The sequence below is a fragment of the Glaciecola sp. 1036 genome, assembly GCF_050306235.1.
Lineage (GTDB): Bacteria > Pseudomonadota > Gammaproteobacteria > Enterobacterales > Alteromonadaceae > Glaciecola.
In genome coordinates this window covers 1-57,671 of record NZ_JBLWFH010000011.1, presented here as the reverse complement: position 1 = coordinate 57,671, position 57,671 = coordinate 1, and the positions used below count along the sequence as shown (strand labels likewise).

Sequence of the window (57,671 nt, the reverse complement as noted above, 5' to 3'; positions counted from 1 at the left end):
TTTTCTTTTTTGGTAGCAAGATCTACCACATATAGGTTTTGATCCCGAATAAAACTAACATAGTTACCTTTGGGAGAGAATTTTACGTCAGTTTCAAAGGCCTCGGTTTCTACAAGCTTAACAGCACTTTCACTGCCTAATTTAAAATAATAAATATCGCCACCAAGAGGAAAAACTAAGGCTTTACCATCAGCAGACCATTGATAGTCAAGGATACCACTGCCGTAAACACGCATTCGTTCTCGACGCGCTTTTTCTTCATCAGATAATGCCTCATCCCCAGTATGCAAATCATCGGCATCAAATAGCACTCGCGTTTTGCCTGTAGCAATGTGATATTCCCACAAATCATAACGTTCAAAGTCATTCTCTTTACCTTTTATAAAAGTAACTCGAGAACCATCGGGAGACACTTTCAGTTTTTGTGGTGGAGCGCCTGACAAAGAGGGAGATTCGTGAATTCTTTCGATATTCATATTCATTTTAGTGGATGCATAAAGGGTTGAAGTTAGAAAAACGGATGTCGTTATAGTAAAAAATAAAAAAGCGATTTTGTTCATAATGTCGTAGTTATTATTATAAAAATTCCTATCCAAGGGTAACACAAAGTTTAGCAATATGAATAACAAATACAGTGCCACCGTACTTGGTGCAACCGGCGTCGTCGGCAGAGCCCTAGTTAATGCTCTTTGTCGGGATGAGCGTTATTATCAGGTCACCTGTTTAGTCCGCTCCCCGCTTTCAAACAAAGACTATCATGACCCGAATAAAAAGATTCAGGCCGTTGTTATCGATTTTGACAATTTACAAGATTATCAAGGGTATTTTACGGTTGATCACGTGTATTGTTGTTTAGGTACAACATTAAAACAAGCGGGAAGTAAAAAAGCCTTTCGTCGGGTAGATTTTGAATTTGTACACATTGCCGCGCAACTTTCTCGCGCCCAAAGAGTCAAAGGTTTTGTATGGATATCTTCCGTTGGTGCTGACGCCAAAAGTCGGTTCTTTTATTTACGTGTAAAAGGAGAATTAGAAAACGCCATAATGAAAATGCCTCAGTTACAACATGCGGCTGCAGTACGACCATCGTTAATAGTCGCAGAGCGTAAAGATAATAGATTGCTAGAAAAGCTAGCATTTATGCTTTTAACTCTGGTAGATTGGTTATTAGTGGGATTATTGAAAAAATATAGGTCGGTGCAACCCCAACAGGTTGCCGCTCAAATGATTCGACTACAAAAGTTTTAAATAATATTAAAGTTATCCCACTTTACGGTGGATATAAATTACATAAGGAAAGCGATAACAAACGGTTTTATTAACACCAACCACTAGCCAAGAGGGTTTTTTTATGACAACAAAGCTACCTCAAAGTATTAAAGTGCTATTCGATCAAGTAAGGGTGACAAGATTTTGGTGGGACGGTGTGCAAATCAACATTCCAATGCATACGGTATATGCGGTTATTCCAAACCCTGTATCAGCCTATCGAACTAAAATTTCTGGTGTAGAAGTGCCTGTTATGTCATTGGGTGGGTACAATGTACCTGTGTGGGACCCAATGCACAAAGGTCTGACAAAAATGCCAAAATTTGCAGTTGTCATCATCCATCAAGAAAATGAAAAGTTTGGGTTATATGCTTATCCAGCAGACTGCATGGATGAGTCTTTTACAGTGTCATATGACGAGTGGTTTGAACGCCAAAAAACGTCTTAGTTAAACAATAGACATAAAAAAAACAGCCGTTAAGGCTGTTTTTTTGTTGATAGGTCGCGTCGAACTAATCTTTAACAAGTACCGAAACGTTTTGAATACCCGCAATTTTTACCTGGTCCATCACCTGAACCACAATACCATGCTCGGTATCTTCGTGGGCTTGGATTGCGGCAGAGTCAGTCGCATTTTCTGCAAGATAGGTTTGGGTGTTGGCAACAACACGGCGAACATCCACTATACGACCACCCATACTGATTTCACCCGTTGCACTTATGCTTATAGATAGTGCCTTGGATGGTGTATTGGTTTCTTGATCTGACTTAGGACGGTTAGCCATTAATCCTTTTTCAGATGAAAAGGTAGTGGTTACGATAAAGAAGATAAGCATGATGAACACTATGTCCAACATTGGCGTCATATCGATTTGGGCTTCGTCATCAGCAGCTGTGTGCTTTTTTCTCTTCATTTTATACAGCTCATTGTTACTAATTTGGATTACATAGTATATCGAATCCGATGTAAAAGCCAATCCGGTAAACGAAAATTTATTAACAAAAATTGATTAATTAATTATAAAATTGCCATTTCTTCGACTAACTGCTTGCACCATAGGTGAATTCTTTGTTCGCTGAGGTCAAATTGATTTTCATCATCTAAACTTAATCCAACAAAAAACTCACCATCTTCAGTGATGCCTTTTGAAGCCGTAAACTCATAACCTTCATTTGGCCAATAACCAATAAAGTTAACATCCAACTGCAATAATTCGTCATGTAGCATACCTAAGGCATCTTGAAACCAGTCGGCATATCCCATTTGATCACCCAGTCCAAAAAGAGCGACTGTTTTACCTGATAAGTTAAGTTGTTTTATGTCGTCCCAACTTGATTCCCAGTCCTCTTGTAACTCCCCAAAATCCCAAGTTGAAATGCCGAATAAAACAAAGTCGTAATCCTCAGCTTTGTTTAGGGCGACATCTTTAATATTGAAAATTGGTACTGGCTGATTCAGGTTTTTCTCTAATACCAGTTGAATTTTTTCCGCTGCCATTTCAGTGTAACAGGTGGTAGAACCGTAAAATATTGCGATCTTCAATTAAAACTACTCCGGACTATTCATGTTGTCTAAATTGGATTGTACTACCATCGGCAAGAATCAGTTTACATTCTTGGTGACCTGTTTGTCGGTCAATGGTCAGTAGACCCATGGCACATTTATTCACAATTTCGCCGCTAGTATTGTCAGGATCTCTTTGTTTTATTGACATGTTTCGACGCTTGGTCAAAAAGTTTAAAGGTGACCTGTGCCCGTATAATAACCGATTGAATCTGTCGAACCACTTGATCAAACCTTCAGGAAAAGCGTTGTGAATGCCTGAACAAGTAAACTGCAATATTTTAGGACTATTACGACGAAAACGTAAACTCACATCATACACAAAGGAATAATGCACATCGCCGGATAAAATTGTAAAGTGGGGTGGGGTAGATTTATGGGTAAAAATATTCAGCATAACGTTGGCCGTGCCTTTATGCGCCATCCAGTTTTCTGCATCCACCATTAGAGCACCGCCAAAGAAAGTAAAAATACGTTGAATGGTTTCAATGAACTTAATGCCATAAATAGGCGCGGCCGAAACCAGAATTACAGATTCTTTGCCAATTACATTTTGTTGCAGTTCACACAATGCTTCCCAATCCATTAAACCAGATGGCTTATTCGGGTTAGATTCGCTACGCCATCTTTGGGTTCGGGTATCTAGTACTTGCACTGGAGGATCGGTTTGCAGTTGGTAATGCCAATGATCAAAGGCGAGTAATTTATCGATAAACAGTTGATGTTGTTCTTTGGAAGGTGATACAAAGCGTTTATTCGCTATCTCAATCATAGGTGTTAAATGATCAATAGGATTACCGATCCCTTGGCAGAGAAAATATGCCGCTAAAGCATTGCCAATAATTTGTTTGGAGTATGGGTTATTATAAACTTGCTCTTCCCAAGCACGGGTTAAATTCCAATCATCGGTGACATCATGATCATCAAAAATCATATACACAGGCACATGAGCCAGAGCTTTTTCGACTTGAGATAAGCCCTTACAAAAGTTTTCTATGGCTACTTTTCAGAGGCATATCTCGGCTGAAACTCTGTCGCAATATCGGGAGCTGAAAGGTCAATTGATGACCATAACCGCGAAGACCAACTCAACAAGTAAAGCGCAATCATTTCATTTAGTGCAATCAGATGGTTTTGCGCATTCACCGAAGTAAACACAGGCTTTTTTTTGCCTTTAAAAAATACCTTTTCTAAATCCTCATTGATTTCGGTCTCGGGTAATAAATTTTGTCGCTGGTAAAAGCAATCAGGATGACCAATTAATTCTTTCGAATTTTGTATTTTACTCCCTTGAATCTCTTCTTCGAATAAACCCAGCGCTTGAATGACTTGTTGTATGGCATGTAGCATGGGCCCTGCAACATCGTCAACATACACTTGATCACCGGTGAAAAGGACAATATCAGGGCGTAAATCGTCATTGGCATCTGGAGCAACTAAATTGGCTAGTTGGGGTAGGCTATCTTGTTCTGGATAATGTGCTTTGCGACAAGAGCCGTGCAACACATTTTCAAGTTGTGATACGAATTTGAAACTGAATGCTGCATACCCTGAATAACACATTTCAGGGAGTTCTTGTGCAAAAGAACTCGCTTTACCTTCATAAGTAAAGGTTAAATCATAAGTATATCTTTGTTTTTCAGCCAGTTCAGAATCAAGATCTATTGACAGCAAGTTGATAAAACACTTTTCACCTAGTTGCCAATGAATGTGCTGAACGCCTTGAATAGAGACTTGTGATTTTGTTGGCGCATCTACTTCTTGAATAACGGGTTTGCAGTCAATCAACTCGCGACTGACATACCATATACTCAATTTATTTTTCGCCAAATGACGCAACTGCGGACCGGCGATAATCAGCGGGATATTTTGACTATTTACCACGTTTTAAAAGTAACTAAAGGTATCGATTATTCATTAGCATATCATGTGGTTATAAAAAAGTTTGATCAAAAACATAGGATTAGCGTTTCTTATGTAAACATTCATTACAATTTACACATTATTGAGTAATAATAGGCGTTTAATGTGTTAAACAGGGAACTATAACAGTGAACGGAAACCTTCTGCGATTATTGACAACTTTAAGCACTCTTCATTTTGTTTTTGCTTGCAGTGATAGCCAGACAGTTGAAACTCACGTTCTAGACCCTAAAGCACCCATTTCAGAAATACGACTAGAGGGTGTTTGGGTAGTAGAGCAAGATGGCACCACCATGTTAAACCCACAGAGTTCGGGTTTATCTGCTGATGAAAACTATATCTATTCATTATCTGATGCTAGCGCTGATGAATCACAAGTTCGCAGGTTACATCTGTTTAATCCTGAGTCTGCTGAGGTAATTAAAAAAATCCCTATCACTGACTACCAAGATATCGTGGTTAATTCCTGTTTTTACACCTATTTAAATGGTATGCCCGACTTTGAAGCTATGGTGCGACATCCTTTACTCCAAAATCATTGGATATGGGTAACAGAAGATGCCACAAGAGGAGAACCACTAACACCAGAATGTGCTCAGCAATATGCAAACTCAGGTTCTACAGATTACCCTAGTTTATTGGTATTACTGAAGCAACATGACGATCACTTATCGGTTGAATCAGTCAGACCTGTGCAGTTTGATGTAAATGATAATATGGGCAATTTTCCTAATGATGGCATCGAAGGCTTGGCGGTTACTAAGGATGCTAGATTGCTTTTAGGCGTTGAGAAAGATGCCAATACTCAACCTAGAGTTTTCGAAGTACAGTTGACAGCAGAAACCTTCTCGACCACTGACTTTTTGCCGGTTAAAGACGCTGAATTAGATATTCCGACTTTTGATGCTGGCAATCATCCTATTAACGGCATGGACACTTATTATGCGTCAGATGAACAAGGATATTTAATCGCAGCCGCGCGCAATGACAATGAATTGTGGATCATTGACTTAAATAAGAAAAAGCCAACAGTGATACTACCTTTGGTCTTTTATGCACCATCATTAGGAGAAGGATGTGAACCCATGCACCTAATGGACAATGCTTCTTTGGAAGGCGTTGCAGTGCATGGCGATACCCTTTATTTGATAAATGATCCTTGGAAGCGAAACTATCATAAAAATGCGACCTGTGAGGGCAACCTCGCACTTTATCAACGATTTTCGCCGTTGTTGTTTAAACTCAAAATCCAAAATGAATGGTTTTAAACACCCTAGGAAGATTTTAAACGTTTAGCAAAGGTCTTCTTAAATTTTGCCAATTTAGGCGCGACTACCATGTTGCAGTAAACGTTCTGAGGATTATTATTGAAGTAATCTTGATGATAATCCTCAGCTTGAAAATAAGAGCTTAGGGGCTCTATTTCGGTCACTATTGGATCTTCATATACTTGAGCTTGCTTAATTTCCTCAACAATTGCTTGGGCATCCTGTTTCTGAGATTCATCAGTATAATAAATACCACCTCTATATTGCGTACCCACATCATTTCCTTGACGATTTAATTGTGTTGGGTCGTGTAACGCAAAAAAGATTTCCAATATTTCACGTCTGGAAATTTGGTCTGTATCGAAGGTGACTTGCACCACTTCTGCATGCCCCGTATCACCAGAACAAACCTGCTCATAAGATGGGGAGTCTATTTGTCCATTCGCGTACCCAGAGTAAGCGCTTATAACCCCTTCAACTTGATTAAAAGCTGACTCTATACACCAAAAACATCCGCCAGCTAGGGTAATTTTTTCTTCTGCCATAAGTATCCTAAACTTGTATGTTCATTATTGTATACAAAGTGAGGCATCTTTGAGCTCAATTCAAGTCAACCAAAATAAAATATTTAACGTAAATACTGTATCTTTTTGAGGAGTTAATATGGCGTTTACCCTTTTTTATGATGGCAGTTGCCCCTTGTGTATGAAAGAAGTACGGGCATTGAAAAAACGTGACACTAAAGGCGATATTCAATTTGAAGATATCACCGAAGATGATTTTTCGGTGCGATATCCGCACTTGTCGGTTCAAGATCTAGATGCGCGTATTCATGGAATGGAAGAAGATGGTCGCTTACTCTTTGGTTTGGATGTCGCTCACAGAGCTTGGGGGATAGTCGGTTTTGGCTGGCTTTATGCTCCTTTGCGATGGCCGGTTATTCGCTGGTTTGCAGATAAAGGCTATTTATTATTTGCGCGTCATCGACATAAGATTTCCGCGTGGTTGATGGGCAAACCTGAATGTGAGGATAAGTGTAGGATTAACAGCAAATGAAAAAAAATGTATTGGTCATTGGGAGCAATGGCGGTATAGGCAGTGCTGTTATTAATGAATTAAGTAAAGATGATGAGATTGCTCATATCTTTTCAGTGTCACGAAACGAAAAAAAACATCAAGATCCCAGGTTTAGTCATTATATGGTGCAAGATGAAGAATCTGAGATTACCGAGTTCGCCCAAATAATGGCTGAGCAAAAAATCTGTTTTCATCAAGTATATTGCTGTTTAGGTGTGCTGCACAAAGATGATGGCATCAAATTAACTCCCGAAAAACGGCTGGAAGATATTTCGCAGGAACAATTTTTGGAATACTTTCGCATTAATACGGTTCTGCCTGCATTATGGTTAAAGCATTTGGTCAATCTTGTGTGTAAAGACAAGGCCGTCATCAGTATTATTTCAGCCAGAGTAGGCAGTATCTCAGACAATCGACTTGGCGGCTGGTATGGCTATAGAAGTGCGAAAGCAGCGTTAAATATGGTCATCAAAACGGCTTGGGTGGAATATCAAAGAAGACGTTCCAATACCATCTTAATTAGCTATCACCCAGGTACTGTAGACACAGAGTTATCGGCACCATTTCAAGGGAATGTTAAACCTGAAAAGCTCTTTACGCCTGAATTTACCGCGGAGCGTTTGGTGGATATTTGCAAACAAGCAAAGATTGAAAATTCGCCCTATTATATTGACTGGGATGCTAAGTCCATTAACTGGTAGAGACAGTAAAAAATATCCTCAAATCCAATACAGAAATAGCAGACATTAGTGTTAATGACTGTTAACATTTAAGTTCAAATAATAAAAACAACAAAAGGACTTCATAATGTCTGGTAATAGAGAGCAGTTTGGCTCTAAGCTAGGTTTTATACTTGCGGCAGCTGGCTCTGCTGTGGGTATAGGCAATCTTGTGGGTTTTCCCGTTGGTGCTGCAAAAAATGGTGGTGGCGCCTTTCTAGTAATGTACGCTATTTTTGTATTTTTCATTTGCTTGCCGGTAATGATTGCCGAGATGACGGTGGGTAGAGCTGGGCAAAAAGACCCGCTCGGGGCTTACAGCGACTTATCTAATAAAAGTGGCCTTTGGCGAATTGCAGGCTGGTTGTCAATTATCACCCCCTTTATGATTGCCGTATTTTACTTGGTGATCACCGTTTGGATATTCGGTTATTTAGTCGAGTCCGTGATGGGCAATTTAGATGTTCTTGCCGACCCAAGTACCTTTGGTACCTTCATCAACAGTAATTCGCTTTTCTTGTACATGGCACTAGTGCTTTTAATTGTTTATTTAATTTTGCAAGGTGGGGTTAAAGAAGGCATTGAAAAAGCCGCCAAAGTACTCATGCCCGCTTTGTTCGTGATGTTGGTAGCCTTGGTGATTTTTGTCCTGACCCGTGACAACGCAATTGAAGGGGTTAAATACTACCTGATTCCAGACTTTTCGAAGATTAATGCCAGCGTCATCAATGGCGCTTTGTCTCAGGCTTTCTTTTCGCTATCTTTAGGCATGGGAATAATGATCACTTATGGTAGCTACATTAATAAAAAAGCTAACTTACCTGAAGCCTCTAAATTGGTTGCATTAACAGATACGGCTGTAGCCTTTACTGCAGGATTGATGATTCTACCTGCAATATTTTCTTTTAATCCTGAGGTAGATCCAAACGAGCTAAGTGAAAGCTCTGTATCTATGATCTTCTCTTATTTGCCGCAAATATTCTTAGAGCTTCAGAGTTCTTTAGGATATGTAGGCGCAAGTTTTATCGCATCCGTATTTTTCCTCTTAGTGTTTTTCGCAGCCATCACCTCGCTAGTGTCAATTTTCGAGGTACCAGTAGCATCCCTTATGTGCGAAAAAGAAGTTTCTAGAAAGAAAGCCTTGGTTGTATGCGGAATCTTGTTAGTGGTGTTTTCGGTTATGTGTGCATTATCGTTTGGATTTGTTGATTTCTTTACGTCATTTGTCAGTTATGCAGACCAGAACAAATCCTTTTTTGATCTGGTTTACGACGTATTCTACGATACTATCTTGCCATTGAATGGTTTATTGATATGTTTGTTTGTCGTCTACCGTTGGAAGAAACTTGCGTTCAACGAGGAGCTAGAACAAGGAGCCGAAGACTATAAAGGCAGTTGGTTAGAAAAATATGTGACCTTTTCTTTAGGCACCTTTATTCCTAGCATTTTGTTCATCATATTCATCAATACAGTATTACAAAAATATTTTGGTTTCGCCCTTATCGGCTAGGCTGGAAGCATGTCAAACGGAGAGGGATAGACGAGCTCTATCCCCAGTTCCTCGATAGCGTTTTTACCATCCACGATTCGAAAAGTATCCTGCTCTTGCTGAGCTAAGAAATTAGGTGATGATATTCCTAGTTGTTGAGCACACCAAGTGTAGTAAGGCTGCTTTTGTGGATGTTCTAAACTGCATAGGTTATAGGCTTTTCCGCAAATTTTCTGTTCTAGCAATACAGCGATAGCTTGAATTACATCTTGTTTATGCACAAGGTTCACAGGGCATTCAGGGCCACTTATTTGCTGCTTTTTTACCAAGGTATTCACTGGATGACGAAAACTACCATCATAGTTTGGACCTACTAGACCGGAAAGTCTTAATACTAAACTCATATGCCCATACTGATCTAATAAATAATCTTCTATTCGGCTATGGGCAATTCCCGACTCAGTGGTGGGACATTTGGGTGTACTGTGGCCGACAATGCCAGTGTAACCCGAATAAACAGAGGTCGTACTGATAAAGATTATTTGCTTAACTTGATGTTTAACCGCGATATCGATTAAGGCGCTTATGGCTTTAAAATAGGTAGAGGATGATAATTTTGTTCGACCAGCAGCGATATTGATTACTAGTCGTTTATTTTCGAACAATTTTATTGCTAATTCATCTTCTATGAGATCGTAACAGTTAAAGGTGAAAACGTTAAAATTGGTCGAATCTTGAAGATGCTTGGCCTTTTCTGTGGAAGTGACAGTACCAGTAATGTTTACCTTGTTTTGAGACAGCTGGTGGGCAAGTGACAAACCCAACCAGCCAAGTCCAATAATAGTGACGTCCATTTAATCCTATGTACGTTGATTAAGCTTAACTAAATCTAATTTACTAAAATCTGAATATTTTTGTAAAGCATTCTCAGTATTATCGATAACCTCAAGAGAGTCACATAGTCTTTTCGCTGAGCTTTCAATTTTCGCACTTTCTACTTCGATTTCTTGTTCTAATTCTTCACCCAGATTTTCCATACGAGTTTCAAAATCGGCAAGATCTGTATCGCCTGACATCATGGCTTTGCCAATGACCACAAACATTTGTCCCATAGCTTCTGCCATTAACTCTTCAACCGCTGAATCAATCTTAGTATTTAAACTTTTAGAAAAGCTGCCTTCTTCAGCAAATATGGCTTTGCCAAATTGCATACTGCCGTCTGGCTGATAAATTGCGTCTCGCAATTCGGTTTCAATTTCAGATAAGGTTTCACTTAATGATTGCACCATAGAATTATTTTCACCGAATAAACCGTTAAGTACTTTGGTCAATGCAGTGTTGGTAACCGCAATTGCATCGCTAGCAAGCTCGATAGCATCAGGCACCAGCGCTTTGATATCAGAATAGTATTGTTGCGTTAGCGAGCGTTGAGCGCTATTTAATGATAATTGTGACCCGTTCTTCCATGTATCGCCTTGTGCATTAATTTTTAAGATGTCGCCATTGTCCAAAGTAATAGTCATTAAATCTTCGGCAACGTTTAGTTCAGCATTAATGTTTACATCGCACTGTTCTGACACTCCATATTCATGAGCTTCAGCTTTAGTAAATGGGGATAAAATTAGTGCTAAAACGGCAAGAATTGTGGTTAACATAGCTTTCATTTGATTAATTCCTATTATTTTCGTCTTTACAATTTGGGCACAAAAAGTAAATTATCTTTTTGTTTTAATATGAATTTCACCATAGCAATTCATGCGCCAATAAAAAATACAGTTTAAAAAACAAAGAGATACGGATTTTTGAGTAACTTAGATCAAATCATTTCGACATTATTCTGGTATAAATTACTAACTCTTAGTGAATTTGACCAAGATCATAAATATTAAAAAAAAGACCGAAGTAGCATAGCACTAGACCAAAGATTCAGTATAATACGAGCAGTTATTATGCAAAGGTATTATCTGAGATGGGCGAAATTGTTTTCACTTTAAAGTTTGCTGTTTTTATCCTAGCCTTAGTTTTAGGATTAAGCTGCATCGTCATGGGGTTTCTGTCTACTAAGTCGGGTGCAGAAGCTATGAAAGAAAGAATCGAATACGGTTTTCTTGGTGTGTCTGGTCTCGCTGTTACAGGCTTAATGCTTTACGCTCTATAAGCGAAAAATTTCATAAGTTGCATTAAGCATCTTGTTTTAAGCTTAGAAAATGCTGTTCACTTTGTGAACAGCATTTTTTTTTACTCATTGGTGTTTTTTATCTCTATTGCCGATGGTACTGAAGAGCGATCGCTAACTCTTTGATACACATTCAAGCCAAATACTGGTAACACGGCTAACAAGTGGTCAAAAATATCTGCCTGCAAGTGTTCATACATAACCCACTGCGTTTGTTTAGAGAAACAGTAAATCTCTATGGGCAATCCAACCTCGGTTGGTTTTAATTGACGTACCATGCAGGTAAGCTCTTTGTGTACATCTACATGGTGCAGTAAATACTGCTCTGCATAGGCTCTAAATGTTCCTATGTTAGTTAACCTACGAGAGTTTATGATGTCAGACTTATCGGTTTCGATTCGTATTCTATCTTCGGCCAGCACTTTTTCTTTATTGGTTAAATATTCATTCAATACCGTGAATTTCTTCCATGCCTTGACATCATCTTCGGTGGCAAATCGAATCGAACGCATATCAACATTGATCGAACGTTTGATTCGACGGCCGCCAGCTTCACTCATACCACGCCAGTTTTTTACTGCTTCTGTGGTCAGAGAATAAGTAGGGATAGTTGAAATTGTTTTGTCCCAGTTACTGACTTTCACCACTGTAAGTCCAATTTCTATAATATCGCCATCCACGCCATATTTCGGCATTTCAATCCAATCACCAGTGTTAAACATACGGTTTGCTGCGATTTGAATACCTGAAACAAAGCCTAGAATGGTATCCCGGAAAATCAACAATAGAACTGCAGCAATAGCGGTTAACCCTGATAGAAGGTAAATAGGGCTTTGTCCGATCAACAGTGAAATAATTAAAAACACCAACATCAAGGTAAAGAGTAATCTTCCTACCTGAATGAACCCTGTGATAGGGGCTCTCTCCGCCAGCGAAGATTCGGCATAAATTTTTTCAACGGCGGTCAGTAGTGACTGTAATAATAGATAAGAAACAACAATGTTGTATAAGGATGAAAAATAGTAGGTCAGGTCATAAGCTAGGTGTTCTTGTAAATGCAAGGTTGAGTTGCAGTAGAATAAAAACAACCCAGGAACCAGATGTGCAAGACGGCGAAAGAAGCCTGACTCATGGAGGTGATTATCCCATGTAGTTTTGGTTCTTTTGACAATAATGGGTAATTCAATTAAGACTAAAAGTCGGAATAATAGCCATAGGACAAAAGCTGTTCCAAATAACAGGCCTAAACTGATAGCTTGATAAAGCATACCCTCTGTAGAGATGGCGGCAAAGCCAAAATATTCTAATACTTCATTTACCAAATGAGAGAGTGTTGCAGCTTGATTAGTCATTTAACTCATCCACATCTTCATACGTTCGTTTTTCTTGGTCCAAAGGCGATTAAGCCAGTCTTGAAATTTATTTTGAAAGTGTTCATTTTCAAAGTAATCACCAATGATGTCATTCGTCACCGGAAGCGTACGTACATCTATTACAATCTTTGTCATTCTGCCGGCTAGCATATCCATCATAGGGTGTGTCGATTTAGGATAGGCGAGGGTTATGTCCAGAATATTACTGAATAATTCTCCCATCACCGCCAAGGTAAAAGCGATACCGCCAGCTTTGGGACGCAATAAGTGTGAAAATGGACTTTTACGTAATTTTTGTTTTTTAGCAGTAAATCTTGTGCCCTCTACAAAATTGATGACGGTTGTAGGTTCATCCACATAGCGTTCACATGATTTTTTAGTGGTTTCGATATCCTTGCCTTTGAGATGCGGGTATTTTTCAACATAGGCTTTGCTATAGCGCCGCATAAAAGGCATATCCATGGCCCAAGCCGCTAAACCGACAAAAGGTAACCAAATCAGCTCTTTTTTTAGAAAGAACTTAGGGGGCGGAATACGTGGCGCGCAGAAGTCAATTAACAAAATAATATCAAGGTAACTAGAATGATTGGCGGTGATTAGATACCACTTTTGTTTCGATAGGGGTTCATCAATTTCTATTACAATTTCTATGCGATTAAATAGCTTAATTAATGCGACGCTGAATACGCCGAAACTAAAGTACATTCGATTCATAGCGCGAGCAAAAAACTTTTTGCCAAATCTAAATGGTAATACCAATCTAAGCATGCCAAAAATAATGACTAAACTTCCCCACCAACATAAATTAATCAGTTGAAAAGTTAAATGGATCGGAAAAACGATAATACTTCTTAGTGACCACATGAACTTTCGTGTTCCTTTTCTAGTGCCAGCAATTTATCTTCTTTTTGTAACCACAATTGATTTAACCACTGCTGAAATTTCTGCTTTTGGTTTTCATCTGTAAAATAACCTTCGTTAAAAATACCGGATGTTTTCAACTGATTAATTTCAATGGTGTCAACATCAACAATGACATTTTTGACTTTTCCACAAACAAAATCCCAAAAACTAGGTATGCCGCCGGGATAATAAATGGTCACATTGATTAATTTATTGAGTCTTTCACCCATGGCACTCATCACAAATGCAATTCCGCCGGATTTAGGGGGCAGCAGTCGTTTAAATGCACTGTTTTGCGGGAGTTTTTTGGGCGAGAATCGAGTCCCTTCGACAAAATTCATAATACTCACTGGGCTATTCCTAAATTTTTCACATGCCTTTTTGGTTGTTTCTAGATCTTTGCCTTTTAAATGGGGATTTTTGGCTAAAAATGATTTGCTGTATCTTTTCATAAAAGGAAAATCTAATCCCCACCAAGCAAGACCAAGAAAGGGGACAAAAATTAAATTCTGCTTTAAAAAAAACTTTAAAAACGGAACTTTTCGATTAAACACCCGCTGTAGAGTAAGGATATCGACCCATGATTGATGGTTGGCAATTACTAAGTACCAGTCACGCTTTCTCAATTCTCCACTTGCGTTCAAAGTAAAACGAGTTCTCGAAAAGATCTTTTGATTAAGATTATTAATCCCTATCCACAATGTCGCAATTGCATCCACTGTTTTAGACATCAATGTTTGCCACGGTCTTATCGGGATTAATTTACACACTGAAAAAAAGAGTAACGGAGTTACACAAATGACAGTGTTAATGAAGTAAATACAAACCGATACACTACCATTTAATACATAGAATAGTTGCTGCATAAAGTCGTTGAATCAATTCAATTAATTGCGAGCATTGTAACAAATAAAGCAGGTCAGAGCAGTAAAATTACTTAGGGTTTTCCGGACTATATCCATAGGTCCGAATAGCAATGCGGTTTCTACCACCTCTTTTACACTTATAGAGCTCTTCGTCGGCAAGTTTCACTATGTCATACAGACTTAAATTCACGTTTCCTAAAACGCTACAAATCCCTATGCTTACTGTGAAACTAACATTGGTATTACTGTTAGGTACCTTTTGTTGCAGCCCCATAGTTTGTTGATGAATATTCTGAATGATTTGGTGATGAACATCTATATTTTTGCCACTCATCAGTATAATAAACTCTTCACCACCATAACGACCAATGATGTCGGTGTCACGTTTACAGTTTCGTTGTAATAAAGCAGAAAAAGCGCGAAGACACTTATCCCCAAATGGATGCCCGTAGTTATCATTGATTTGTTTGAAGTGGTCTATGTCTAGCAAAGCTAAACTAAAAGGTTGCTCAAGGCGATAGTTAGTTTTGATAGCGTTAACTGCAAGCTCATCAAAGCCTGTGCGATTGAGTAAATGAGTTAGTCCATCCTCTCGTGCTTGGGCTGCTAGTTGCAAGTTCAATTGTTCTAATTGCGTGGTTTTTTCCGTAACCTGCTGCTTCAACCGATTTTCAAAGTTTTGTACCAAAAACTTAGAATGTTTAAGTTTTAATTCAACATCATCGAACTCTTTGCTGATGCTGATAAGTGGTTTGTTTGTTTGCTTTGATTCACCATCTGAATTAAGCAAAGCGACAAGAGGCTCAGTAATTTTCGAAGATAAATTGTAGGCGAATATTAAAAATATACTCAACACTAAGATTAAACTTATACCTACCAAATAATAAACATGCTCTAAATGACTCATCATGGTGTTGGCATCAGATAGAACGTACACACGCCAACCATAACTATTATTTTCCCGCTCATACACATAGCTCATATTATTTACCATGGTACTTTGCAAATTTTTACTGGCTAAATTATAGGTGGTAACCGGAATAAAGTTACTGATAGGTGGTAGTTGAATATCCACCGTTGTAAACACCACAAAGCCATTTTTATCCGTTACTATTGCAGAAGAATCATCTAATAAGTTTTCAATTTTTGTTCTAAAGTCACTTATCGCGTTTAAGTTGATTGCGCCAAATACGATGCCCTTAAATGCTGAGTTATCAAAATAGGGAGCGGCAATTGACAACATTGGCCCTTGAATCAGCCCTCGGCTCATAATGGTATTGGAGATGAATATCCTTTCTGTTCTTTTGGCTTCTAAAAAATATTGTCTGTCGGCTACGGTTTTTTGCTCTTCTGATAAATTATCTAAGTCTTGTTTGAATTTTTCGGGGGCAAATAACAAAAACTGCCCATTTTCATCTGTGCTGGTAATGTTGTAAAAGGCTGGGTTACGCTTTTGTGCCACTATCATGGATTGATAGACTAAATAATCCGGTGTATTTAAACTGATTAAATCTGCCTGTTGTCGAATTATTAATTCATGTTCTTTCAAAAAACTTTGGGTTAATTGACTAATAAAGGAGGCTTTAGAAGACAGATCTTCACTGGTTAGTTTTTCGAATTCCTTAGCACTGTCCCCTGTGTATACAAAAGAAACCAGAAGTAGAGGGACCATAAGTGTAGATGCACAAAGGGCGAATATGTTAGAGGCAAGCCGGTTCTGTTTTCCAACAATATTTTGATTTTGCAGAGAATTGGGAATAATCACTAACAAGCTTGCTGCTATAGCGGCATTTAACACCGAATTTAAGGTGGTATGAATGGTCAAAAGAATGCTGATGTCTTTTAAACCCGTCTCTCCAAACTGTAACAAAATCCACAAAAACGGAGCGCCGAAAAATAACCAAAATATCGCAGAAGCTACGATAAGTAATAAACGCCGATGAATTAGATAAGCAATAGCAAAAAATTCAAGCGTTACCATTACCAGCTCTTGCCAAAGCTGGTTGGTTTGATGCATGGAAAGTAAGCAAGCTATAAAGACGAGACTAGCATATCGAAAAGGGATTAGTTGCAGAGACAAGATGACAAAAGTGCTACCAAAAAGAAGTTCAGTATCACCAAATAATTCAATTTCCAGAAATAAGTTGCTCGCTATAACAAGAAGCGATAGCAAAAGTGCTTTCTGGATATTCTCAAGGAATTGTTGTTTTTTTTGTCCCATCTTTACTTATATATCAGAATTCCATTTCTGACACTAGCGTTCATTTATCGAACAAGTACACTGGTTTTATCTCTACCTGTACGTTTACTCAAATAAAGTTGTTCATCGGCAAGCTTTATTAAAGTATCAAAATCCAGTGAAAAATCGTCAATTATGCTGCAAATGCCAGATGATACAGTGATCCTTACGCTGTCTGAATCATGGGTGAAATTTAGTTGCCGTATAGATTCAGAAATCAGCTTAACCCTAGTATGGTGTTCTTTAGGATCACTCCCTACGATCATTATAATAAACTCTTCTCCACCAAATCGTCCAATAATATCGGTATCGCGTTTGCAGTGTTTTTGTAATATTTTGGCAACCATAGTAATACACTTATCGCCAAATGGATGACCATAGGTGTCATTAATACGCTTAAAATGGTCAATATCAATTAATATCATCGACATAGGTATATGGTTTCGAATGCAGTTTCTAAACGAGGTGAGTGCAAAACGATTAAATCCAGCTCTATTTAATAACTGGGTTAAACCATCTTTTTGTGCCAACGAATAAAGTTCTCGGTTGAGCTGTTTAAGTTGTTTTGTTTTGCTTTCGACTTGCTCGGTCAACTGTTGTTGAAAGTCGCTCATTACTGCATGAGAAGAGATGAGTCGGTCAGTTAGTTTTACAATCTCGTCGCTGACTTTGGATTCTTCCACTATTTTAGGATGCAGGGCTTTATCAGGGAAGTGGGCTGCAATGTCTTCTAATGGCTTAGTAATTTTCCGGGCTAATTGGCTGGCCACTAAAGCAAAAGCTAGAATTACAAAGGTTGCAGAAAGAATAAGCATATAGAAGCTATTGACTATCGGGCCTGTCACTAATCCAGTATTCGCTAAAATATGCAATTGCCATCCTTGACTCGTCGTGTTTTTCAACAAAAGATACTCGGTATTGTCGAGTTTCACTACTGGCACACGGTCAACGAGTGGATGTTGCATAGATTCCATTTGCAGGGTTGAAAGTGTGATGTAGGGCGCAAGGAGTGAGGTCGCCAGAATTCTAGATTTTTCATCGGTGAGAACGTAATTCACATTGGTAGTTATTAGTTCGTCATTTAATCGGTCGATGGTCGACAAAGGAATAATACCTTGCACAGCACCTTCAAAACTTTCTGAATTGTTAAGCGTCTTTAAAATTGGATAAGAAAGGCTTATGACCTTAGGAGACTCAGCATAAGAGCCTAAAGCGTAGGCTTGAGAAACATAAAAATCTAAGCTTCTTTGGGTGGCTTTAAAAAATATCTCGCTGGCGACGTTGGACGACGCTTGCCAATACGCGGGATCTGCGGAATTAACGCTAGTGGTATTTACAATATTGCCTTGTTTATCAATGATATTAATTCTCGAGAAAGCAAGGTTATTATTAAAGGTGGATTCGAGCAGAACCTGTTCGTTAGTCGGTAGACTATCGGATTTTGCAAGCACTTCAGCGACAGTTTTTAAGCCCTGTTTATGTTGCATTAATACTGAGTCTACCTGAGAAATAATGCGGTCAGAGAATTTATCCATAGACTCGAACACGGCTTTCTGATTTTGCATCGCAGATTGATTCACAAAAAACAATGCGATGGCTAACGCAGGAAGAGTTACGGTCAGCATGCATAAAGAAAAAATCAATGAAGCAAGACGTGGTGGTTTTTTATTATAAGTCGCTTGGACAAAGCTTTGCGGTAAAAACCATAAGCATATTGCAGCTAAAGAAACACATATAAGTGCGTTAACCCCTCTCACTACCGCACTAATTATGAGTACATCAGAACTTGCTTGAGTGGTTAAAAAATTGAGCAATAAAAGTAAAGGTGTACCAATCAATAACCAAAACAACATGACTGATTGAAATAAGAATACGCCCCTTTTCAGAGCAGCGTGTACAAAAAGTATTTCAATGGCTAAGACAACAACTAGATAAGGATCGTTTGCCGTTACAGCAGTGACAACTGAAGCAATAGTAGTCGCGACAATGGCAGCATTAATTCCACGCGTAACTAAACAAAGCAGTACAAATATCTGCCCCAGATAGATTGTGAATTCACCGAATAATGGCACACCAAAGAAGGTATTAGCCATTCCAGCAAGGACACCAAAGTTCAATCCGAAGAGTACATTGGGTATTGCAAAGAATGACAGAGTGTCAGTGCGGTGTCTTCTACTTATCAGTAGCTCCCTGTCGTTCATCATCCCGGTTTATTTTCTTACTCTTTTTATTTTTATTTTCAAGTTGCGCTTTTTATAGTTAGTTTTATGCCAATCTTACAAGCTTAAGAGTTCGACCTTAGCTTTCCTATTCTGCTAAAGTATAAAAAAGTGTCTGCATTTGGCTACGTTTATCGCATAAACCCTCACAATATTACATTTATGGTTTATGTACCAACATTATTTGGTATCATATCAGGCGCAATCACCATTCAAGTTGTTTTATGACCGCGTTAATTTCACAATCCATTGATCATCGTTTTTCAGTCGCTCCAATGCTGGAAAGGATGCACTCTAAGCAAAAATGACGGTTAACACATTGATTTATTGAAGTTTAATTCTTAATTGCAAATTTCGCTGTCTACTTATTGTCACTCCACTTTAATGAAATAAACAGAAATAGCCAGAAATCCACACTAAATTAAGTCGCTCATTTCCGTAATTTGATCCACTTCTGCACTTAGTTCTTCCACTGATTCATCAATGATTTGAATACAGGTATCAACATGCTGTATTTCAGAATCAGTTAACTGCTGTTTAAGTGCATCAGCTTTTGCTAAATCAACAGATGCTTGCACTTGTTTGATCATTTGCTTCATCAACAATTGCAGACGAGGGAGTGATATACCAAATTCATGGGCGAAGTCTGCCAACATGTAAGCAGTAAACGGGTGATTAAAATTACCAGCACTGCCTGCACCATATTCACCTATCGACATTGCGAAATGGTTTGCCATTGGCGAATTAGAGTTTTCATCAGCTTGTCTTGCTTGGATCTCACGAATGATGGCTTCAATATTTACTAAATCGTAAAATGGCGTAAGACTTAAGCCCTGTTTACCCACAAAGAAGCTGATGTTCTTACCGTGAGCATCATAGTTACGCACTAAAATATTAAAGGTCATCCAGCGTATAAGTTGCGTTTGATACGCTTCGGCATTGGTTGTTTGTACATTAAATAGCTTCGGAAAAGATACACCATCACGAATATAAATACCGTCGCCTTCATCACCGTGTTGACGCTCGTATTTGTATGATGGGGGTAGGTTGGTTGCTTGGCAGCCATCGATAACATGGCGGCGCATAACACGCTGTTGCCCAGCTATTAACTTACGGTCAAAACGGTTAATGACAAACGCGCTGACTTCTCCATATTTCCGTACCGCCACCTCTGGTACATCGATACCCGAATGTTTTGCCAGTAACATGGTAAATAATTCATTCACGGCAATAAAAGGCGCTTTACCCGTTTCAAACTTAAAGATCTTATTGGAGCAAAGCTTACCTTCACCAAAGCCTAATTTGCCATCTATCTCTAATAAGTTAAGTTTATCTTGTACACCCGCTACTGATAGCCTTGTACGACCATCCCAATAGGTAATTGATTCTCCAGCATTCTTAAAACGAGCTAACTTTTCGATTAGTTCTTCATTAGTGACTTCTCGAAATGAAGTTTCGGTTTCTTCATTGCTCTGACTTGTAAATGATAACGCGCCTGACGTGTCAGCGCCGATGATCTTGATAAGCCCAAAGGTATTATTTTTGGAGATAGTGGTATTACTCGTGATCTCTTCTAACCCTTTACCTTCAGGTAATAAGTTTTGTAGGAAGTTCCGAACCGCCCTGTGATCAAACTCACCGTTCAAAGGCAGGTGGGGCGAGATAGCAAAACCCTCTTTGATCCAATCAGGCTCGTAAGCTAAGGTTAATTCGGTTTCAGAGCCTACAGGAATGGTTATTTCCGCAATTCTACGACCATGACCGATATAAACGTTCAGGGTATTTAGATCAGTACCAGTCATCACTTACCCCTGTTTCTTCTTTGGAAGTAGCATCATCGGACAGAAGGCTAAATGAAAGACCAAGGTATTCCATTACCTTGAGAAGGTTCGCTAACTTTACATTGGTATCGCCTTTTTCTATTTTCACCAGCGTAGGCTTTGAAATTGACAATGCTTCAGATACATCTGCGAGAGATAGCTTCATACCCGTTCGCTTTGCAGTGATCGCCTCAGCGAGCTGAATAGGGGTAAAGCGTTCTGATAAATTAGGCATCACTGTTGCCTTAACCGCTTTACCAGTTCTGTTTGTCTTGGCAAGATTACTCATATAAGTTAACTATTATTTACTTTTAAATATAAAGTAATGCCGATATGATTATAAGTCAAATATAATTAACTTATAGTTTCTAAAAGCCTTTTTCTCATTAAAAGTCAGTTATAGTTTACTTTTAATTATCGATAAAAGCATCTAGAGAAGATAGTTCATATTCAATAGCCCGTCTTACTTCGGCACTCTGATGACCAGTGTAGCCTGATGGATATTTTTGCATCCAATGTTGAGCTTCTTTTATAGTAAGAACCTGCATTGAATGCATGTCATCAGTCAAAATTGCATAGGCGATTTCTAACTCGGAAGGGGCATCATTTAACCGGAAATACTCTACATTATTTCCATATGGGTCAAATGATGCTTCGATAACTTGTCCATCAGTTTCGAGTATTTTCCAAACTTCATCACTGAAGTATTCCTTCTCTGGATCTTGTTCTAATGCTTCACTGATATTTATGCAGCGGTAGAAAGTTCCCTCATACACTGTGTGAGCAACATAGATAAGCTCATTTTCATCAAAAATACTAAATACGTCGGGTGTGCCTCTGTGAGGGATTTTAACAACTATAAACATTAGCTATTCCCTTTGCTGGCAACTTTAAACTCATCGATATGTTTTTGAATTTCTTTTCGCGCTCGCTCTCGTTGCCGTTCAACTAACTCGGTTAGATCATCAACATGAACTAACAGTTTACCTTTTTGCGAATCCGCCAGCCTAAAAGTCACAAGTGGTAATTCACCAGATTTTATTTTTCTGGTGGCGACATCATGTGAGCAGCCAAGGTGTTCTTGCCGGATATCATCAAAGTCGATGATTGCAGTGCCGTAAAACTCATAAAGTCCAATTCTAGTATTCAGCATAGTGTTACCTTCAGTTTTATATTTATTTAAATTTCGTTTTCTATCGATCAAATGGGCCAGCCCATAAAGGCTGAAGTTTTTAGCAGAGTCGTCCAAAGCCGCTGATAATTCGTAGCTACTTTTGATCAACTCCCCGAACTTCTTTTTGTTGGTAACATTAAAGAAATCTAATTGAGCCTGCTTGTATGTCACAGCCTCGGCACCATATTGGTTAAATAAGAGGGTTAATGTTTTCACTGTCAGCCTTTTCGTTACTTCTGAATTGGTGATGATGGCGAAATATTTTTAAATTTTATAAAACTGCTTAGAAAAAAGGGGCAGTATCGCGGTGTATTCATGACTAAGTTGTATTCAATAAATGATTACAATGGAACAATGGAGATCTTTGAGGGTAAGACCGAATGTGATGTTCATAAGTCCAAAACAAAAATTGGCAAAAAAGGTTGTTTCCACTGCCATATGGCACGTCAGACTTCAAAAGAAAAAGTGGCTTTAAAAAAAGAAAACACCAAACGTCGTGCTCAAGCTAAGGGGTGTGGTGAAGTCTCATTCATATCGGCTTATGAGTGCCCGAAATGCAAGATATGTAGAGAGGATCTTAGGCTTCAAGAGTTTGAAGATGATGAAATTGAGTACAACGAAGAAAACCGCAAGTATTTTAAAACCTGGATTCGATATACCATAAATGGTGCATGTGCAGGTTGTGATTCGTTAAAAAAGCAAGGCAGAGTATTAGACTTGCCCATATTTAGCCGTGAAACCATACTAAATTCAGGAATGTTTCTCGATAACGATTTGTCAGGCGGTAAGCCTGAGAGCATGACCGATGAAGAAGCTCAGAGGCATATTGATAAGCTGGTCAAGAAAAAGCCCACCTGACTTTGGCGGGCTGGTCTATCTGGTAGCTGCTACATAGGTTCGGATATAAATATTCATCGTTCCCGCGATAGCTACTATTAGATAGATTCACAACATGGAAACTTCTTGGCATAAAGAAAGCCAGCAACTGAATGCTGGCTTAGTTTTATAATGAATCAAAGAAATCTGTCATTGAGCTATTAAACAGATAGTAAAAATGACTCAACTGGTTTGATTGCAAAATGTATTGACGGATATCGCCTTTGAACTGTCGCAAAGCATGAAAACTTGAAGGAACAAAAACGTTGGTGATTGGTTGTAGTTCCTTTGGCAGTCTTCTCATTATGCTGTTACTAACAACGATAAACTCAAAAGAGCTGACGTAGTTTCGCACGTAACAAATATAATCCTCATCATTGTCTAATAGAACGAGGAAGTCTTCGTCATTTGCAATCGCAGGCTGGCTGCCAAATAGTTCAGTAACATTCGACTCAATATTCATAGTGTTCTCCATATTAGTTTTTATGAACTCAAAACTAATTAGCTACACACCAGGAAAATTTTCCTAAAGCACGCCTTTTTAAGTTTGAAACTAACTAAACAAGGAATAAAAAGTATGAAGGATATGCAATTAAGTGCGGCAGTTGTCGCCGGACTGTTTGAGGATCTGAGTCACAAATTCATGGATTATCACGATGAAATTTGCGAATTGAAATTGATCGATAAAGACCAGTACATAGATGTTCTTTTAGTGAAATACATAGGTGCAGGTGTTGCTGCTGATGATTTGCCTTTGGTCAGGGCAATACTCAATAGCCTTTTTGAATATGAGGGATCACAATGGATTGAAGAGCATAAACAATTAGATCTTAACTTCCCTGAGTTTCAATAATTTCCCCAGTTGGAGCCTTTTTATCTCCGAGTTCAAAAATCGGAGATAAAAATGAAGACACAACAATTACAAATCATTAGAAAATATAAAAGGCAGTCGAAATCCAAATGGCAAGAGCAGGATGACTCTACAATCTTGCTATTGGCAACGGTTGATAACGTTAAATCGTTGTCGCTCAAATATGACCGTTATATTTATCTTCACAGAGATGAAGTCGGAAAGTGGCTCGGTATCAGCTTAAGTAATCAGATCCAAGATGAACTGGGTGACGATATAGGAAAATATCGTGAAGGATTAGATATGCTTGAAGTATTGCTAAAATTCCACTGTGAGATTTTTAACTTTCTAGAACATTTTTCTGATGAAATTGAAAGCATAATGGGTATTGATGTCTTTGGGTGGCTAGAAGCAGCCGAACTCAGATGGCACTCAAAGCTTAAAGATGCTGGACGGATTAGCGACTCGTAGTGAGTCGCTTTTTTTGTATGATTTTTAGATACTTTTTTATAACTATCAGTTATTATCTTTTTGATAAATGGACTAAATTTATAGGTCGATTCACTAAGGGCAAAATAACAATAAAAGGGATTAAACAATGGAGAGTACAAGCAATTTCGATTTCCTGAAAAAGCACCATGACTGGCTGTTCAAGCTGGCCGAGTCCGCTGAGCGGAATTTCTCTCCTGATCCTAATACTTCCCTTATCAAAATGCGCCAACTGGGTGAAGCCATCGCCCAAGCAATAGCTGCCCGCATAGGTGTTGAAGCTGGTAGTAATGTCAAGCAAGTCGATCTACTTCGTGACTTAGATTACAACCTCCGGCTCGACGACAATGTTCGTGATGCATTTCATACTATTCGCAAACTTGGTAATACTGCCACTCACGAATTCGATAGCACCAGTCACCGTGATGCACTAAAAGCCATCATGGTCGGCCATGCTTTGGCAATGTGGTTCCACATCACTTTTGGCGGTTCCGCTGCCAAAGGCTTTAAAATCAAAAAGTTTGTAAAACCACAAGACCCATCTGAATATGTACGCCAGCTCGAAGAACAAGTAGAGCAACTTAAAACAGAATCCCAACGTAGCTCTGAACGTATTAAAACGGCTGAAGAACTCAGCCGCATCGAAGCTGAAAAAGCAAAAGCTGAGCATGATCGTGCTGAGAAAATGGCAGCCGACAAATCGCTTTGGGAACAACTGGCAATTGAAAGCGAAAAAGAAGCTGAGAAATACAAATCAGCTGCTGAAGCTGCTAACCAAGAATTTATTAAATCATTCCAAGCTAAACCAAAAGAAGAGCAAGCGGCTGAACTTAAGCGCATTGAAAAATCCCCTTTTGAAATGGATGAAGCAGAAACCCGTGTTGTTATCGATCAACAGTTGGTCGATGCTGGTTGGGAAGCGGACACTGAAAATTTACGCTATGCAAAAGGCACTCGTCCAGAACCAAACAAGAACAAAGCTATTGCTGAGTGGCCTACCCAATCAGGCCCTGCCGACTATGCGCTTTTCATAGGCATGACTTTAGTTGGTGTGATTGAGGCGAAAAAGACCGCTAAGAATGTTTATGGAGCAATAGACCAAGCCAAGCGATACGCCAGCGGTATAGAGCAATTATCAGAAGATATTGAAACCACTCGCTATTCAAATGGTGAAGGGGGGGAATTCAACGCACCACTTACCTTTGCCACCAATGGCCGTGCTTACTTGAAACAGCTAGAACAAGAAAGTGGCATTTGGTTTTTAGATGTACGTGACAACACCAACCGCCGCAAAGCGTTAAAAGGCTGGTATTCACCACAAGAAATCAAAACCTATTTGCGCCAAACCCCTCAACAAGCCAATGCCGAGCTTGACGATATGAGCTTTGATTACGAACTTAAACTTCGTGACTATCAGAAGAAAGCGATATTAAGTGTCGAACAAGCTATTAAGGATGGTAAAGACAAAGCTATGGTGGCTATGGCAACAGGTACTGGGAAAACCAAAACCTGTATTGCCTTGGTTTATCGTCTGTTAAAAGCAGAGCGTTTTCGCCGAATTCTATTTTTAGTTGATAGAAGCGCATTAGGTGTTCAAGCGACAGTAGATTTTGGTGAGGTTCGTATGGAAAACCTCAACACCTTTGCCGACACGTTTGAAGTTTTAGGCATCGAGCCAGAAAAAGCGCGCAAGCCTAATCCAGAAGACGATACCAAAGTTCACGTTGCTACCGTACAAGGTTTAGTAAAGCGCATTATGTACCCGTCAGATGATGGAGCTAAACCAGGTGTTGGGCAGTATGACTGTATCGTTGTTGACGAATGTCATAGGGGTTATTTACTTGATCGCGAACTGAGTGAAACCGAAGTGAAGTTCCGTGATCAAAAAGATTACATGTCTAAGTACCGTGCGGTTATAGAGTATTTTGATGCCTTTAAAGTCGGATTAACTGCAACTCCTGCACTTCATACCAAAGATATCTTCGGTGATCCTGTGTTTACCTACTCCTACACTGAGGCGGTTATCGATGGTCACCTTGTTGATCACTTACCACCAACACGCATTCATACCAAGCTTAATACCGAAGGTATCAAGTACGCAATCAATGAACCCGTGCAGGTATATGATCCACAAACTCAAGAATTGGAATTAATTAACACACCTGATGAGCTAAACTTTGAAGTTGCCCAGTTCAATCGTAAGGTTATTGCGCCTGAATTTACTAAAGAAGTTTGCAAGTGGTTGATTGAAAGCGATTCGCTTAACCCGTACTCACCAGAAAAATCACTGATATTCTGTGTAACAGACAAACATGCAGACGAAGTGGTTGAAGCCTTAAAAGATGCATGTGAAAACTACCACGGCGAAGTGGAAGATGATGCCATTCAAAAGATCACTGGTGCATCAGACAAGCCGCTGGAAAAAATCCGTCGATATAAAAATGATCGACTACCCAATATTGCCGTTACCGTAGATTTATTAACAACAGGGGTAGACGTTCCATCTATATGTAATCTTGTATTTTTACGTCGAGTAAACAGCCGTATTTTGTTTGAACAAATGCTTGGCCGTGCAACTCGCCGTTGTGATGAGATTGCCAAAGAGCGTTTCCGTATTTTCGATGCCGTCGATATCTACAAACAGTTAGAAAAGGTCAACAGCATGAAACCTGTTGTCACCAAGGTAGATATCACTTTCACGGAGTTAGAAACTGAAATCACAGGCAGTTCAGATCCTAAACTTCAACAACTAGCGAAAGACCAGTTCCTTGCCAAGTTACAAAGCAAAAAGAATTATCTATCACCGTCCCAAAACTCAGACTTTGAGCGCATTGTTGGCAAACCACCAAAAGAGTTTGCTCAAGAGCTGAAAAGCATGAAACTGACGGACGTTGCCGACTGGTTTGTGAATCACCCAGGTTTAGGTGAATTACTCGATATGAAAGTCTCTGGTAAAGGAGGCGGTGGCAGTACCGTTGTGATCTCCACCCATGAAGATGAAGTAACAGGTACTTCAACGGGCTACGGTAGCGGTCAAAAGCCTGAGGATTATTTAACGGCCTTTTCCAGCTTTGTGAATGCTAATAGCAACCGAATGGTCGCAATACAAACCGTCATTCAGCGCCCATGGGAACTCACACGCGATAGCCTCAAAGAGCTTGCCTTAGAACTAGAGAAAAATGAATTCCGTGAGCAAGATTTAAAAGAAGCGTGGAAAGAAGTTAAAAACGAAGATATCGCCGCTAGAATTATTGGTCATATACGTCAAGCTGCTATTGGTGAAGCATTGGAGCCTTATGAGCAAAGAGTCGATAGAGCACTCGATAAAATACTCTCCAGCCAACCATGGAAAACACCACAGCGAGAATGGCTTGAAACCATCGCAGGGCAAATTAAAGCCAATATAGTTGTGGATGAAAGTAACCTTAACGAAGGTATTTTCAAAAACATGGGCGGTATTAAGCGTGCGACCAAGTTATTTGACCAACCCGTAACTGACATACTCAACCAGTTTAATCGGGCTATTTGGTCAGACAGTGAACAACAGCAATCGGCATAATCTTATATACTATGCCGATTAAAAATGCAGGAATTTTACCTGTGACAAAGAACTTATAAGTAGATATCAATGAGCACACAAGACTTAATCAACAAACTCTGGAACCTATGTAATCTGTTACGTGATGACGGTGTAACCTATCACGAATACCTCAACGAGCTGACTTACCTTATCTTTTTAAAAATGGTGGAAGAAACAGGCCAAGATGAACTGATCCCAGAAGGTTTCCGTTGGACAGATATTGAAAACTTTAACGCTGCAACCCGATTAGAAGAATACAAAAAGTTACTGATCCATTTAGGATCTCACGGCTCTTTGATCACCAAAGCCATTTTCGCCGATGCATCTACCTGTATTCGTAAACCTGCCACTCTGAACAAGTTGGTAACTGAAATCGACAATCTTGATTGGTATTCAGCCAAACATGAAGGTTTAGGTGACATGTACGAAGGCTTGCTGGAAATTAACGCCAGCGAGAAGAAGTCCGGTGCAGGCCAATATTTTACGCCGCGTGTACTGATTGAAGTCATGGTGGAGCTTATGAAGCCAAGCCTTGATGATGTCATAGTAGACCCAACGGCTGGGACAGGCGGGTTCTTGATTGCTGCTCATCATGAAATCGAAAAGAATAATGACATCAAAATGCTCGACGAGGCGGCTTACAACAAATACCAACATGGTACGTTCTTCGGCATGGAGCTAGTACCAGACACACGCCGCCTAGCCATGATGAATTTGATGTTGCACGACTTAGCCGTAGACGACACCAATGCAGGGGTGTTATTTGGTGATACCTTATCAAACGAAGGTAAAGCCCTACCCAAAGCCAGCTTGATACTAGCCAACCCGCCTTTTGGAACCAAGCAAGGTGGTGGCGTACCTACAAGGGATGACCTTGTTCATTACACCTCTAACAAGCAGTTAGCGTTTTTACATACTATGTACCACAGCATGTTAAAGCCAGGTGGTCGTGCCGCTGTTGTATTGCCAGACAACGTATTATTCGAAGGCTCCACAGGTCGTAAAATTCGCAATGACTTGATGGAAAAGTGCAACCTGCACACTATTTTAAGGTTACCAACAGGTATCTTCTACGCCGCAGGTGTGAAAACCAACGTATTGTTTTTTGAAAAACCTACCGACATTACCAAAGACAAAGGCAACACCAAGAAGGTGTGGGTATATGACCTTCGTGCCAATATGCCACAATTTGGTAAACGCACTGTGTTAACTAAGGCCCACTTTGATGAATTCTATCAAGCGGTTGGTAGCGACTTAACGCAAGTGGATGAAACCAAACGCCAAGCATTTATTGATAATCACAAAGACGGCAGTGAAATTGGTGATGTCGATACTTGTAGATTAAGAGCTTTCACCCGTGAAGAAATTACCGCAAAAGACGATTCACTCGATCTTGCTTGGATTCGTGATGACAGCATTGAAGATGCTGCCAACTTACCAGAGCCGGATGTATTGATTAATGAAGCGATAGAAGAGTTATCTGGTGCGATTACTGATTTACAGTCTATTTTAGTAGAGCTAGATGCTGCGGAAGAAACGGATGAGGTTATTGCATGAGCCAGTTGCCTCAAGGTTGGGAGTTAAAGACTTTTGGTGATGTTCTCTCGTTAGTGACCAATGGAGTGAACGGAAAGCAAAATAAAGAAGGTGTTGGCGTTCCCGTTTCGCGAATCGAAACTATTGCTGATCAGAAAATAGACTTAAATCGCATTGGTTATTTAGAAAGTTACGATGAGGAGAAAATAGAAAAATATCGACTACAAGAAAACGATATTTTATTTAGTCATATCAATAGTGCATTACATCTGGGCAAAACAGCGATAGTTCCTAGTAACGTTAATTTATATCATGGCGTAAATTTATTACGTTTAGCTGTAAATGAACTTGCTGAGCCTCGATATTTTAATTATTACTGCAAATACTTCCGATTATTAGGCGAGTTTTCCGCTCATGCACAACACGCAGTTAATCAGTCATCGTTAAATCAGAAGAAATTAAAAGCGTTCAACATTCCACTTGCACCAATTCAACAACAAAAGAGCATTACCGATAAACTGGATTCAGTCTTAGCCAAAGTCGAAGCGGCACAAGCACGCCTCGACAAAATCCCAACCACCCTAAAACGCTTCCGCCAATCCGTGCTCGCCGCCGCCACCTCCGGCGAACTAACCAAAGACTGGCGAGAAGAAAACAATGTAGTTTGGGAGCCTTCTCAATCACTGTTAGGTGATATTACTGAGGTTACAGGAGGTTTAACTAAAAATTCGAAGAGAGGAACATTTCCTTTACTAAAACCCTACTTAAGAGTCGCAAACGTTTACGAAAATCGAATAGTTTTAGATGAAGTGAAAGAGATAGGCGTAAAAGAAAAAGAGTTAAGCAGAGTAACCGTTAATCATAATGATCTTTTAGTTGTTGAAGGCAATGGCAGTATTGATCAAATAGGTCGAGTAGCGATATGGAAATCCCAGTTAGAAGAGTGCGTTCATCAGAATCACTTAATAAAGGTGAGAAGTAACCCTGAAGTTATAAATCCTGATTTTTTACTTTATTTTTTAATGTCGCCAATTGGAAAGCAAATGATTAGGGAAAAGGCTACTTCAGGGGCTGGCCTCTATACCTTAAGTATTTCAAAAGTTTCGTCAATTGAAGTTCATTTTCCTAACGTAGCAGAACAACTCAAAATTGTAGCTGTAATTGAAGAGCTATTTGAACATGCGAATACTGTCGAAAAACAATATAACGCCGCCAAAGCTCGTTTAGACAAACTCACTCAGTCAATACTAGCTAAAGCCTTTCGCGGCGAGTTGATAACCTCATAACGGAATTACTTAATAGGGACTAATAATGAAATCTTTACCCGCTACTTTGGAGATAGATAAAATAGAGAAGTTCTTTTCTCAGTTATCTGATTCACCAGAAGACCAAATTTTACAAATTCCAGTAGGTAACAGCAAATTTGCTTTTGGTGGCTACGCAGCAGCAATACAAGCTGTGAACACCTGGGCGAATTTAAGTAAAGATCGAAAAGTCGAAATTAAGCCAAGCCAAAAAACGAAAGATGAAGCGGTTGTCGATATTATCGCACAACCCCATAAGTTCACTGCGATGATGATGGCAAAAAAAATAGATTTGCCCTCTGAAGAAACACCAAATGTGCGACCAGACGTAAACCGTCAAGCAAAATGTGCCATAGAAAAGCAATCAGAAAATAATTTTGGGCAAAATAGAGGCCGTCTTTGCTGGTATTCATTTGTTGACCATAGTACCAAAGGGTTTGCACCTCAGTTTTATTCTACAGTACCTGGTTACCACCCATCCCCAAAAAGTGTTGATAAGATTACTAGTCTTGTAAGGTCTATGGTTGAACGTTCTGCCAGCGTTGCAGGAGGCGCGACCTTGCCTGATGACTCTAAGGTTAACAATTTGGGCAGAATGTTCTACGAGCTTTTTGTAAATACTCATGAGCACGGCACCAAAAGCGAAAACCGCTCTGTTTGGCTAAAACCTGCGACTAGGGTGATATATAGCTATGGAATTAATTTAGTTGAAGAAGCTATTTCTAAATCAATCAGTAATGATGAGGTGTTGAGTCAGTATATTGATAACTTAAATCAGACTAAAAACTCAACTCGAAGGTTTGTAGAAATTAGCATTGTTGATTCAGGTCTAGGCTTTTGTGGTCGATGGCTAGCTGATCATAATGGCACAGGAAGTATTAAAGAAATGGATGTTAGTAAGCAATATGCAATATTGAAGCAGTGTTTTAAATTCAGAAGTTCTTCAACCCCGGATGAGATAAAAGGAAATGGCCTACCTGCGGTAATGGCAAACCTAACTGCATTGAATGGATTTATGAAAGTCAGGTCAAATAACCTATCTGTATATCGCGACTTTGTAAGAAATCCATTTCTTTCCAACCAAAATGACGATTACGACTTTTTCGACTGGCATTCAAAGCAGTGCTGCTCAGAAAAAGTTACAGCGCAAGCTGACACTAGAGGCGTTGCCGTCACAGTTTTAATTCCACTGTTTGACAAGGGTGTTGAGCAGGAGGTGACGCTATGAGTGATTACTTTGCTTTTAGATTTCAAGAGCCGGAGCAACATCGGAAGTCTCTAGTCATTTTCTGCCAAGCAGGTTATGAAGTTTCATCGTTAACAAAAACCATCAAAGAAGATATCAATGAAAATTTAGTCCCATACAGACTAATAATTATGGGTCACAATTTCTCTAAACAAGATATGCAAGAGCTAAAAGGAGAAAACTTCTTTGTCGATGAGATCAACTCGTGGACTGCCAGTGTTGAAGAAAAAGTTACTTTCTTAACCGTTTCAAATGATGGTGTAATAACCGATTTAGGAACTGATAAAGAAATCTGTTATACATCAGCTCTTCTATCTGAAGGTGCAAATTACATTTTCACTAGGCGAAAAGGGGTTATCACTTCCCTTCCTAGCTATCACTTTTTGAAGCCATCAGGTGATCATTGTGACAAATTTATTAGAGCATCGAATCTATTTACATCAGGCACTGAAGTTGCCTTCTTAGCTATTGGCTTATTACCGTATCTAAAGGCTAATTTAAGACGTATTTATGTCGATACATCTTCGATTTCGTTTTTGATAAGTGTTGCAGTACAGCTTTCTAATAAGTTTTTAGACAGACAGCCCCTTATTGAAAGCTTTGAGTCCTATAACATATTTAACAAATCTTATGATTTTCATGAGGATGAAAATAGTCTAGTTGTTATTTCTGCTACGACTAGCGGCGGATTAGCAAAAGATATATCTAACAGGTATAGGTTTGTTCCTGCAAATATACTTACCTTGTTTTACTCAAAAATACTGTCAGGGCAACAAGCTGTTTTTGATATTTCTTCGGCTGTGGGTGAAATTAATTCAGTTAAAGCTGAAGACTGTGAAATGTGTGCGGATGGCTCTAAGCTTATAAAAATTGAAGGCGAGCAGTTTATACCTGAAACACCAAAGCATGAGTTGTTAGTCATCAAAAAAGTCGATTTTAGCCAGATTCGGCAAAAGTTTTTCCAAGAGTTTGCCACAAAGAGCTTACTTCAATTTAATATCTCGCCAAGTGAAAACTGGGAACCAGAACACTTTTACATAGAAGTTGAACCTATTTTAAAACTGGCTGGAGAACCATTTCAGACGAAATTAGTTAAAAAGGTCAATAAACATTTCGCAAGAGATGTAGAAACTGTGATTTATTTGGATGATCAAAGCTCTAAAACCCTTGCAAACAACATTCTTAAAATTGCAGGAAATCCTTCTGTTAAATCTGTGTGTTACAACGACATCAGCGAAGATGATTTAAAAAACAGTAGTTCAGTTATTGTCGTTGCTAGTGCTATCACCTCTGGTAGAAAGTTACTGGCTACGGCTAGAAAATTAAGAGGCATAGATAAGTCTGCAACCATTACGTATTTTGTTGGCTTTTCAAAATTGCCGTCTCCAGATAACTATGAGCAGCTTCGCAAAGATCTATGTTTAGGTGGTCATGAGCTAATTTCTATAGAATCCTGTTATTTACCGAGGTTTAGAGAGAACTCACTCACTCCTTGGGATATGGAAATTAATATTTTATCTCCTTATGGAGATGTTGGTGATCCGCTCGGTGAACAACTCGACGAATTACCACAAATATTTAACGAAAGATTAAATGAGTTAGAAAACTATACTAGCAACTGTGATTTGTTTCTTCCTTCTCCGTCCGGTGAGTCGTTGAAGTTGAGGAATACTTTTGCTTTTTGGGCTGGCTTAGGTCTTAAAACAGAGGAAGCTTCACAAGCTGATGTATATTGGACAATTCAATCAATTCTTCATGACCTCAGAGCAAAGAACGATCAAGGGTTAGCAACCACTTATCACTCGACGTTGTTAAGTCCTGTGTGTTTTGACAGGTTCAATGATGGCGTTATTCAAGCTTGTTTACTAAGGGCAGCAAAGGCAACTGAATTAAACTATGCCGTTGATGAAGAGTTTAGTAGACAGATCACGGACATAATTATTTCTATCGTTGATAACTCAGATAATTTGCAAGGTGAGGGAGCATTAGAGTTTTTGATGGCACTCTGGGTTGGTAGACTTAAAGTTCAAGATAAGCACCTGCTTGAAATTGTTGAAAGACGGCGGCAAGTCAACTCTGAAAGTGTCAGGTTTTTATTAAGCCAAATAAAACCTAGCAAAGAGTTTTCTTAGAAATTAAACAAGGATGTGGCATGAAAATTTCGTTATTAACGGTTAAGAACTTTAAAAAGTTTAGGAATAGAGAATTTCCGTTCAATGAACGAGTTAATATTATCGTGGGTGACAATGATACTGGCAAATCAACTCTGTTAGAGTGTATTGAACTGGTAATTAATGGTTACTACAGAGGTAAACCTATTTCAGCCCAATTGTCACCTGAGCTTTTTAATGCTGAAGCTACATCTGACTATCTCGATAGTGATAAGAAAGCAGAAAACCTTCCTGAAATTGTAGTTGAAGCTTTTATCGATGATTGCCCTAAATACAAGGGTACAAACAATTCAAAATCAATTAATAGCGGTGGAGCTTGTATCAGAATCTGTTTTGATGAAGATTTAGCCAACACATATGACGAGTTAATTGGCAGTGGTGCAGATATTCAATCGATACCAACTGAGTTTTACAAAGTTGAGTGGTTTGATTTTGCTTGGAACAGCATTAAATTTCTAAATCGAGAAGCTAAGTCTTTGCTGATAGATCCCACAAGACTACATCCTACCTACGGTAAGAACCAGTACATTACAAATATAATTGACTCGACGCTTACAAAACGGGAGCAAGCGTTACTTTCATTAGGTTATCGAGAACTAAAGTCTGCATTTAATGAACAAGAGCAAGTTAAGGAATTAAACGACAAGCTCGACGCTGATAATTCAGTAACTCAAGGAAAGCTAGATGTTGTTGCAGACATGGCTCAAAGTAAGTCTATCGAATCAGGTCTTCAATTGGCTGTAGATGATGTTGCTTTTCCAATGATTGGAAAAGGTGAGCAGAATCAGATACAAATAAAGTTAGCTCTTGCTAACAAGTCAAAAAATATTGATTTTGTTATGGTGGAAGAGCCAGAAAATCATTTATCACATATAAACTTGTGCAAGCTAATAAACTCAATATCTCAGCAAATCAATACTCAGCTGTTTTTAACGACACATAGCTCTTATGTTTTGAATAAGTTGAACCTTGAAAACCTGTGTTTACTTGGTAAAAACTACACACAACTAAAAAGTATTGATCCGAAGGTTTCCAAGAGACTGCAACGATTGCCAGGGTATGACACTTTGCGAGTGGTTTTATCGTCAAAGATAGTTTTGGTTGAAGGGCCTTCAGATGAGCTGATTTTAAAGAAGATCTATTTTCAGCAGAACCAAATATTGCCTGAAGAAGATGGTATAGACATTATTGTTGTACGTGGTATTGGTTTCAAAAACTATATAGAAATAGGCAAACACATAGGTACAAAAATTCACGTTGTTAAAGATAATGATGGGGATTACGATGCAAATATAACAGCTTGGAGCAAAGGTCTAAGTTGTTCAGTATTTTCTTCTAGTGATAATGATTTGAATTCACTAGAACCAGCAATGATAGCCATAAACGCCAGTACGGAAGACGATTTAGATAAGTTTGCGAAGGTGGCGCTTTCGACTACAACCTACAATAAATACATAAAGAAAAAACGAATAGAAAATAAGGTAGAGTTTTTCAGAAGTTGGTATGCCGCCGACGGTAAGAATCATGGTTCACGTAAAGTTGACAGTGCTGTGCGCATATTTGATTCAGATGAGTCGATTAAATACCCAGACTATTTAGTGAAGGCGTTAAAGTTTGACTAATAAACTTTTAATTGCCAGTGCAGGCGCAGGTAAAACACATAGACTCGCTAAATCGGCTTGCGTCGCTGCAAGTGACAATAAACGAATACTAATACTTACGTACACGCGAAGTAATCAGCAAGAGATAAAAGATAGATGCGTAACTTTAGGTGGAGCTAAACAAGGTAAGATCGATGTCAAAGGCTGGTACACTTTTTTACTCGAAGATATAGTGCGGCCTTATCAGTCGATATTTTTTAAAAATAGAATTAAATCGATTAACTTTAATCAAAGTAACCCACATAAAAAGGGTAACACGACTATTGCGGGAACGGCAGAAGATTTTGATGCTAAAGCTTGTAGTGTAAACCTTAAACACTTTTTAACAAGCAACAATTCTATGGTACATACCGAGTTTTTATCTAAGCTGGCTGTAAGAATTTTAAAGGTAACTAATAGTCTTGCTGTTGAAAGACTTTGTGAACTTTATGATCACATTTTTATTGATGAAGTACAGGACTTAGCTGGGTGGGATTACGACCTACTCAAACCTATATTTCTGTCAATGATGCCAATCACTTGCGTGGGTGATTTTCGACAGACCATTTATGACACAACGTCTAACCCGAAAAAGCCGAGTTCTAGTATTGATAAACTGGCTTTTTACAATAATTTAAAATTCGATAGAGAAGAGCTAGCTTCAAGCAGACGATGTATTCAATCTATATGTAATTATGCAGACTCTATCCATCAAGGGTTTGGTTATTTGCCTACTGTTTCTGAAGTTGAAGATGTTCCTGACGAATTTAGTGATCACCAAGGACTCTTTGCTGTTAAAAAGTCTGATATTAATGAGTATATAAAACGATTTGAGCCAGTTGTTCTAAGAGATAGCGTAAGGTCAGCAAACTACCTTCAAAAAAATGATTGTGACAAAGTTAACTTCGGTGAGTCAAAAGGTAGGACTTATGATCGAACATTAATTGTTCCTACAGCGAACATATTAGGTTTTATCAACGGAGATAAAGACGCTTTCTCATCGTCGAAAACAGATAAAGCTATCAATAGGTTCTACGTTGCTGTTACTCGCGCCAAATATAGTGTTGCCTTTGTGATTGATGATAGTGATGTTTGTAAAACTAAATTGGCTATTTGGGCACCATAATTTTGAATGCTGAATATATTTCGCCTCTTAAACCCTTACATAGTATCGAGAGCAAATATGAATTGTAGAGGATGCTCAATCACCACTTAGAAAATGCCGTCAACCACAGCTCCCAGGCCGTGGAACGTGACTGGAAGCCCCTAAGGAAATCCAACTGATGTAATGTTGTATCGTCAGAAAGAGCTAGCACTGGGAATGCTAGTTGAGTTACTAGCACGAATGCGCTGTCGGTAACTCTGGTGAATGGCAGAGCAATAAAACAAGAAGCAGATCTAGGTCTGCTTTTTTCATGCCTGAAATTCTCCTATTCGGTTCCTTTTTATCTGGTGCAGGACATTTGATAAAGAGGAGATACTGCATGACGAGAAGACAAGAACTCATACTTTTTGCGTTGGACAAGTTGTTTCAAATTTCGATGCGGATGGGTGACTTAATTGTATTAGTTTGGATACTTCAGGCTATAGTTGGCTTTGAATGGCATCCAACCTATTGGTTTGCTGATGAAAATACGTGGTATGGGGCGTTCGGATTTTGGATGCTGGCGTGGTTAATCTACATTTTCGAAAAGCACTACAAAAGAAAATACAAAGAGTGATTAATATTGAGCACCGACATCGGTGCTCTTTTTTTTCATTTGTAGAAAATCCGGTTGATGTCTTCGATGAACTTGGTTCTAAATATTATGTTCTCTTTCAAATACTCGGCTTCAGCTACGGTTAACATTGGCTGTTTAGTCTTTTTATTAATACGATTAGGCATTTCTTCTAGTAGTTGCTCATAAAAACGTTTGGTATCTGTATGGATTTTATTTGAAGCAACTACCAAGAATACTTGGTCGTAAAGATTAGTGCTGAACATGGCACTTTTAAATTTTAAAATACTTGCCTCATGCTGTTGCTTGCGTTTGTATGAATGTTCTATTTCGACAGCTGCTACTTTGTCATTGTTGAGTAGTACAACGGCATCAACATTCTTCACCTCGTTGCTTGGGTATAGTCTTTTAAACTCTGTTTCAGTAACCACTGCTTTCCAAAGTGGTTTATGATTACTGTTGGCATCACAATTTTGAATACCAGCTGCAATGATGTAGCTAAGTATTGCGTCATGCATAATACTGTTTTGATTTACTTGGTGGATTGGTTCTGAAGATGATCGAAATGGAAAATCTACTCGCATTATCTCTTTTGCGTAATTCGCTCCAGCGTATGTAAGAACATAAATACGCCCATCATTAATACGTGAGGTACTTGCTGATAAAAGCAAACCATCACTTACCATTTTGTTTAAAAACGCGAGTGTTTTATGGCGCGGTGTTTCCCACACTTCTGCACAAACTAACGGTGATACAAATCCAATTCTAGCAGCAAACAATAGCGCAAATTCCAATTTCTGTTTTCCACGTAATCTAAAGTTGTTACTTTTTTGATAGAACATTTCAATATCAAAATATCGACCATAAGCTTCAAGGTTGGTAATACTGTTTTCATTACCATTTGTAATATCTGTTGCTGACATACTCTCTCCTAATGTTTTTGAATGTCAGCTTGAAAAAGGTTCGCCCATGACGAAATTTGTAAGATTTTAAACTCTGGTGATTGGTTGTCAGTTGGGGTGAGTGTTTACGCTGAATAACCCAACTGAAAGCCTATCTAGTTAACCGAATCAACAGAGTTCTACTTAAATCCTCAAAAACTGCGTTTTCAAGGATTAACGCTTATAAACCACGACAGCTCTGTCTGTTGACGTTCGTCAACGAGCTGACTCAACGAGGACTTCGCCTCTAGGTTTAACCGCTTGGCACATGTTCGCTTGCAGCGCACTAACCCACTTTTCACCGAATCTCACGCTGCGTGATTAAAACAAGTTTTAGTTGTACGGTGATCTCTGCGCTCGTTGCCGAGCTTGATGGTTTTTAACGACTTTACTTCGTAGCCATTAAAAATTTTTGTAAAACAAAAATGAAAACTGGGTTAGTTCGCTGCGCTGAACATGTGCTACTCCACAACAAAAAGTGCTTCGCATTTTCATTGTTACGCGATTTGTTACTTTGATTCTCAAAGGCTTTTTATTGCAGTCATTGTTATCACAATGATGCTGAAAATCGCTTCGCTTTCTGTCTATAGCACCTTCCGAATAAGTATAACTTTAATGCGGTTTGGAAACGCTTGATCGTTTATTATTTCAGTCGTTGAACGATAGCCGATGATGTAAAAGCTCAAATTGTAGTGGGTGATTACATCTTGCTTTTATATAACTTTTAATTGCTACAAACTGAAAAGTAGGCTTTATATATGGTTTGAATAGTGGTGGTCTGGTCTAAAGCGCTAATCATTTTTTTGTGCGCCGATAATAGACTCGTGGGCAAGCTTTGCGCGTTATCAGCTTAAATTATAGAAGCGTCGTTCAACACCCTTTGCTTTTAATTAAACTGAAAATACAGGTGAAAAACATTTGCAAACCTGATCTGAATTATTAAGGTTTATTTGTACCGAGTGAAAAACAAAAGGTACAAACCCATGACATTATTAAGTTTAAAGTTATTCGACCATTGCTCTGTAGGTTCGTCTGTAAGTATAGATGATACTGGCATTGTAGATTCTGTTTACGAGTCAACTATAGAACTTTTACCAAGTACAAGTACCCCTTTGACTGAAGATGCTTTTGTCGATGTATCCAGTGCTTCCTGTGAGAGCTTGGAGTGTACAACGGGTTTCTTCGAAATAGATTCTATCGCTGTTGATAGTTCCTTACGTGATATCGAAGTTCACGATACCAGCACGCCCACTGATGACTCATCAAGCTGGGGGTTTATGTTAAATGATGAAGGCGGAATGAGCACCTTTGATGATTCTCATGGATCAACTGATTGGTTCGATGGCGACATTGGGATAAGTAACAACTGCGACTTCTAACCGCAAACATCAGTAATTTTGGAGTAGATTACATACAAAGGGTTTCCTTATGATTGAATCAATTTGGTTAATTCCTACATTGGCTGGTGTTGGTACTATCGTACTTTTTGCTAGCGTCTACTTGGTTATTAAACACAGTTTAATAAAAATAATTTTAAAAAATAACAAGACCGACATATAGTCGGCCCAGTCCTCAGTTAGTGTTCTCATTTGCCCGTAATAAACGGGCTTTTTTACATTCGACCTTCGAGAAACGACATTTTGTCGTGCATCCAAAGCTTATTCGGAACGACGTTGTGTATTGCTTGCATATCAGGGTGAATATAATTAGCTTCCATTGTTTTTTCATCTTTATGGCGGCTAATTTTCTTAGCAATATGTTTACTGATCTCTTTATCAAACAGCTGGCTGATAGACTCTCTTCGCAAGTCATGCCAACGTAAGTCTTCAATTTCCAAATGTTTTCTGGCACGCCTGAATGCCGCACTTATACTTTTAGCCTTAAAGTTAAATATCTTACCACTTTTGATACCTTTGCTCTTAAGGTAGGTGGTTAATAACTCGAAGGAGCCTCTGACTAGCGGCTGTTTTACCCAATTGTTTTCAGCTTCTAAACCCCCATCATTTTTGAATGTTCGAAGGTAAATAAATTTACTGCTGTAGTTAAGGTCTTCGGCTCGAAGGTTAACTAATTCATTTTCTCTTAATCCTGTGCAAAGAGTTATTAGGTATACAAGCGTATAGGGGATTTTTACTCGTTTAGATTGCTGTCGAGTTTCAAGTTCGTTGTAGATCTCTTCAAGTTCGTAGTCTTCAGGTCTGCGATCACGAGGTTGAGATTTTCGAGTCAGTTTTTCGCGACTTAATAATTTTTTAAGATCTTTGTCTTCCATAAATGATGGATTAATATTTAATTTAAATAGAGTTTTGAGACTCGATAGAAACATTTTTAACGTAGCCAAGTTGTTATGAGTTGTTTGTGAGTCCACTTTCGGTTTGCTTCTGCTAGTGCCTCGTCGCCAGATAGAGAACTCGTAAATACTATTTTCATCAAGCTCACATAGCATGAGATCACTAAGTGGCGAGCCGTCTTGAACTATCACGCTTAAATTTGAATACTCTGTTTTACCCAAATGTACGATACCTGAGTCAGCCATTTTTTGATAATAAGCAGCGGCTTCTTTAACGGTTGTACATTCAGTAACTGTGCCCGTTAGCCAAAGCTGGTTGTTCATGTAAGCCTTGGCTAAGTTTCGCCAAGCGACTGCTTCATCATAGTCATCAAAGGTTCGTGTTTTTTGATCTATCACTTGACCAAATTGTTTCTTGATCGCGATTGCTGTGTGTCGTAATAAACCTGTCTTTTTAGATGCGCGAGAGCGAATAGTCATGTTGTGTCTCCGTTGTATGAAATTAACGGAAGCAATAGTATGGCCGTCGGCCATACTGCTATTCATTCTGCTTAGATTTAGGGGGGAGTTGTTTATTTAAGATATGTTCAGGCGTTATTTTAGTGTACACCTTCCACAGTACGTTCAAGTCTTTATGGCCTGTGACGGTAGCCACTTCTTCTACTGTATAGCCTGCTTCAATTAACCTAGATGCTCCTTCACGCCTTAGGTCATGGTAACGCAGCCCTTTGATACCTAATTGCTTGCATGTTCGTCGAAAGCCAGCGGTTATGGAGCGAGAATTGTGGGGGAAAATTAAGTCACTTACTTTTGGTTGCATCAAAAGTATTTCTATTGAGTTACCTAAAAGTGGTATCTCGTTGTTGTTGCCAGCAGAGCCGTTGGGATTTTTTCTATCTCTTACCTTTATTGTGCGTCGGGCTAAGTCTAAATCATCCCACCGAAGTGATGTAACCTCTGATACTCGTAAGCAAGTTAAAAGTGAGATTTTAAAAATATCAACGTATGGAATAATGTTGCTGTGATGGTGTTCTTTTTTAGCCAGCTCTTCTAAGAGTATATCGTATTCGTTTGATTCTAATCGTCGAGTTCGGACAGGAGCCTTACCAATAAGCTTGAGATCATAAAGTGCTTGGTAGGAGTCGATAACAGGTTGCTGATTGCAATTAATGCCTAAAAGCGATTTGCCAATTCTGAGCACTTTTCTGATCAGGCTGACATCAATACTGAGAGTAGCTGGCCCTGGCTGGGATTCTGATTTTTTTCGTTGCAGGCAAAATTGCACTATATCGTGACTTTGAATCTTAGAAGCGAATATATTGGCAATGGGAAACTTAAGAATGGTTTTGTAACCATAAGCAGATGTTCGACCTAATGGCTTATTCGATTTGTCTTTAAGCTTGATATAGTCGCGGATCAAATCACCGAGCAACGCTTCTCGTAAGCCAAGTAAGTTCATGGCTTCATTATCTTCTAATTGATCTACTAAAATCTTCGCCCATTTAGTAGCTGCACCTTTGGTTGTGAATGTTTTAGATTTACTAAACATTTTTTGACCTTTCCGCTTCTGTCTAACTTCGGCACAGTAAACAGGTAGTTCGCCTCTGAAGCGTTTTTTGATAAGATAATAGGCCATAGAAAGTCCTCTGATTTTGTCACCCCATTTGTCACCCTAGGGTGTGAAAATTGACGAAAAACAGCGGAAATCACCGAATTTTTAAAAGGTAATTATTTTGCAAAAAAAAGCGTTAAGCCCTTATAAATCAATGGATGTGGCGTGATGGCTGCTAAAAAGTTAGATCGCCGATTTTCGGTCGCTCCAATGCTCGACTGGACGGATAAGCACTGCCGTTATTTTTTACGTTTGTTGTCGGCCAAAGCAGTTCTGTACACAGAAATGGTGACTACGGGCGCTATTATTCATGGTAAAGGGGATTATTTAGGATTTAACCAGCAAGAACATCCAGTGGTTTTACAATTGGGTGGCTCGAATCCTGAGGACATGACTCGCAGTGCTGTATTGGCGCAAACTTATGGTTATGATGAAGTTAACATTAATGTAGGTTGTCCTTCTGACCGGGTAAAAAATGGCAGTTTTGGTGCCTGTTTAATGTCGAGCCCAGAAATTGTAGCCGAATGCGTCACTAAGATGCGTGCTGAAGTTGATATTCCTGTTACCGTAAAGTGTCGTATCGGTATCGATGATATGGATGATGATCAAGGGCTAACAGATTTTGTTAAACCTCAGATAGAGGCAGGTTGTCAGCATTTAATTGTGCATGCAAGAAAAGCTTGGCTACAAGGTTTAAGCCCAAAAGAAAATAGAGATATACCGCCGCTAAATTACGAAAGGGTTTACAGATTAAAACAGCAATTCCCTGATATTTTCATTTCGATAAATGGCGGTATAACTGACTTGCAGCAAGCCAAAGAGCAGTTAAACAAGGTGGATGGTGTTATGTTGGGCAGAGCAGTTTATGCCAATCCATACATACTCGCTGAAGTTGATCAGGAAATTTATGGCCAAACAGCACTCATCAAGACCCGAGAGCAGGTAATTGAAGAATTAACCCCATACATCACTGAATATGTTCAACAAGGTGGCAGAGTTTGGCACATTGCCCGCCACACATTAGGATTATTTCAAGGACAACCAGGCGGAAAAGTTTGGCGACGTTTTCTCAGTCAACAAGCACCGAAAAAGAATTCGAATCCTCAGTTATTACTAATGGCATTGGACGAAGTTCATAAAGCACGACAAAACTTACGAAAATTTGGTTAATTCCACTAAAACTATGTGGTTAAATTCACCAAACTTATAAGAGGAAGCCTTAGTCCTGTTTTTACTTTTCCCTTCATTTTCTATCTATCTTTTTGATTTTATTCAAAATAATAAATTTCATTGTGCGTTTGGCATGGCTTTCGCTATTGCTTGAGTAATGCTTTAACACAGCAGTTGCTAAAGGGTTAGGACGTATGCAACCCATTGTTAGACAATTGAATACACGAGGGATTTATTATGAAACTTAAAACTACCGCCATCGCATCTATCTTTATCACTGCATGTGCTTTCACGGGTACTGCAAATGCTAATCAAGCGCAAATTGAGAGCTTGGTAGCTAACATGGTGAAAAGCACACTAGTTGAAGTTTCTGCAGAAGTTAAGCGTGATATCAAAACTACTTTATATGCATATAGCCACGAATCACTAACGCGCGACAATGCTGAGGCACCAGTAGGTAATGTAAAAATCACTGATATTGTTGTTAAAGCTGATTCAGAAACTAACGCCGAAAATAAAACCGAGTCTGTAAACCAAAAGACAGAAGCTGACGACTAACCACCTTTAACGTTAGTAAGGATACCACTATGTTAGTAAATATGAATTTATTGGGTTTGGTTTTGTCACCTGTGTTGTTCTACCTAGGGTCAGCGGCATTCGTGATGTTGTTAACTAACCTAAAATTAATAAAGACAGAAAGTTAATTCAACGCGTCTTGAATAGAGAGGAAAGGTCCAATGAAAACCGTAGTAAATAAAGACAGATTTTTTCGTGACCCGCATAAAGCTAAAATTTCTGGCGTCTGTGCAGGACTAGCTAAATCCATTCAGATTGATCCTTGGATCGTCAGAGCGGGTGCAATCGCAGCGTTTTTATTTGCACCAGCTGCAATCGGATTAGCTTACGTATTGGCTATATTGTTGTTGCGGTATCGCTACTAGGAATAATAGACTATACTAGTTAGCGACATCCGTGAGGCACTATGAATTCGATTTTTACTACTAAAAACATAACCTTGGCAATAGCCATTCTTCTTATCATTATAACCATGATCGGTTGGTGGTGGAGTTTTGAGCCAGATGTAAAAGATGTGCAATTGAATGCAAAACGCACAGCTGAAACCAATCAACACGAAGTGGTTGTCGGTTACACCACAACAGTGGCATTAATTGATGTCATGGACACCTTATTACACAAACCTGGTGGTTATATTAGTAATGACATATTACCGCCAGGACTTGTCATGGATAATATCCCAAGTTGGGAGTTTGGTGCGCTAGAAATGAGCCGAGATCTGGCGCTTGCTATGCGTAAAGATTTTAGCCGCTCACAGTCGCAAAGTGTCGAAAATCAATTTCTAACCAAAGCACAACCGTCTCTAAATTTCGATAGTAATCGTTGGTTATTACCGTCAACAGAGGGCGAATACGAAGACGCTATCGAGCAATTAATTGCATATAGAGATGACTTAGCGAATAAAGACACAAATAGTAGCCAATTCTTCGCTCGTGCCGATAACCTTCGAGAGTACTTGAAACAGGTTGAGAAGAGGCTAGGCAGTTTGTCGCAAAAATTGGCAGCTAGTGTGGGAACTGAATCCTTGAATTTAGATTTAGCGGGTGATCCGGCTAATCGCTCTTCAACTCCTCAAGCAAATGTAATTAAAAATAAAACAAGCTGGTTTGAGCTTGATAATAACTTCTATGAAGCGCGCGGCGCCTGCTGGGCAATGTTGCACTTCCTCAAGGCTATAGAAGTAGATTTTGCTGTTGTGTTGCAAAAGAAAAATGCAGAAGTAAGCTTACAGCAAATCATTCGAGAATTAGAAGCAACCCAAGATACTGTATTTAGCCCTATGATATTAAATGGCGATGGTTTTGGATTGTTAGCTAATCATTCACTCGTGATGGCAAATTATATTTCAAGAGCTAATGCAGCCTTGATAGAACTATCAGAGCTGCTAAATCAGGGTTAATACAAATGAAAAAGAGTTATCTTGCAACCGTTATCTTAGCGACGTCTGGTATTGCATTTTCGGCATCTGCTGACACTGTTCTAGGTATTTATGTTGGTGCTCAGGCATGGAACATGGGTGTTGAAGGCGGATTTTCTCAATCTGATACTATTGCAGAATTTGGTTTTGAGGATGAAACCAATGCCAATTTCTATGCAGCTTTAGAACATCCAATCCCATTAGTGCCTAACTTAAAAGTCGCACAAACTACCTTAGATACATCAGGTGGCACTACTCTCAGTAGCACCTTTACTTTTGGCGGCGAAGTGTATACCGCGGATACGGTATTAGAAACAGATGTAGATTTGATAACCAGAGATTTCATCCTATATTACGAAATTTTGGACAACAATTTGGCTAGCTTCGATATAGGGATAAATGTTAAACAGGTGGACGGTGAGTTTTTAGTTGCCGATGCAGACTCAGGACGCACAGCCACAGAGAGTTTTGATGGCTTTATTCCAATGGGTTATGGACGTTTAGCTATTGGAATTCCTGGTACTGGGCTAGGTGCTTACGCTGAAGGAAGTTTTATTTCGATAGACGATAGCAGCGTGACAGATTACCAAGTTGCTGTTACTTATAGCTTTATTGAATCTTTAGCATTGGATTTAACCCTGCAAGCAGGTTATCGTTCAACCGAGGTTGATATCGAAGATTTAGATGATGTGTACGCTGATCTAGAGTTTGATGGTGCCTTTGTGGGTGTTGAATTTCATTTCTAAGAATAGCTTTCAGCATTTATTTATATAAAAAATTATTTTTAATTCTTTCAAGTTATCAAAAAAAACCGCTAATCTTTACCCAATTCTATAGATTAGCGGCTTTTTGATGTCACAAAATACTACTTCAACTAACTTTGTTCCTCTTCAAGAGCAACAGTTAAATAAAATCACTCAGGCGGTGGCGGGGTTAACTCAGTCACAATTGATTTGGGCTAGCGGATTTCTTGCAGGTATGGCGCAGGGTGGAGTTGCCACTGTTACAGAAACGGTGCAAGCGTCAGCTAGCGTAACCGTGCTGTTCGGCTCTCAAACGGGAAATGCTAAACATGCAGCGGCTGATTATGCTGAAAAGTTAAATGCCAATGGTATTCAATCTACCTTGGTTAGCATGGCTGATTACAAACCTCGTAAGATCAAAGACGAAGCCTATTTAGTGGTTTTTGTAAGCACCCATGGTGAAGGTGACGCACCAGATGACGCGATAGAATTGCATGAATTTTTAGGCTCTAAAAAGGCCCCTAAATTACCTAATACTCAATTTGCGGTAGTTGGCCTAGGTGATAGTAGTTACGAATTCTTTTGCCAAACAGGTAAAGATTTTGAAAAGCGTTTAACGGATTTAGGGGCTAAATCTTTGCATCCTAGATTGGATTGCGATGTAGAGTATGAAGCAGAGTTAACTCAGTGGTCAGACGCAGTTACCGCAAAGCTTAAAGATCTTTTAGCGGCATCTTCCCAAGCAACCGCTGTAGTGCAAAATCAGCCACTAGCGGCAGGTACGTCTCAACTTTACACGAAGCAAAAGCCTTTTTCGGCGGTCCTATCTGATGCATTTAAAATTACCGGGCGCGATTCAGTAAAAGATATTCGTCATGTTGAAATTTCGCTGGAAGATTCAGGTATTCAATATCAACCTGGAGACGCGCTTGGCGTATGGTTTACTAATGATACAGCAGTGGCTGAACGCATCTTAACTGCAACGGGTTTATCCGCTGAAGATCTGGTAACGATAAATGATGAAGAAATGACGGTTCATTCAGCCTTGGTTGAAAAGCTTGAATTAACCCTAAGTTATCCTGGTTTTGTTAAAGCCTATCAGCAAGCAAGTGAGAATAGTGCATTAGCTGCAGTTCTTGAAGATAAAGCAGGATTACGAGCATTCCTTGAAGAAAGACAGATTGTTGACATTATTGAGCAATTTCCAGCGAAGATCAGTGCTCAACAATTGGTAGATGGGTTAAGACCTATCACGCCACGATTGTATTCAATTGCTTCTAGTCAAGCCGAAGTGGAAGATGAAGTGCATTTAACAGTGGCTCATGTCGCTTACGAAGCGTTTGGTTATCAACACCAAGGCGGTGCGAGTGGACATCTTTCGACTCGTCTTCAAGCGGGTGAAAATGTGCGGGTTTACGTTGAATCTAACGATAATTTTAGATTACCCCAAGACGACAATACACCAATTATTATGGTGGGTCCTGGTACTGGTATAGCGCCATTTAGAGCATTTATGCAAGAAAGAGATGCCAGAGATGCAGAGGGTAAAAATTGGTTGTTCTTTGGTAATCCAAATTTCACCCAAGATTTCCTTTATCAAACAGAATGGCAAGGATATTTGAAGTCAGGTTTATTGAGTCGCATCAGTCTAGCGTTTTCTCGTGATCAGGCTCACAAAATCTACGTTCAAGACAGGTTATTGGAACAAGGCGAAGAAGTTTTTAAATGGCTAGAGCAGGGCGCACATTTTTATGTGTGCGGTGATGCAATGAAAATGGCCAAAGATGTCGAACAGGCACTTTTGCACATCATTGAGAAGTACGGTGATAAGTCACAAGACGATGCCAAACAATATCTCACTGCGATGAGAAAGAATAAACGTTATCAAAAGGATGTTTACTAATGAGTGACAAAAACGATCTAATTGTCGAAGGCAAACTTTCTGATAATGAGCGCCTCAAGGCAGAAAGCCAGCATTTGCGCGGGACTATTAGCAAAGATTTAAAAGACGATGTAACAGGTGGATTTACAGCGGATAACTTTCAGTTAATTCGTTTCCACGGTATGTATCAGCAAGATGATAGAGATATTCGAGCTGAGCGCGCTAAACAAAAATTGGAGCCTTTGCATAATGTGATGCTTAGAGCGAGATTGCCTGGAGGTGTTATTACGCCTAAGCAGTGGTTAGTGATCGACAAATTTGCCGAAGAAAACACTATTTACGGCAGTATCCGACTTACTACTAGACAGACATTTCAATTCCATGGCGTGTTAAAGCCGCATATTAAATCTATGCACCAACAACTTAACGCAACCGGTATTGATTCCATTGCAACTGCGGGTGATGTGAATAGAAACGTACTCTGTACCAGTAACCCAATTGAGTCAGTTGTGCACCAGCAGGCTTGGGAATGGGCAGCAAAAATCAGTGAACACCTACTTCCAAAAACGAAAGCCTATGCTGAAATTTGGTTAGACGGTGAAAAGGTCGACAGTACACAAGAAGCTGAACCTATTCTTGGTGATACTTACTTACCGCGTAAATTTAAAACCACAGTGGTAATTCCACCGCTAAATGATGTAGATGTTCATGCCAACGACTTAAATTTTGTTGCTATTGCCGAAGATGGCCAGCTTATTGGGTTTAATGTACTAGTGGGTGGTGGCCTTGCCATGACTCATGGTGATAAAACAACTTATCCAAGAAAAGCTGATGATTTTGGTTTTATTCCATTGGACAAAACCTTAGCTGTGGCAGAAGCAGTAGTGTCTACTCAGCGTGATTGGGGCAATAGAGTTAATCGTAAGAACGCGAAAACTAAATATACCCTAGAGCGTGTCGGCGTTGAAACCTTTAAACAAGAGGTGGAAAAACGCGCTAATGTTCAGTTTGCAGAGAGTAAAGCATACGAATTTACAGCCAGAGGCGACAGATTCGGTTGGGTAAAAGGTATTGATAACAAACATCATTTAACCTTGTTTATCGAAAACGGGCGTATTTTAGATTTCCCTGAAAAGCCACTAAAAACGGGTATGCGCGAAATAGCTAAGATCCATCAAGGCGATTTTCGACTCACAGCCAACCAAAACCTGATCATTGCGGGAGTAGACGAGTCTGATAAACAGCAAATCGAGAATCTTGCTGTCCAGCATGGTTTAATGGCACCAAATGTGAGTGCGCAGCGAAAAGACAGTATGGCTTGTGTATCTTTACCTACATGTCCATTAGCCATGGCTGAAGCTGAACGTTATCTGCCAAGTGCAGTAACGGAATTGGAAGAAATCCTTGCCAAGCACGGCCTTTCAGATGAAAGCATTATCTATCGTATTACCGGTTGCCCTAATGGCTGCGGACGCGCGATGCTTGCTGAAATTGGCTTAGTAGGTAAAGGGCCAAATAAATACAATTTGCATCTTGGTGGTAATCGAGAAGGAACCCGAATCCCTCGCATGTACAAAGAAAATATCAGTGATACAGAAATTATGATAATCATTGATGAATTGGTTGCGCGATGGGCAGCGGAAAGAGAGACAAATGAAGCCTTTGGCGATTTTGTGATCAGAGCCTCTATCGTAAAGCCTGTGATTAATTCAGCAGAGGATTTTTATGAGTAATCTAGCAGCAATTTCGCCGCATAGATTTACCCTCGGTGAGGTTGATAAAGCTGCATTGCAAGAAGTCAATGCGGCTTTGGAAAACGCCAGTATGCACCAACGAGCAGAGTGGGCATTAGAAAATCTACCTGGGCGACACATAGTGTCCTCAAGTTTTGGTGCTCAATCGGCAGTGATGTTACATCTTTTAAACGAGGTTGCACCAGGCATTCCAGTGGTATTAACCGACACAGGCTATTTGTTTAAAGAAACTTATTTGTTTATTGAAGAACTCACTGCACGTTTCAACCTTAATTTACAGGTGTATCGTGCGCCATTGAGTCCAGCTTGGCAAGAAGCTAAATTTGGTAAGCTTTGGGAGCAGGGCGTTGAAGGTATTGAAAAGTACAACCAAATGAACAAAGTCGAGCCCATGAAACGAGCACTTGAAGAATTAAATGTGAGTACATGGTTCGCGGGGCTACGTCGATCTCAGTCGAATAGCCGCAAAGCTTTGGACGTAGTACAGAAGCAAGGCGCCCAATTTAAAGTGCATCCAATAATTGATCAAAGTAATAAACAATTGCATCAATATATGAAAGCCAATGACCTTCCTTACAATCCTTTATGGGATCAAGGTTATGTTTCTATCGGCGATTGGCATACCACCAGAGCGTTAGAAGATGGAATGACCGAAGAAGATACACGCTTCTTTGGGTTAAAAAGAGAATGTGGCTTGCACGAATTCGGCGACGGAGATGGCATTTGATACTTGCGTATCTAGATGTATACATTTCCTTGTCGATTTTAAGAACTTCTGCTTCTAAGTTAACAACATTGTTATTTGCCTAGATAATCCAAATTGCGTTTTTTCTGGAGTTGTAGGATAGGTTTGCTAATTTTTTAAGAATATTGGGTAAATTTCACGAGACGTTAAAGTCACTGTCATATTACTGTAATATTCGTATGATTTCTCTTGCAATTAAGGTTATTGGAAAGTATACTTTGGCCTAGGTTATCTGTTAGGAGAAGTATATGAAAAAGTTTTTAGTCGCTAGTTGTTTAGCACTAACCTCTCTCTCCGTCTTTGCAGCTGATAACTCTACTGAGACTAAGAATAGTTTTTCCTGTATGGACAAACAAACATTTGAAGTTGATGCACAATGTTTCAGCACAACGATTGAGAAAAGCGATAGTTTTGTAGCAAATCAGAAAGCCTTTTATAAAGATGCTTCTGAGCCAGGTGAATACGTAATGGCAACCTTACTTATGGATCCGAAAACGCTCAATATTACGGTAATTGCACACCGTGAGCAGGAAAACAAAACCTTGGCTAGGTTAGATACCGTTAAAAAATAATATTAAAAGCCTCCTTTTGGAGGCTTTTTTCATTCTATCAAAAAACTCTGTTCAACCCGTTTAAGGCCGCAACCCGATAAGCTTCAGCCATCGTTGGGTAATTAAAGGTCGTGTTAACAAAATACTCTATATTATTGCCTTCATCTTGTTGCATGATAGCTTGACCAATGTGCACAATTTCAGAAGCCCTTTCTCCAAAACAATGGATACCAAGAATCTTTTTATTTTCACGATGAAACAAGATTTTTAAACTTCCAACCATAGTATCTGCGATTTGGGCTCTGGCCAAATGCTTAAATTGCGCTCTTCCAACTTCGTAAGGCACTTTTGCTTTGGTTAGTTCTTGTTCGGTTTTTCCCACTGAACTGATTTCAGGTATGGTATAAATACCTGTAGGGATATCTTCTACTAAACTTTTATGACATTCACCGTTCACCATAGCTTCAGCGGCAAAACGTCCTTGGTTATAGGCTGCAGAGGCTAGACTCGGATAACCAACCACATCTCCAACTGCATAGATATTCTCAACTTCTGTTCGATAGCTCTTGTTTACTTTTACCAATCCACGCCCATCAGCTTTTAAGCCAACATTTTGAAGATCCAGCATGTCGGTATTACCCGTCCTACCATTGGCAAACAAAATGCAATCCGCTTTCATACGCTTACCCGATTTAAGGTTTAAGATGACACAGTCTTCTTTTCCTTCAATGCTGTCGTATTCTTCGTTATTTCGAATAAGCACACCGTTATTCCATAGGTGATAACTAAGGGCATCAGATATTTCTGCGTCTAGAAAAGACAGCAGGCGATCTCGCATATTCACAAGATCAACTTTCACTCCCATTCCTCTGAAAATGGAAGCATATTCGCTACCAATTACCCCAGCGCCATAGACAATGATAGTTTTTGGTTGATAATCCAGATTTAAAATTGTATCACTATTGAAAATTCGTGGATGGGTAAAATCAATATCAGCTGGTGTATAGGGACGAGAACCTGTAGCTAAAACAAAGTTTTGTGCAGTGATAGTTTCCAACGAACCATCTTTACGCTTAATGTTAACCGTATGTGGGTCAACGAAGCTGGCTTCACCTGTGATAACGTTAACATCGTTTCGCTCATAAAATGTCGATCTTAGACGCGATTGTTTACGAATAACACCTGCTGCGTGCTTCATAATTTCAGCGAAAGTTAAGCTTCGGTAGCGGCTATGTTCATTAAATAACGGGTTTGAATTATATTCTATTAAACGGCTTACAGAATGACGCAATGCTTTCGATGGTATAGTTCCCCAGTGGGTACAACCACCGCCAACAGAAGAATACTTTTCAACCGCGGCCACTTTTTTGCCGGCTTTGGCCAACTGCATTGAAACACCTTCTCCAGCTGGTCCTGTACCTATTACTACCGCGTCAAAATCAAATGTTTGTTTTTTTTGCTTGTTCGCCATCTCAGTTTCCATTTACCGTTACGTAAAATTAAAAAGGATGCTACCACAGCATCCTTTTTGCGTTACCAAATGCTTTATAACTCTATTATGCTTGTATCGGCGTCATATAGTAAGAGTAAAGTGTTTGCCATTTTTCTTTTTGCAATTTAAAACTTTGTTGAATTTCTCTGTAAGCAAAATCGATTTCCAGTTTTTCATAACTTGCAAGCAAAGCTTGTTTTTTAGCCAGCATAAGTTTTTTCTTAGCCGCATAATATTCACTCATCTTGTGTACTAATACATCATACTCTTGCTGAATGTTGTTAACGATTTCTTCGGCGTTAGGCAAATGTACTAAGCGCTTCTTGGCATATTTCAGTTGCATTAATAATCTTGCTGCTTCAATACGTTGATCTGGGGTTTTTCTAAGATTTTTTGCTAGCCCTACTAAAGATAAGCTTTTAATCAGCCACTTTGTAGGATCATAATGCCACCATTTAATACCGTTTCTATAATCATACTCAAAAATATGATGATAATTATGGTAACCCTCTCCAAACGTAAATAAGGCAATAATGCCGTTGTCACGGGCTGTATTGGTATCAGTATAGGGACGAGAACCCCAAATGTGGGCTAACGAGTTGATAAAGAAGGTCACATGATGCACAACGACTAACCTAAGCACACCTGCGATTAAAATCATGCCTAAAATGTCACCATTTATCCATCCAAGTAAACCGGTAATACCAAAATTCGCAATCAATACTATTGGCAAATAATGGTTGTGTTGCCACATTACGACTTTATCTTTCTGCAAATCACGGCAATTAGAGTAATCAGTATAGCGTTCGGCTTGATATTCTCTAAGCATCCATCCGATATGAGAAAACCAAAATCCTTTTTTGGCAGAGTAAGGGTCTTTGTCATTGACATCCACGTGTCTATGATGCACTCGGTGATCGCTTGACCAATGTAAAATACTGTTTTGCACAGCCATTGCCCCACCAATCGCCAAGATAATTTTTACCGTCCAATGAGCGTCATAAGTCTTATGGGACCACAATCTATGATAACCAGCAGTAATTGACATACCGGTATAAAAAAATAACAACACGGCTATCACTATTTCTGCTAAGTCGATACCGTTAAACATGATCCATATGGGGGTAGCTATTAATGCAATTGCCGTAGTAATACAGAAAACCGCTATATTAAGCGGAATTAAAGGAGGCTTATTCACTTTACTTTTCACTTTTTTAAATTCAGCGTACAACTGTGCGCTAATTTAACTTTTCACCCACTCAATGACAAGAAATATTTGCAGAAATTCAAAAACTGATCTAACAATCATAGCCTATGAATAGACAGCAACAAAAACGCCAGACTCGCCAACGAATTATCAATTCGGCATTTACGCTACTCGATGAAAATCGCAGTCTCACCGCAATCAGCTTGAGAGAAGTAGCACGGGCCGCCGGTATTGCCCCTACATCATTTTATCGGCATTTTTCAGACATTAATGAGCTCGGATTAACCTTAGTCGACGAAGCCGGTTTAGCTTTGCGGCAATTGATGCGACAAGCTAGACAACGTATAGCTTCGGGCGGTAGCGTTGTGAGTATTTCAGTTGATACATTTATGGAATTTATTGTGCAAAATCGCAATGTTTTTCGGTTACTTTTGCGTGAACATACTGGAACTTCATCAGCATTTCGGGCGGCGGTCATGCGCGAAATCCAACACTTTACTGAAGAGCTCTCCGACTACATAGTGGCGCATTTACGTCTCCCCAGAAAAATTGCTAACTTGCAAGCAGATGCCATGGTTAGATTAGTTTTTAACGCAGGAGCTGAAGCTTTAGACGCAGATGTAAAAGAAGTCGAACAAATTGCCGACAGGGTTAAAATTCAACTTAGATTTGTGCAGCTAGGGGCTGTTAGTTTTAATTCGTCCAATCCAGGTTTATAAGCGCTTTTTCAATACAACGCCACTTTCAATGTGGGGCGTGAAAGGGAACTGGTCAAATAATGCAGCACGAGATACCTGGTGTGTTTCATTTAATACAGCTAGGTTATTCGCTAAAGTTTCAGGGTTGCATGAAATATAAATAATATGGGTAAATTGGCTGACCAGTTTTAGTGTATCAGGATCAAGGCCGGCTCGAGGCGGATCAACCAATATCGTAGTGAAATTATATTCGCTTAAAGATATCTCAGATAAACGATTAAACGCGCGTTTTTGTTGGTAAGCTTCTACAAATTCTTCGCTGGATAATCGCGCAATGTTCAGGTTGTCTATGTTATTTGCATTAATATTAAATTGAGCTGCTGCAACAGAGGTCTTTGATATTTCTGTACCCAACACTTTACGGAAATAACGACTTAGGGGAATAGAAAAATTACCCGCTCCACAATATAACTCCAATAAATCAATTGAATCAGCGGCTATGTTATCAATTGCCCATTCCACCATATTGACGTTAATTAATGCGTTAGGTTGGGTAAAACTATTTTCAATTTGCTTAAAACTGAATGTTTCTTGTTTAAATTGTAATTCTTCTATTACAAAATCTTTATCCAAGGTTATCTTCTGCTTTTTGGCGCGTCCAATGATATCGGTAGGGAAATGTTCAGAGAGTTTTTGTTTTAAAATTGTCGCCTCTTGCTGCCAATTGTCGTCCAAAGGTCTGCGGTAAATCATTGAAATCACTATTTGACCAGTAGTTGTCGCAAGATAGTCCACTTGATAGAGTTTATTTCTCAACGTCTGATTAACATTGACCTCATTCATTAACAACTGCATTGCTTGATTTATCAATTTACAAGCGATAGGAAACTGGTCCACCCTATATTTTTGTTTGGTTTCTTTCTCAAACATAATATGAAAGGTTTCATCATCCTGATGCCAAATTCTAAATTCTGCACGCATTCGATAATGTTGTGGAGGTGAAACAAAGCAATCTACATTATCTTGATAATATGGAGACAACAAAGCAATAAGTCTGTTTTGTTTCTCATCAAGTTGTTGTTTGTATTCTTGTTTCAAATCTGCCATCACATCATACCCAATACTGATTCATGTTCGAATGAGGAGCGGATTTTAAACTCTTTAAAAAAAATACCAAGTTTATATTAAAGTTTTTAAAAGATGCTACCGATATAGCTAGATGAGGAATATGAGGTAGGTAGTATGAATACAGTAGAAGCTAATATAGTTGCCTCTGCTAAACCAGCAGAGGCGCACAAAACGCTGATCGCAGAGCATCATAGAATTCGTGATCTTGCGGCGTTCAGTTCTGTTTCTGTTGATGTATACACAGGAACATCAGCCAATGATGCTGTCATGTCGCGGGCATTTTCCAGCGCTGTTGACGCTACGTTTAAGTCTGTGGCGTCTAAGTTTCCACCTCTTAATTCGGTTAGCCATAAAGAAAAAGCGTTTTCTTCAACTAGAACATTTGATTCAACCTCTGTACAGGCAAATATCTTTGGTTTTGTTAAAGCGAGTTTTACATCATTTGCCGCTAAAGGTAGCACGGCTAGTGAACTTGAAACACTTAGAACACAAGCAATCGAAGGCGTTGAAATAGGCTTTTCAAGAGCCTTGGAAGACATGGGCATTGATGAAAAAAGTGAATTATTTGGCAATTTGCAAAACACTGCTCAGCAAATCTCTGAAAAAATAAAAGCACTATCGGTTAGTCCAGAGGATTACCTTCGCAAAAACGCAGAAGAGTCACAATACAATCAAGTTGATATTCGTACACGGGACGAACAAAAACTTTCATTAGACTTTAATAATTCTGCAGTCTTTATTGAAGAAGCGGATGGTGGTGAAATCAATAAATTTACCACTAAAAGTTCTAATATCAGTTTTGCTATTGATAGTGAAAACGGTGATCCAAGTAAATTCAAAATGGTTGCCGAGTTCGTAAATAAAGCAGACGATTTGTTAAACCAATTTTATCGCGATGATGTCGAAGTAGCCCTGCAACGAATAATGAAGCAAGGCATTTCCATAACGGATTTAGATAAATTTAAAGTGGTTGAATCTGATACGCCGAGGAAAATTGGTGCATACAGCCAAATAAGTATGATTGGAAAAGGTCTAGATAACCAACTTCAAAGCGATATTAAGTTGGTTAAAAAATATGATAAAGACCTTTCAACGTTGGTTAAGTCGGCACAAGAGTTGTTTGCTAGTCAAAACGAATCAACACAGATCATTAACGGATTAGTCAATCAATTGAAAGATGTTCAGGTGCCTGATCTACTACATGCGATCAATAGATTCCATCGTTTTAACGAACAATTTCGATAAATTACTAAACTTAATCCAGTTAAGCAAAAGGTAGGTACTCAACCTACCTTTTCTTTTGCATGCCTAACAATAAGGTTTCTTTCAAAAAATATAGATTCGTTATATTTTTCTATGGTTTTATTGGCGTCAGAGTCTGACACTTCAATAAAACCAAAGCCTTTTTTCTTACCAGTGCGCTTATCTTTAAGCAAACGAACCGAGTGCACGGTCGTAAAAGTTTGAAAATAGTTCTTCAAGTCATCTTCTGTTGCTTTGTAGGAAATATTGCCTACATATAAAGTAGCAAGCGTATCGTCGCTAGAGTTTTTATCTTGGTTTACCGTCGACGAAGCTTTTTTAGATGTTGTTGTTGAATTGTTTGTTGAAGTATTTATGGAAGTAGAGCTGTTTAATAGCATTACGACTGCAAAAATAACGATGCATACAGGAGAAAGAAGTATTCCAACTGTTGACATTCCTTGAGTCAAACTAACAGCAACCGAGATAATAATTAATATTATTGCTGTAATTATAACCTTTATATTTGTATTCATTGAAAATTTGTCCGAAAAGAATTTTTAAAAAAGATTAAAGAAAAACACCATATTGGCGACATAAACATAGCTTTTTATGGCGTGTCGTTAAAATATTAGCTTAAATCTGTATTTTTTCCATTTTTAAAAAAACACTTGCACTAATTTTTTTGCTGTGTAGAATGCGCGCTCGCTGTTGAGGAGTATCGCTTTGCGGTC

At 39.1% G+C, this 57,671-nt stretch carries 55 protein-coding genes (1 of these 55 running past the window's edge); 30 read left to right on the top strand and 25 right to left on the bottom strand.

Going from position 1 to position 57,671, the window contains the following annotated elements; translation table 11 throughout:
• Positions 1–482 carry the 5' end (the start) of a DPP IV N-terminal domain-containing protein gene (locus ACNKW3_RS15230; protein WP_427400177.1) on the bottom strand. It extends 1,666 nt beyond the left edge of the window, so only the first 482 of its 2,148 coding nucleotides appear in the window; the start codon lies at positions 480–482; its stop codon lies beyond the left edge, outside the window.
• Positions 483–618: 136 nt separating this feature from the next.
• Between ACNKW3_RS15230 and ACNKW3_RS15225 the strand changes: the two genes are divergently transcribed.
• Together ACNKW3_RS15225 and ACNKW3_RS15220 are read left to right on the top strand one after the other, a co-directional pair.
• Positions 619–1,248, top strand: coding sequence for an NAD(P)H-binding protein (locus tag ACNKW3_RS15225; RefSeq protein WP_427400176.1), 630 nt, complete (start codon positions 619–621; stop codon positions 1,246–1,248).
• 103 nt (positions 1,249–1,351) lie between these two features.
• Positions 1,352–1,717, top strand: coding sequence for a hypothetical protein (locus ACNKW3_RS15220; protein ID WP_427400175.1), 366 nt, complete (start codon positions 1,352–1,354; stop codon positions 1,715–1,717).
• A 64-nt stretch (positions 1,718–1,781) separates the two neighbouring features.
• Here ACNKW3_RS15220 and ACNKW3_RS15215 read toward each other — a convergent pair whose 3' ends face one another.
• The 4 genes from ACNKW3_RS15215 to ACNKW3_RS15200 form a co-directional block, all read right to left on the bottom strand.
• Positions 1,782–2,183 carry an ExbD/TolR family protein gene (locus ACNKW3_RS15215; protein WP_427400174.1) on the bottom strand — a complete coding sequence of 134 codons (402 nt, stop codon included), beginning with the start codon at positions 2,181–2,183 and terminating at the stop codon, positions 1,782–1,784.
• A 104-nt stretch (positions 2,184–2,287) separates the two neighbouring features.
• Positions 2,288–2,812 carry a flavodoxin FldB gene (fldB, locus tag ACNKW3_RS15210; protein ID WP_427400173.1) on the bottom strand — a complete coding sequence of 175 codons (525 nt, stop codon included), beginning with the start codon at positions 2,810–2,812 and terminating at the stop codon, positions 2,288–2,290.
• A gap of 16 nt (positions 2,813–2,828) precedes the next feature.
• Positions 2,829–3,773 carry a hypothetical protein gene (locus ACNKW3_RS15205; protein WP_427400172.1) on the bottom strand — a complete coding sequence of 315 codons (945 nt, stop codon included), beginning with the start codon at positions 3,771–3,773 and terminating at the stop codon, positions 2,829–2,831.
• Positions 3,774–3,832: 59 nt separating this feature from the next.
• Positions 3,833–4,717: a hypothetical protein gene (locus tag ACNKW3_RS15200; RefSeq protein WP_427400171.1), complete on the bottom strand. Its 885-nt coding sequence runs from the start codon at positions 4,715–4,717 to the stop codon at positions 3,833–3,835.
• A 191-nt stretch (positions 4,718–4,908) separates the two neighbouring features.
• Between ACNKW3_RS15200 and ACNKW3_RS15195 the strand changes: the two genes are divergently transcribed.
• Positions 4,909–6,024 (top strand): hypothetical protein, encoded by a 1,116-nt coding sequence (locus ACNKW3_RS15195; RefSeq protein WP_427400170.1) that lies wholly within the window; start codon positions 4,909–4,911, stop codon positions 6,022–6,024.
• A 5-nt stretch (positions 6,025–6,029) separates the two neighbouring features.
• Here the strand turns inward: ACNKW3_RS15195 and msrA are convergent, their stop codons facing one another.
• Complete coding sequence (gene msrA, locus ACNKW3_RS15190; RefSeq protein ID WP_427400169.1) at positions 6,030–6,569, bottom strand: peptide-methionine (S)-S-oxide reductase MsrA; 540 nt, start codon at positions 6,567–6,569, stop codon at positions 6,030–6,032.
• Between the two features lie 118 nt (positions 6,570–6,687).
• On the opposite strand from msrA, the gene ACNKW3_RS15185 reads away from it, so the two are divergent.
• From ACNKW3_RS15185 to ACNKW3_RS15175, 3 genes are all read left to right on the top strand, one after another.
• Positions 6,688–7,080 (top strand): thiol-disulfide oxidoreductase DCC family protein, encoded by a 393-nt coding sequence (locus tag ACNKW3_RS15185; RefSeq protein WP_427400168.1) that lies wholly within the window; start codon positions 6,688–6,690, stop codon positions 7,078–7,080.
• The gene (locus ACNKW3_RS15180; protein WP_427400167.1) at positions 7,077–7,802 is read left to right on the top strand and encodes an SDR family NAD(P)-dependent oxidoreductase; all 726 of its coding nucleotides are present in this window, start codon (positions 7,077–7,079) and stop codon (positions 7,800–7,802) included. Before ACNKW3_RS15185 ends, ACNKW3_RS15180 begins: the two co-directional genes overlap by 4 nt.
• Positions 7,803–7,908: 106 nt before the next feature.
• Positions 7,909–9,330 (top strand): sodium-dependent transporter, encoded by a 1,422-nt coding sequence (locus ACNKW3_RS15175; protein ID WP_427400166.1) that lies wholly within the window; start codon positions 7,909–7,911, stop codon positions 9,328–9,330.
• Here ACNKW3_RS15175 and ACNKW3_RS15170 read toward each other — a convergent pair.
• Together ACNKW3_RS15170 and ACNKW3_RS15165 are read right to left on the bottom strand one after the other, a co-directional pair.
• Positions 9,327–10,163, bottom strand: coding sequence for an NAD-dependent epimerase/dehydratase family protein (locus tag ACNKW3_RS15170; RefSeq protein ID WP_427400165.1), 837 nt, complete (start codon positions 10,161–10,163; stop codon positions 9,327–9,329). The two genes, ACNKW3_RS15175 and ACNKW3_RS15170, sit on opposite strands and share 4 nt — an antisense overlap.
• Positions 10,164–10,169: 6 nt before the next feature.
• On the bottom strand, positions 10,170–10,973 hold the full coding sequence (locus ACNKW3_RS15165; RefSeq protein ID WP_427400164.1) for a DUF2884 family protein: 804 nt from the start codon (positions 10,971–10,973) through the stop codon (positions 10,170–10,172).
• Between the two features lie 305 nt (positions 10,974–11,278).
• Between ACNKW3_RS15165 and ACNKW3_RS15160 the strand changes: the two genes are divergently transcribed.
• The gene (locus ACNKW3_RS15160) at positions 11,279–11,467 is read left to right on the top strand and encodes a hypothetical protein (protein ID WP_427400163.1); all 189 of its coding nucleotides are present in this window, start codon (positions 11,279–11,281) and stop codon (positions 11,465–11,467) included.
• A gap of 80 nt (positions 11,468–11,547) precedes the next feature.
• Here ACNKW3_RS15160 and ACNKW3_RS15155 read toward each other — a convergent pair whose 3' ends face one another.
• The 9 genes from ACNKW3_RS15155 to ACNKW3_RS15115 all read right to left on the bottom strand — a co-directional run bounded on the left by ACNKW3_RS15155 (position 11,548) and on the right by ACNKW3_RS15115 (position 22,295).
• Positions 11,548–12,837 carry a mechanosensitive ion channel family protein gene (locus ACNKW3_RS15155; RefSeq protein WP_427400162.1) on the bottom strand — a complete coding sequence of 430 codons (1,290 nt, stop codon included), beginning with the start codon at positions 12,835–12,837 and terminating at the stop codon, positions 11,548–11,550.
• Positions 12,838–13,722 carry an acyltransferase gene (locus ACNKW3_RS15150; protein ID WP_427400161.1) on the bottom strand — a complete coding sequence of 295 codons (885 nt, stop codon included), beginning with the start codon at positions 13,720–13,722 and terminating at the stop codon, positions 12,838–12,840. It abuts the gene before it with no gap.
• Positions 13,710–14,627: an acyltransferase gene (locus ACNKW3_RS15145; protein ID WP_427400160.1), complete on the bottom strand. Its 918-nt coding sequence runs from the start codon at positions 14,625–14,627 to the stop codon at positions 13,710–13,712. The genes ACNKW3_RS15150 and ACNKW3_RS15145 overlap by 13 nt, the downstream gene beginning before the upstream one ends.
• A gap of 67 nt (positions 14,628–14,694) precedes the next feature.
• Positions 14,695–16,848, bottom strand: coding sequence for a sensor domain-containing diguanylate cyclase (locus ACNKW3_RS15140; protein ID WP_427400159.1), 2,154 nt, complete (start codon positions 16,846–16,848; stop codon positions 14,695–14,697).
• Positions 16,849–16,892: 44 nt separating this feature from the next.
• Complete coding sequence (locus ACNKW3_RS15135; RefSeq protein ID WP_427400158.1) at positions 16,893–18,959, bottom strand: sensor domain-containing diguanylate cyclase; 2,067 nt, start codon at positions 18,957–18,959, stop codon at positions 16,893–16,895.
• 542 nt (positions 18,960–19,501) lie between these two features.
• Positions 19,502–20,890 (bottom strand): HipA domain-containing protein, encoded by a 1,389-nt coding sequence (locus ACNKW3_RS15130; protein ID WP_427400157.1) that lies wholly within the window; start codon positions 20,888–20,890, stop codon positions 19,502–19,504.
• A complete protein-coding gene (locus tag ACNKW3_RS15125) occupies positions 20,874–21,140 on the bottom strand; it encodes a helix-turn-helix domain-containing protein (RefSeq protein ID WP_427400156.1) in 267 nt (88 codons plus the stop codon). Before ACNKW3_RS15125 ends, ACNKW3_RS15130 begins: the two co-directional genes overlap by 17 nt.
• A 175-nt stretch (positions 21,141–21,315) precedes the next feature.
• Positions 21,316–21,771, bottom strand: coding sequence for a hypothetical protein (locus tag ACNKW3_RS15120; protein WP_427400155.1), 456 nt, complete (start codon positions 21,769–21,771; stop codon positions 21,316–21,318).
• Positions 21,771–22,295 (bottom strand): pyocin activator PrtN family protein, encoded by a 525-nt coding sequence (locus ACNKW3_RS15115; protein ID WP_427400154.1) that lies wholly within the window; start codon positions 22,293–22,295, stop codon positions 21,771–21,773. Before ACNKW3_RS15115 ends, ACNKW3_RS15120 begins: the two co-directional genes overlap by 1 nt.
• 99 nt (positions 22,296–22,394) lie before the next feature.
• On the opposite strand from ACNKW3_RS15115, the gene ACNKW3_RS15110 reads away from it, so the two are divergent.
• Complete coding sequence (locus ACNKW3_RS15110; protein WP_427400153.1) at positions 22,395–22,937, top strand: hypothetical protein; 543 nt, start codon at positions 22,395–22,397, stop codon at positions 22,935–22,937.
• A 145-nt stretch (positions 22,938–23,082) separates the two neighbouring features.
• Here the strand turns inward: ACNKW3_RS15110 and ACNKW3_RS15105 are convergent, their stop codons facing one another.
• On the bottom strand, positions 23,083–23,418 hold the full coding sequence (locus ACNKW3_RS15105) for a hypothetical protein (protein WP_427400152.1): 336 nt from the start codon (positions 23,416–23,418) through the stop codon (positions 23,083–23,085).
• Positions 23,419–23,532: 114 nt separating this feature from the next.
• On the opposite strand from ACNKW3_RS15105, the gene ACNKW3_RS15100 reads away from it, so the two are divergent.
• From ACNKW3_RS15100 to ACNKW3_RS15055, 10 genes are all read left to right on the top strand, one after another.
• On the top strand, positions 23,533–23,808 hold the full coding sequence (locus ACNKW3_RS15100; protein WP_427400151.1) for a hypothetical protein: 276 nt from the start codon (positions 23,533–23,535) through the stop codon (positions 23,806–23,808).
• Positions 23,809–23,859: 51 nt separating this feature from the next.
• Positions 23,860–24,276 carry a hypothetical protein gene (locus ACNKW3_RS15095; protein ID WP_427400150.1) on the top strand — a complete coding sequence of 139 codons (417 nt, stop codon included), beginning with the start codon at positions 23,860–23,862 and terminating at the stop codon, positions 24,274–24,276.
• Positions 24,277–24,403: 127 nt separating this feature from the next.
• On the top strand, positions 24,404–27,853 hold the full coding sequence (gene hsdR, locus ACNKW3_RS15090; RefSeq protein ID WP_427400149.1) for a type I restriction-modification system endonuclease: 3,450 nt from the start codon (positions 24,404–24,406) through the stop codon (positions 27,851–27,853).
• A gap of 69 nt (positions 27,854–27,922) precedes the next feature.
• Positions 27,923–29,431 (top strand): N-6 DNA methylase, encoded by a 1,509-nt coding sequence (locus ACNKW3_RS15085; protein ID WP_427400148.1) that lies wholly within the window; start codon positions 27,923–27,925, stop codon positions 29,429–29,431.
• The gene (locus ACNKW3_RS15080; protein WP_427400147.1) at positions 29,428–30,696 is read left to right on the top strand and encodes a restriction endonuclease subunit S; all 1,269 of its coding nucleotides are present in this window, start codon (positions 29,428–29,430) and stop codon (positions 30,694–30,696) included. Before ACNKW3_RS15085 ends, ACNKW3_RS15080 begins: the two co-directional genes overlap by 4 nt.
• Before the next feature lie 25 nt (positions 30,697–30,721).
• Positions 30,722–31,942 (top strand): hypothetical protein, encoded by a 1,221-nt coding sequence (locus ACNKW3_RS15075; RefSeq protein WP_427400146.1) that lies wholly within the window; start codon positions 30,722–30,724, stop codon positions 31,940–31,942.
• The gene (locus tag ACNKW3_RS15070; RefSeq protein WP_427400145.1) at positions 31,939–34,092 is read left to right on the top strand and encodes a hypothetical protein; all 2,154 of its coding nucleotides are present in this window, start codon (positions 31,939–31,941) and stop codon (positions 34,090–34,092) included. Before ACNKW3_RS15075 ends, ACNKW3_RS15070 begins: the two co-directional genes overlap by 4 nt.
• Before the next feature lie 20 nt (positions 34,093–34,112).
• A complete protein-coding gene (locus tag ACNKW3_RS15065) occupies positions 34,113–35,753 on the top strand; it encodes an ATP-dependent nuclease (protein ID WP_427400144.1) in 1,641 nt (546 codons plus the stop codon).
• On the top strand, positions 35,746–36,897 hold the full coding sequence (locus tag ACNKW3_RS15060; protein ID WP_427400143.1) for a UvrD-helicase domain-containing protein: 1,152 nt from the start codon (positions 35,746–35,748) through the stop codon (positions 36,895–36,897). The genes ACNKW3_RS15065 and ACNKW3_RS15060 overlap by 8 nt, the downstream gene beginning before the upstream one ends.
• Before the next feature lie 358 nt (positions 36,898–37,255).
• Positions 37,256–37,492, top strand: coding sequence for a hypothetical protein (locus tag ACNKW3_RS15055; protein ID WP_427400142.1), 237 nt, complete (start codon positions 37,256–37,258; stop codon positions 37,490–37,492).
• Between the two features lie 35 nt (positions 37,493–37,527).
• Here ACNKW3_RS15055 and ACNKW3_RS15050 read toward each other — a convergent pair whose 3' ends face one another.
• Positions 37,528–38,412 carry a hypothetical protein gene (locus ACNKW3_RS15050; protein WP_427400141.1) on the bottom strand — a complete coding sequence of 295 codons (885 nt, stop codon included), beginning with the start codon at positions 38,410–38,412 and terminating at the stop codon, positions 37,528–37,530.
• A 1,001-nt stretch (positions 38,413–39,413) separates the two neighbouring features.
• Here ACNKW3_RS15050 and ACNKW3_RS15045 point away from each other — a divergent pair.
• On the top strand, positions 39,414–39,809 hold the full coding sequence (locus ACNKW3_RS15045; protein ID WP_427400140.1) for a hypothetical protein: 396 nt from the start codon (positions 39,414–39,416) through the stop codon (positions 39,807–39,809).
• A gap of 233 nt (positions 39,810–40,042) precedes the next feature.
• Here ACNKW3_RS15045 and ACNKW3_RS15040 read toward each other — a convergent pair whose 3' ends face one another.
• Positions 40,043–41,200 carry a tyrosine-type recombinase/integrase gene (locus ACNKW3_RS15040; RefSeq protein ID WP_427400139.1) on the bottom strand — a complete coding sequence of 386 codons (1,158 nt, stop codon included), beginning with the start codon at positions 41,198–41,200 and terminating at the stop codon, positions 40,043–40,045.
• Between the two features lie 58 nt (positions 41,201–41,258).
• The gene (locus tag ACNKW3_RS15035; protein WP_427400138.1) at positions 41,259–42,356 is read right to left on the bottom strand and encodes a tyrosine-type recombinase/integrase; all 1,098 of its coding nucleotides are present in this window, start codon (positions 42,354–42,356) and stop codon (positions 41,259–41,261) included.
• A 144-nt stretch (positions 42,357–42,500) separates the two neighbouring features.
• Between ACNKW3_RS15035 and dusA the strand changes: the two genes are divergently transcribed.
• The 9 genes from dusA (at position 42,501) to ACNKW3_RS14990 (ending at position 51,191) form a co-directional block, all read left to right on the top strand.
• Positions 42,501–43,502 (top strand): tRNA dihydrouridine(20/20a) synthase DusA, encoded by a 1,002-nt coding sequence (gene dusA / locus ACNKW3_RS15030; RefSeq protein WP_427400137.1) that lies wholly within the window; start codon positions 42,501–42,503, stop codon positions 43,500–43,502.
• Between the two features lie 237 nt (positions 43,503–43,739).
• Positions 43,740–44,060, top strand: coding sequence for a hypothetical protein (locus ACNKW3_RS15025; RefSeq protein WP_427400136.1), 321 nt, complete (start codon positions 43,740–43,742; stop codon positions 44,058–44,060).
• Between the two features lie 179 nt (positions 44,061–44,239).
• A complete protein-coding gene (locus ACNKW3_RS15020) occupies positions 44,240–44,443 on the top strand; it encodes a PspC domain-containing protein (RefSeq protein ID WP_427400135.1) in 204 nt (67 codons plus the stop codon).
• A 41-nt stretch (positions 44,444–44,484) separates the two neighbouring features.
• Positions 44,485–45,477, top strand: a complete 993-nt coding sequence (locus ACNKW3_RS15015; RefSeq protein WP_427400134.1) for a DUF2333 family protein — start codon at positions 44,485–44,487, stop codon at positions 45,475–45,477.
• Positions 45,478–45,482: 5 nt separating this feature from the next.
• Positions 45,483–46,241: a TIGR04219 family outer membrane beta-barrel protein gene (locus tag ACNKW3_RS15010; protein ID WP_427400133.1), complete on the top strand. Its 759-nt coding sequence runs from the start codon at positions 45,483–45,485 to the stop codon at positions 46,239–46,241.
• A 106-nt stretch (positions 46,242–46,347) separates the two neighbouring features.
• Positions 46,348–48,141 (top strand): assimilatory sulfite reductase (NADPH) flavoprotein subunit, encoded by a 1,794-nt coding sequence (locus tag ACNKW3_RS15005; RefSeq protein WP_427400132.1) that lies wholly within the window; start codon positions 46,348–46,350, stop codon positions 48,139–48,141.
• Positions 48,141–49,853 carry an assimilatory sulfite reductase (NADPH) hemoprotein subunit gene (gene cysI, locus ACNKW3_RS15000; protein ID WP_427400131.1) on the top strand — a complete coding sequence of 571 codons (1,713 nt, stop codon included), beginning with the start codon at positions 48,141–48,143 and terminating at the stop codon, positions 49,851–49,853. Before ACNKW3_RS15005 ends, cysI begins: the two co-directional genes overlap by 1 nt.
• Positions 49,846–50,601: a phosphoadenylyl-sulfate reductase gene (locus tag ACNKW3_RS14995; protein WP_427400130.1), complete on the top strand. Its 756-nt coding sequence runs from the start codon at positions 49,846–49,848 to the stop codon at positions 50,599–50,601. Before cysI ends, ACNKW3_RS14995 begins: the two co-directional genes overlap by 8 nt.
• Before the next feature lie 266 nt (positions 50,602–50,867).
• A complete protein-coding gene (locus tag ACNKW3_RS14990) occupies positions 50,868–51,191 on the top strand; it encodes a hypothetical protein (RefSeq protein ID WP_427400129.1) in 324 nt (107 codons plus the stop codon).
• Between the two features lie 37 nt (positions 51,192–51,228).
• Here ACNKW3_RS14990 and sthA read toward each other — a convergent pair whose 3' ends face one another.
• Both sthA and ACNKW3_RS14980 read right to left on the bottom strand, forming a co-directional pair.
• The gene (gene sthA, locus ACNKW3_RS14985) at positions 51,229–52,641 is read right to left on the bottom strand and encodes a Si-specific NAD(P)(+) transhydrogenase (protein ID WP_427400128.1); all 1,413 of its coding nucleotides are present in this window, start codon (positions 52,639–52,641) and stop codon (positions 51,229–51,231) included.
• A gap of 85 nt (positions 52,642–52,726) precedes the next feature.
• On the bottom strand, positions 52,727–53,860 hold the full coding sequence (locus ACNKW3_RS14980) for an acyl-CoA desaturase (protein ID WP_427400127.1): 1,134 nt from the start codon (positions 53,858–53,860) through the stop codon (positions 52,727–52,729).
• Positions 53,861–53,976: 116 nt separating this feature from the next.
• Between ACNKW3_RS14980 and fabR the strand changes: the two genes are divergently transcribed.
• The gene (fabR, locus tag ACNKW3_RS14975; protein WP_427400126.1) at positions 53,977–54,588 is read left to right on the top strand and encodes an HTH-type transcriptional repressor FabR; all 612 of its coding nucleotides are present in this window, start codon (positions 53,977–53,979) and stop codon (positions 54,586–54,588) included.
• On the opposite strand, the gene trmA is transcribed toward fabR, so the two are convergent.
• The gene (gene trmA / locus ACNKW3_RS14970; RefSeq protein WP_427400125.1) at positions 54,583–55,674 is read right to left on the bottom strand and encodes a tRNA (uridine(54)-C5)-methyltransferase TrmA; all 1,092 of its coding nucleotides are present in this window, start codon (positions 55,672–55,674) and stop codon (positions 54,583–54,585) included. The two genes, fabR and trmA, sit on opposite strands and share 6 nt — an antisense overlap.
• A 135-nt stretch (positions 55,675–55,809) precedes the next feature.
• Here trmA and ACNKW3_RS14965 point away from each other — a divergent pair, with 135 nt between their 5' ends.
• Positions 55,810–56,940 carry a DUF5610 domain-containing protein gene (locus tag ACNKW3_RS14965; protein WP_427400124.1) on the top strand — a complete coding sequence of 377 codons (1,131 nt, stop codon included), beginning with the start codon at positions 55,810–55,812 and terminating at the stop codon, positions 56,938–56,940.
• Positions 56,941–56,978: 38 nt separating this feature from the next.
• Here ACNKW3_RS14965 and ACNKW3_RS14960 read toward each other — a convergent pair whose 3' ends face one another.
• Positions 56,979–57,473: an RNA recognition motif domain-containing protein gene (locus tag ACNKW3_RS14960; protein ID WP_427400123.1), complete on the bottom strand. Its 495-nt coding sequence runs from the start codon at positions 57,471–57,473 to the stop codon at positions 56,979–56,981.
• Positions 57,474–57,671 lie beyond the last annotated feature (198 nt).

What these genes read in the sequence shown, in the direction of transcription:
- ACNKW3_RS15225 (WP_427400176.1), top strand. Translation starts at nt 619, where the DNA reads ATGAATAACAAATACAGTGCCACCGTACTTGGTGCAACCGGCGTCGTC.
- ACNKW3_RS15220 (WP_427400175.1), top strand. Translation starts at nt 1,352, where the DNA reads ATGACAACAAAGCTACCTCAAAGTATTAAAGTGCTATTCGATCAAGTA.
- ACNKW3_RS15215 (WP_427400174.1), bottom strand. Translation starts at nt 2,183, where the DNA reads ATGAAGAGAAAAAAGCACACAGCTGCTGATGACGAAGCCCAAATCGAT.
- msrA (WP_427400169.1), bottom strand. Translation starts at nt 6,569, where the DNA reads ATGGCAGAAGAAAAAATTACCCTAGCTGGCGGATGTTTTTGGTGTATA.
- ACNKW3_RS15185 (WP_427400168.1), top strand. Translation starts at nt 6,688, where the DNA reads ATGGCGTTTACCCTTTTTTATGATGGCAGTTGCCCCTTGTGTATGAAA.
- ACNKW3_RS15180 (WP_427400167.1), top strand. Translation starts at nt 7,077, where the DNA reads ATGAAAAAAAATGTATTGGTCATTGGGAGCAATGGCGGTATAGGCAGT.
- ACNKW3_RS15175 (WP_427400166.1), top strand. Translation starts at nt 7,909, where the DNA reads ATGTCTGGTAATAGAGAGCAGTTTGGCTCTAAGCTAGGTTTTATACTT.
- ACNKW3_RS15170 (WP_427400165.1), bottom strand. Translation starts at nt 10,163, where the DNA reads ATGGACGTCACTATTATTGGACTTGGCTGGTTGGGTTTGTCACTTGCC.
- ACNKW3_RS15165 (WP_427400164.1), bottom strand. Translation starts at nt 10,973, where the DNA reads ATGAAAGCTATGTTAACCACAATTCTTGCCGTTTTAGCACTAATTTTA.
- ACNKW3_RS15160 (WP_427400163.1), top strand. Translation starts at nt 11,279, where the DNA reads ATGGGCGAAATTGTTTTCACTTTAAAGTTTGCTGTTTTTATCCTAGCC.
- ACNKW3_RS15155 (WP_427400162.1), bottom strand. Translation starts at nt 12,837, where the DNA reads ATGACTAATCAAGCTGCAACACTCTCTCATTTGGTAAATGAAGTATTA.
- ACNKW3_RS15150 (WP_427400161.1), bottom strand. Translation starts at nt 13,722, where the DNA reads ATGTGGTCACTAAGAAGTATTATCGTTTTTCCGATCCATTTAACTTTT.
- ACNKW3_RS15145 (WP_427400160.1), bottom strand. Translation starts at nt 14,627, where the DNA reads ATGCAGCAACTATTCTATGTATTAAATGGTAGTGTATCGGTTTGTATT.
- ACNKW3_RS15140 (WP_427400159.1), bottom strand. Translation starts at nt 16,848, where the DNA reads ATGGGACAAAAAAAACAACAATTCCTTGAGAATATCCAGAAAGCACTT.
- ACNKW3_RS15135 (WP_427400158.1), bottom strand. Translation starts at nt 18,959, where the DNA reads ATGGCTAATACCTTCTTTGGTGTGCCATTATTCGGTGAATTCACAATC.
- ACNKW3_RS15125 (WP_427400156.1), bottom strand. Translation starts at nt 21,140, where the DNA reads ATGCCTAATTTATCAGAACGCTTTACCCCTATTCAGCTCGCTGAGGCG.
- ACNKW3_RS15120 (WP_427400155.1), bottom strand. Translation starts at nt 21,771, where the DNA reads ATGTTTATAGTTGTTAAAATCCCTCACAGAGGCACACCCGACGTATTT.
- ACNKW3_RS15110 (WP_427400153.1), top strand. Translation starts at nt 22,395, where the DNA reads ATGACTAAGTTGTATTCAATAAATGATTACAATGGAACAATGGAGATC.
- ACNKW3_RS15105 (WP_427400152.1), bottom strand. Translation starts at nt 23,418, where the DNA reads ATGAATATTGAGTCGAATGTTACTGAACTATTTGGCAGCCAGCCTGCG.
- ACNKW3_RS15100 (WP_427400151.1), top strand. Translation starts at nt 23,533, where the DNA reads ATGAAGGATATGCAATTAAGTGCGGCAGTTGTCGCCGGACTGTTTGAG.
- ACNKW3_RS15095 (WP_427400150.1), top strand. Translation starts at nt 23,860, where the DNA reads ATGAAGACACAACAATTACAAATCATTAGAAAATATAAAAGGCAGTCG.
- hsdR (WP_427400149.1), top strand. Translation starts at nt 24,404, where the DNA reads ATGGAGAGTACAAGCAATTTCGATTTCCTGAAAAAGCACCATGACTGG.
- ACNKW3_RS15085 (WP_427400148.1), top strand. Translation starts at nt 27,923, where the DNA reads ATGAGCACACAAGACTTAATCAACAAACTCTGGAACCTATGTAATCTG.
- ACNKW3_RS15080 (WP_427400147.1), top strand. Translation starts at nt 29,428, where the DNA reads ATGAGCCAGTTGCCTCAAGGTTGGGAGTTAAAGACTTTTGGTGATGTT.
- ACNKW3_RS15075 (WP_427400146.1), top strand. Translation starts at nt 30,722, where the DNA reads ATGAAATCTTTACCCGCTACTTTGGAGATAGATAAAATAGAGAAGTTC.
- ACNKW3_RS15070 (WP_427400145.1), top strand. Translation starts at nt 31,939, where the DNA reads ATGAGTGATTACTTTGCTTTTAGATTTCAAGAGCCGGAGCAACATCGG.
- ACNKW3_RS15065 (WP_427400144.1), top strand. Translation starts at nt 34,113, where the DNA reads ATGAAAATTTCGTTATTAACGGTTAAGAACTTTAAAAAGTTTAGGAAT.
- ACNKW3_RS15055 (WP_427400142.1), top strand. Translation starts at nt 37,256, where the DNA reads ATGACGAGAAGACAAGAACTCATACTTTTTGCGTTGGACAAGTTGTTT.
- ACNKW3_RS15050 (WP_427400141.1), bottom strand. Translation starts at nt 38,412, where the DNA reads ATGTCAGCAACAGATATTACAAATGGTAATGAAAACAGTATTACCAAC.
- ACNKW3_RS15045 (WP_427400140.1), top strand. Translation starts at nt 39,414, where the DNA reads ATGACATTATTAAGTTTAAAGTTATTCGACCATTGCTCTGTAGGTTCG.
- ACNKW3_RS15040 (WP_427400139.1), bottom strand. Translation starts at nt 41,200, where the DNA reads ATGACTATTCGCTCTCGCGCATCTAAAAAGACAGGTTTATTACGACAC.
- ACNKW3_RS15035 (WP_427400138.1), bottom strand. Translation starts at nt 42,356, where the DNA reads ATGGCCTATTATCTTATCAAAAAACGCTTCAGAGGCGAACTACCTGTT.
- dusA (WP_427400137.1), top strand. Translation starts at nt 42,501, where the DNA reads ATGGCTGCTAAAAAGTTAGATCGCCGATTTTCGGTCGCTCCAATGCTC.
- ACNKW3_RS15025 (WP_427400136.1), top strand. Translation starts at nt 43,740, where the DNA reads ATGAAACTTAAAACTACCGCCATCGCATCTATCTTTATCACTGCATGT.
- ACNKW3_RS15020 (WP_427400135.1), top strand. Translation starts at nt 44,240, where the DNA reads ATGAAAACCGTAGTAAATAAAGACAGATTTTTTCGTGACCCGCATAAA.
- ACNKW3_RS15015 (WP_427400134.1), top strand. Translation starts at nt 44,485, where the DNA reads ATGAATTCGATTTTTACTACTAAAAACATAACCTTGGCAATAGCCATT.
- ACNKW3_RS15010 (WP_427400133.1), top strand. Translation starts at nt 45,483, where the DNA reads ATGAAAAAGAGTTATCTTGCAACCGTTATCTTAGCGACGTCTGGTATT.
- ACNKW3_RS15005 (WP_427400132.1), top strand. Translation starts at nt 46,348, where the DNA reads ATGTCACAAAATACTACTTCAACTAACTTTGTTCCTCTTCAAGAGCAA.
- cysI (WP_427400131.1), top strand. Translation starts at nt 48,141, where the DNA reads ATGAGTGACAAAAACGATCTAATTGTCGAAGGCAAACTTTCTGATAAT.
- ACNKW3_RS14995 (WP_427400130.1), top strand. Translation starts at nt 49,846, where the DNA reads ATGAGTAATCTAGCAGCAATTTCGCCGCATAGATTTACCCTCGGTGAG.
- ACNKW3_RS14990 (WP_427400129.1), top strand. Translation starts at nt 50,868, where the DNA reads ATGAAAAAGTTTTTAGTCGCTAGTTGTTTAGCACTAACCTCTCTCTCC.
- sthA (WP_427400128.1), bottom strand. Translation starts at nt 52,641, where the DNA reads ATGGCGAACAAGCAAAAAAAACAAACATTTGATTTTGACGCGGTAGTA.
- fabR (WP_427400126.1), top strand. Translation starts at nt 53,977, where the DNA reads ATGAATAGACAGCAACAAAAACGCCAGACTCGCCAACGAATTATCAAT.
- trmA (WP_427400125.1), bottom strand. Translation starts at nt 55,674, where the DNA reads ATGGCAGATTTGAAACAAGAATACAAACAACAACTTGATGAGAAACAA.
- ACNKW3_RS14965 (WP_427400124.1), top strand. Translation starts at nt 55,810, where the DNA reads ATGAATACAGTAGAAGCTAATATAGTTGCCTCTGCTAAACCAGCAGAG.
- ACNKW3_RS14960 (WP_427400123.1), bottom strand. Translation starts at nt 57,473, where the DNA reads ATGAATACAAATATAAAGGTTATAATTACAGCAATAATATTAATTATT.